Here is a 56163-nt window from a genome sequence, read left to right on the forward strand (position 1 = left end):
GCGGCCACACCCGTTCCCATGCCGAACACGGAAGTTAAGCGCTTCAGCGCCGAAAGTAGTTGGGGGTCTCCCCCTGTGAGGATAGGACGTTGCCAGGCCAACGCGAAGGACGATCAAGCAGATGCTTGGTCGTTCTTTTTTTTATGAAAGTGTTGACAAACGGGATATATAATGCTAATATAATAATTGTCTAGTGGCGATAGCGAAGTGGTCACACCCGTTCCCATGCCGAACACGGAAGTTAAGTACTTCAGCGCCGAAAGTAGTTGGGGGTCTCCCCCTGTGAGGATAGGACGTTGCTAGGCCAACGCGAAGGACGATCAAGCAGATGCTTGGTCGTCCTTTTTTGTCGTTTCCTTTGAAACTTTTCATCTAATCTTCTCGTATGAAGAGACAGAAGAGGGGGAGTCAAGTATGCAAATCCGTGAAGCGACAGTCTCAGACTACAAGGCGTTCACTGAGGTTTCACGAGCGAGTTTTAAACAAGAGGCAGATCGTCTCCGATTACCATATCGGGACTTAAATATTGAACCACCGGGTTATGATGACCAGGCGATGAGCTTGTATTTGATTGAACAATTGATGTGTTATGTCATCGAACATGAAGGACAAGTCGTCGGGGGAGCCGTCGTGACGTTGACAGGGAAAGATTACGGACGGATTGACCGCATCTTTATTCATCCATACAGACAAGGTAAAGGGATTGGAAAACAGGCACTACAGTCAATCGAGAGGCTTCATCCGACTGTACGAATTTGGGAGTTGGAGACATCAGCAGCCCAACCCCACAATGTGGCATTTTATCGGGCAGTCGGTTACCAATCCGTCTTCGAATCAAGCGAAGAGGTCTGTTTCGTCAAACGAGTAAAGCAACCCGTAGATGAAGCAATCACATTGCGATATGAAGAGCGCTCGATCAAAGGTGCCAAGCGTATGGAATAGATGCGAGTCAAATCGCCATCACGAATAGTAACGTCTCAGAACTACGGGCCAGCAATTGTAATTTCACGAGGAGCCAATTCCGCAATATTAACTTCAGAGAAACCGAGTTCGACGACTTGAATCTTTCCGGCTCACAATATCGATTCGTCACCATGTACGAGTCAGGACGGCCGACGACGTTCTTCCATACAAACCTGACGAACACGATTATGAAAAACTGTCGGCTTGATGGGGTCCAGATCGAGGGTTCATCGATTGACGGCTTAACGATTGATGGGGTACACGTCAAAGACCTGTTAGAACATTATCGAAAAGAAACTGGAGGAATGAAACGTTATGAGTGATCTCTACCAAACCCAACACGACTTACAACAACAGATGGCAGAACGGGACCGACTCGCCCGGAAATTAAAAACACTCGACAAGCAAATTGCCGAACATGAAGCTGTGCGAAAGCAACTTCTCAATTCGTTTACGAAAGAACAACGCGATGTCTATGACTTAGATTCATTCTCGCTCGTCAACGCATGGCGTAAACTCAGGGGAACATTCAACGAACAAAAAACGATTGAATTAGAAGAGGCGGCCCGGGCCGAATTGAAGTTACGAGAACACGAGGCAATGGTCGATGAGTTAGGGCTTGAACGTCGTGATTTATATGAAACCTTTGAGACGTATAACGGGATTGACGCAGAGTGGGAAGCGTTCGTAAAAGAGAAAGAAGCTCACTTGAAGCAGGATCCTGAAGTTAAGGAAACACTATATCGGCTCACGAAGCAGCAAGTGGAAACGAATGAGGTGCTCATTGAGTATAAAGAAGCCATTAGTGCTGGACATACAGCGCGGACTGCCATTTCAAGAACACTGAAACATCTCGACAGTGCAAAAGGCTGGTCGACGTATGATACGTTCTTTGGAGGGGGTTTGATTGCGACAGCGATGAAACATGATGCCATCGATGCCTCGGAGCGGAAGATGCATGAACTTCAAGCCGCACTTGAGCGATTCTCGCGGGAGTTGGCTGATGTGAAAGGCGTCGTCAGCGGATTACAGATTGAACGCGGATCACTGATCCAGTTCGCTGACTATTTCCTCGACGATATTTTCTCGGAATGGACGATGCATGGACGAATCAACGATTCACTGGATAAAGTGAACGGGCTCGATCGAGAAATCGCTAAACTGATCGAGAAAATGACAAGAGAAGTCGAACGTTTGGAGCGACAACTCAAAGAAATAGAAGCGAAACGAAAACAGCTCATCCTTACGCGGTGAGCTGTTTGGTCATTCTGGTCGTTTCAACCAATGGCGTAACCCTTTCCCGGCATGGGGACCTGCCGTGTAACGCGGGATGACATGCAAGTGCGCGTGGGGCACGGTCTGGTTTGAAGCAATTCCGACGTTCCAACCAAGCGTATAGCCGTCAGGGCTATACGTCTCTTCGAGGAACACCTTCGCTTCGTGGAGCAGTCTGTATGTATCATGCCATTCGAAGGCGTGAGATCGAACGTCGTCGCTCGGTGTTGTTTCGGTACGATGATGCCTGAACCGACGAGCACGTCCTGTTCACGATCATGCATTAAAAAGTAGCAGGTCTCGTTCTCGGCAACGATTCGTTGTGATGGATCAAGCTGTGGATGACAAAATGGACAAGTGGACATCGGGATTGGTACACTTCCTTTCTATATGAAGTGTACCAAAAGGGGGATTCAAATGAATGATTTGATCGATTATATCGTCGACGAAGTCGGGCAAGAAAGACATACGGTCATCGGGATTTCGGGACACGGAGGTGCCGGCAAGACGACGTTCGCTGATGCTTTACGCGCGCGTCTTGGGGACGTGAACTATATCAATACCGACCCTTACATCACGGATTCGATGTTACGGAAGAGTGCTATAATCGACTATACGGTCGACGGTCAAACGCATCACTACAAGATGACGGCCTGTCATCCTTCCGCGCATCACTTGCTGTCACTCGAGCGTGATGTCCGGATGGTACGAGAAGGCATCGGCTTTTATACGATCGACGTCCCGTATCTCGAACGGACTTGGATCGATCCAGCAAAACGAGTCACCATCATCGAAGGGATGAGTGTCGCCTTCCTCGAACCTCACTATTTCGATGTATCGGTCTATTTGTATACGGATAGCGAGACTGAGTTCGCCCGTCGTTCTGTTCGGGACATCCAAGAGCGTGGGATGGACCTGGGCTACTTGAAAACCTCGCACGACGAGCGTCGGTTTCAATACGAACTGTTCATGCATCCGCATCGTGAGAAGTTCCAGACGGTCGTCTCGACAAGCGATAATGTTTGGACGATTGAGCGGAGCCCACAAAAAAACCGCTCATCATGAGCGGTGGCTGCGTAACGTTTCTTGGATCCCGATCCCGAGCCGATCTTGTTCGCGCTCGAGTTGGTCCCACGTGAGCGAGCGATGGCGCAACGTGACGTCGTTCGCAATCGACTCAAGTGTGCGTTGCTTCTCGATGTTGTCGAGCCAGTAATAGACGTCGACCCCATCCTCATCGATGCGCCAGAACGATTTGACGACTTCGAACTCGTCGGCCCAGTCGCCGACCGGCTTAAACCCATACTTCTCGACGAATGGATACGGCCGTTCTTCTCCGAGCGGGTCGATGACGTTGCGGACGAACATGAGCTCGAGGCCTGCATGTTCGGTCGCCTCTAACAAGCGTTTCAAAGCGGGGAGCGGTTCGACTTCGACATTCTCGACAACATCGAACCAAACCCGTTTGCCGTCCGTGTCCCAGACGGTCGCTTCCACACTATACGGAGCGCCCGCTGTCGACGGGGCATACATCGTTAAATCAAACGTGAACGGGATATGCTCTTCAGCACCTGGTTCGAGGACGACCGATAGAGGGATTGGGACTTCTTGAAGATCGGCCTCGCGGTTGAACTCATTTCCTTCGAGCGTGATGTCTTTGAAAGTCGTCAAAAAGTTAAGCGTCAACTCCTGCAGTCGCACGACATGTGAAGTGGTGTTCGACACGCGTAACGTTCCATGGACGGTTTCGTTCGGGAGAAACGGTACGGTGTGAAAATAGACGGATGCATCCAGTTCGGAAAAGAACCATTTTTTAAAGCGATTACCCCATTTCGACATGACGGTCGCGCCCCTTTTCTCTAGTAAGTTACACTCCTTATCATGTTCCCGATTCCAATTCTCAAAAAACATTTAGAAAAAGGTTGCATTTTATAACTACTTCACTTATTATAGAGGATGTCGAAACAATTCAAACCATCGCGGGGTGGAGCAGTCTGGTAGCTCGTCGGGCTCATAACCCGAAGGTCGTCGGTTCAAATCCGGCCCCCGCAACCAATTTTTATTTAATTTCATATGTCGTCGCGGGGTGGAGCAGTCTGGTAGCTCGTCGGGCTCATAACCCGAAGGTCGTTGGTTCAAATCCAGCCCCCGCAACCAATTTTTTAAATGAGATAGCGAAACGATGACGTTTCGTGTTTTTTTTTGCGCAAAATTGAGTGTACAATGAGTACGTATCGCTAGAACCACTAAAGGAGAAACATCATGTATACATTGATTACCCATTCTGCGGCCGAAACGCAGGCGGTGGCAGAAAAACTCGCCACGCTCGTCAAAGCCGGAACGGTCATAACGTTGGACGGCGACCTCGGTGCCGGCAAGACGACGTTCACCCAAGGCTTTGGTAAAGGCCTCGGCGTCACGCGTAACGTCAACAGCCCGACGTTCACCATCATGAAACAATACCAAGGGCGCTTGCCGCTCTATCATATGGACGTCTATCGTCTCGAAGACACGGGGGACGATATTGGCCTCGAGGAATACATCAACGGTGATGGTGTCGCCATCGTCGAATGGTCGAACTTGATCGAGTCGTCACTTCCGACGGAACGGCTCGCCATCACAATCGAGCGAGTCGGGGACGAGGAACGTCAGTTGACGTTCGCGCCCGTCGGCGACACGTATGATGCACTCGTGAAGGAGGTGCTCGCATGAAACAACTCATGATTGACACGTCGACGACACGTCTGTCTGTCGCCTTGAGTGAGCACGGACAGATTCAAGCCGAGGCGACGGTCATGGTCTCGAAAAACCATGCCGTCACGCTCATGCCGATGATCGAACAATTGATGAACGCGGTCAAATGGACACCGACCGAACTCGAACGCATCGTCGTGACGACAGGTCCAGGGTCTTATACGGGGATTCGCATCGGTGTCACGACAGCGAAGACGCTCGCCTACACGCTTCAGATCCCGCTCGTCGGGGTCTCGGCGCTCCGTCTTATGGCGGCGGCCCCGAACACGGAGCTCCCAGTCGTCGCGCTCATCGACGCCCGTCGAGGGAATGCCTATATCGGGCATTATCAACAGAACGAGGCCGTCACACCCGACCGTCACGCCTCGGTCGCCGCTTGGCTCGAAGCCAATATCAGCGGACCATTCGTCGTCGTCGGCGACGTGGAGCCGTTCCGTGACGCACTCGCGTCTTACGACTATACCGAAGCACCGGCCGCGCATAGTTACGGCCGTGCGAGCGATCTCGTCGCCTTAGGTGAGGCCACGAATGATGTCCATGCGTTTGAGCCCGAGTATCTTCGTCTCGCTGAGGCGGAAGCGAAATGGCTCGAGGGACAAAACAATGGCTGATATTAAAATCCGGCGCATGACATGGCTCGACGTCGAAGAAGTGACCAAAGTCGAGGAGGCCTCGTTCGCTATTCCGTGGACGAAAGAAGCGTTCATGAACGAGATGCTCCGCAATGACCAAGCGATCTATTTCGTCGCTGTGCATGAACGACGCGTGGTCGGCTTCGTCGGGGTTTGGCAAATCGTAGACGAGGGGCACATCACGAACATCGCCGTCTTACCGGAATATCGTGGGCAAGGCATCGGCAATCTGCTGTTGACGCAACTCGTTGAATTTGCCCGCTCGAAGTCACTCGCGGCGCTCACGCTCGAAGTGCGCGTCTCGAACATCGGCGCCCAAAAGCTGTACGAACAGTTCGGTTTCGAAAATGCCGGACGCCGGAAACGATATTATCAAGACAATAATGAAGACGCCTATATTTACTGGGCGAAGTTAGGAAGTGAAACAGATGGACACATCGCTCATCCTCGCGATTGAGTCGAGTTGTGATGAGACGTCGGTCGCGCTCGTGCGTGACGGTAAGACGCTTTTATCGAACGTCGTCTCGTCGCAGATTGAAAGTCATAAACGGTTTGGCGGGGTTGTGCCCGAGGTCGCCTCGCGCCACCACGTCGAACGGATCACCTACGTCATCGATGACGCCCTCAGTGAAGCGGGTGTGACGATGCAAGACGTCGACGCCGTCGCGGTCACGCAAGGACCAGGTCTTGTCGGGGCACTCCTCGTCGGAATCAGTGCGGCCAAAGCGCTCGCTTTCGCCCATAGCAAACCGCTCATCGGCGTGCATCATATCGCCGGACACATCTATGCGAACGAACTCGTCGAAGAGATGGAGTTCCCGCTCGTCTGTCTCGTCGTCTCGGGCGGACACACGGAGCTCGTCTATATGCCCGAGCACGGTGTGTTCGAAGTCATTGGGGAGACACGTGACGATGCAGCCGGAGAAGCGTATGACAAAGTCGCACGGACGCTCAGCCTTCCTTACCCAGGTGGACCTGCCATTGATCGTCTGGCAGCCGACGGGGAAGACACGTATAAATTCCCACGGGTTCGGCTCGAGGCAGGAAGTTTCGACTTCAGCTTCAGCGGGCTCAAGTCGTCGGTGATTAATGCCGTCCATAATGCCGAACAGCGTGGGGAAACGGTCATCCCTGAAAACTTGGCGGCCAGCTTCCAAGCGAGCGTCGTCGAAGTGCTCGTCGAGAAAGCGATTCGTGCCGTGAAAGAAAAAGGCGCGAAGCAGCTACTCGTTGCGGGTGGTGTAGCGGCCAACCGTGGACTCCGTGCCGCGCTTCAAGAAGCGACGGACCGCGAAGGCATCCGCCTCGTCATCCCACCACTTGATCTATGCGGAGACAACGCCGGTATGATTGGAGTCGCGGCACATCACGCGTATGTGCGCGGAAAGCGCGATACACTGGCGATGAATGCGGTTCCTGGGTTATCCTTAGAAGAGAGCATGACAGTCTAGGGGGAAATATACAGATGATGAAACGCATAATCATTGGAGGTCTCGTCGTACTGCTCGTCGTCGCGACGTTTTTGCAAGTACGGGAGATCATCCGCGCTTATAATATCGCCTATCAAGAAGAAATCGTTCCGGAAGCGACACGCGTCCGGTCGCTCACGGGAGCGGAATCGCTCGAAGGCATCGGCCGGGTCACGGGTGAGAACACGCTCGTCGAGACGTTGTACGGCTATAAGAGCTTAGACGATCAAGACATCGAAAGCGTCATCGTCGTCGACCGCAACCTCGGCGTTCAGCCGAAAGCGAGCGATGCGTATTATCAAATCGCACCGGGACGAGAAGCAACCGAAGAAGAGGCGGCGAAGTTCGAGGACATTGTCAACGAGTTTGACGAAGAGCAATTGTTCGCCCAAGTCATCTCGACGCATGAGGCAAAATATGTGACGAACGACGAAGAGGCGCTCACATTCTACAAAGTGTTCGTCCGTGACGTCGATACGAACGAGTACGTGTTTTTTATCACGGAAGACGGCATCAAGCTCGACTTCCACACGCGCGGTTTCCAACCGTTGCGTTATTTCTAAACGTAAAACAGGGAAGCTGACCTCCACAATGGAGTGCGGCTTCCCTGTTTTTATACTTCTGGATGATGTTTCTTTTGTTTATACCACATATTCACTCGGCTCACGACATAGACGATCAAGGCGAGCACCCACATGAGGAGCGTCGACTGATAGAAGTGGCCCCATACCGAGCCGGGCGTGTAAAAGCTGTGCACGGTCACATCGACCGGCCAGACGACGAGGCGGATAAACAGCGTGCTCATGAGCAGACCGCTCAACAAGCTGATCACAATCCCGCTCCACGTCTGGATGATGAAGCCGATGACGACCGGCAGGAAATAAAACAGGAACGACGGGACGACGGTCGGTTCCCCACGAATCAGTTCGGATACGTACTCCGTCCCGGTCGGCACGATGTAGGCGAGACCAGTCAGGAAGGCGTGCATCCACTCGATTCGCATCGCACGGAATCGCATCATGAATGGAGCTCCTCCCATTCTGCATACAGCGCCGTGATCGATTCTTTCGTCGCATCGGACTCGGTCGACAGTTCCTGTGCCCGAGCGAAGTCGTTGAAGACGTCCGGTTCACACAACAGCTGCTCGATTTCCTCGAGCCGGGCCTCGTGTTGCTCAATCGTGAGCTCGATCTCCTCGATCCGTTGTTTCATCCGGCGCTCCTCGCGTTGCTGTTCCTTGTCGGCGCGCTGTTTCTTGACGATGACTTGTTTCGTCTCTTCACGAGCGAGTCGGGCCAGTTCTTCGAGTTCTTCTTTCTTCTCGACGTAGTACGAGTAATCACCGAGGTATTCGTCGATGCCGTTCGGCGTGATCTCCAAGACGCGCGTCGCGAGCCGGTCGATGAAGTAACGGTCGTGGGAGACGAACAAGATCGTGCCCGGGTAGTCGACGAGGGCGTTCTCGAGAATCATCTTCGAGTCGAGGTCCAAGTGGTTCGTCGGCTCATCCAAGATGAGCAAGTTCGGCTGCTCGAGCTTCAGTTTCGCGAGCGTCAAGCGGGCCCGCTCTCCACCCGACAGTTCATGGACACGTTTCATGACGTCGTCACCGCTGAACAGGAACTGACCGAGCAGGCTGCGCACTTCTTGTTCGCGCATGAGCGGCCAGTCGTTCCAAATCTCGTCGATGACGCGGTTGGCATCCGACAAGTTCTGTTGTTCCTGGTCGTAGTAACCGATCTCGACGCCGGTACCGTAGCGGATGTCACCGGTGAGCGCCGGCTGTTGTTTCGTCAACACTTTCAAGAGCGTCGATTTGCCGACTCCGTTCGGACCGACGAGGGCGACCGATTCGCCACGCTGCAGCTGGAAGCGGAGATGCTGGGCGATCGGCTCCTCATAACCGATGGCGAGGTCGCTGCCGCTCAACACGTCGTTCCCGCTTTGGCGTTTGATTGCGAACGAGAGGACGGCACTACGCTCGTCACCATCCGGCACGTCCATCCGGTCGATTTTCTCGAGACGTTTGCGGACGCTCTGGGCCCGCTTCGTCGTCGTCGCCCGGGCGATGTTGCGCTGGATGAAGTCCTGCATCTTGGCGATCTCTTCTTGTTGCGACTCGAACTGCTTCTTCTCTTGCTCATAAATCGCGGCCTTCTGCTCGAGATACTTCGTATAGTTGCCGACGAAACGACGGCTCCGGTGGCGAGACAGCTCATAGACGACCGAGACGACGCGGTCGAGGAAGTAGCGGTCGTGGGAGACGATCAAGACGGCGCCTTTATAACCGCTCAAATACTTCTCGAGCCAGCCGAGCGTCTCGATGTCCAAATGGTTCGTCGGCTCATCCAAGATGAGCAGGTCTGGACTTTGAAGGAGCATCTTCGCGAGGGCGAGGCGGGTCCGTTGTCCACCGGAGAGCGTATCGATGCGGCGCTCGAAGTCGTCCGGATAGAAGCGCATTCCGTGAAGGACGGAGCGGATCGTCGCCTCGTATTGATAGCCGCCGCGGTCTTTGAACGTATGCTGTTCTTCATCGTAAGACGACAGCAGGCGCTCATAGGCGGCCGGGTCGTTCAAGATGCGCTCAGATCCCATGTCTTGTTCCATGCGGCGGAGCGTTTTTTCCTGTTCAATTAAATCGGTGAAGACGGTGAGCATCTCGTTCCAAATCGTCTCGTTCGATTCAAGTCCTGAATCTTGGGCGAGATAGCCGATCGTCACATCTTTTGGCTTCATGATATCGCCTGAGTCATAGTTGTATTCCCCGGCGATGACTTTGAGCAGTGTCGACTTGCCGGCGCCGTTCCGGCCGACGAGGGCGACGCGTTCGCCTTCTTGGATTTCGAGTTTGACGTTCTCTAAAATCGGCTCGACGCCGAATGATTTCGATAAGTTATTGACTTGCAGTAGGATCAAGTGAAAAAACCCCTTTCTCTCTATTTAGTATACTGTATTTTTTAGTCTTTTCAGGTATATTCGTTGAGTGGTTATGTGAATTCGTTTACAATCAAGGTGTATGAAATTAGATTCGTTTGAAACGCGTCGTAAAAAGGAGGCTCTTTCCGTTGAGTCAAAACGAACCAAAGATTCCGCAAGCGACAGCCAAACGGTTGCCACTATACTATCGGTTTATCCAAAGCCTGCATTCATCAGGAAAACAGCGTGTCTCTTCTGCTGAACTGAGTGAGGCGGTCAAGGTCGATTCGGCCACGATCCGTCGCGATTTCTCGTACTTCGGTGCGCTCGGTAAAAAGGGATATGGCTATAACGTACAGTATCTGTTAGACTTTTTCCGTAAGACACTGAATCAGGACGAGATTACGAACGTCGCCTTGGTCGGGGTTGGTCATCTCGGGACAGCTTTCGTCAACTATAACTTCCTTAAAAACAATAACACACATATCGTCGTCGGGTTCGACGCAGACGAGACAAAAGTCGGCACGACGATGTCCGGTGTCCCGATTCATCACGTCGATGAGATGGAACAGATTATGAAGCAAAACAAGATTGACGTCGCGATTTTGACGGTGCCGTCTGCCTATGCACAGCCTGTCGCGGATGACTTGGTCCGCTTCGGCATCAAAGGCATCTTGAACTTTACACCGGCCAGGCTTACTGTGCCGGATACGGTCCGCGTCCATCATATCGACTTGTCGATCGAACTCCAGTCGCTCATTTACTTTATGCAACACTATCCATCTGCTGAGGGGGTCCATCAATAATGGAATTACTATTATCGTCACTCGTCGTCGGTATTCCAGGCGGAGCAAGTCTGTTTGTCATCGCGATTATCGCGCTCATCATCTTCGGGCCGAAGAAATTGCCTGAGTTCGGCCGTGCCGCCGGACAGACGCTCCGTGAGTTCAAAAACGCCACGAGTGGCATGATGAACGAGCATGACGAGAAAGACAAGAAAGAAATTGAGAAGAAAGAGCAGTAAGCGATGAGCCATCAACCTGATCAAGAACGGGCACTGTCCGACCACTTGACAGAGCTGCGGAGACGACTGATGCTGTCGGCATTTGTCGTCTTTGCCTTCTTTTTGATTGCTTTGCCGAGTGTCAAATATGTGCTCGCCTATCTCCAGGCCGACCTCGTCGAACGAGGCCTTGAATTGAACGCCTTTGGGGTCGCGGACCCGCTCATGATTTACTTGAATTTGGCGCTCGTCATCGGGCTCGTCGCGGCTGGTCCGTTTCTACTGTATCAACTGTGGGCGTTTGTCGCACCTGGTCTGCATCCGAACGAGCGGAAAGCGACGCTCGCCTATATTCCGATCATCTTTATCTTGTTCCTCGTCGGTTTGGCGTTTGCCTACTATTGGTTGTTCCCGCTCGTCCTCGATATCTCGACGGACCTCGGGCAAGACCTTGGTCTGACGCAAATCATCGGGGCGTCGAACTACTTCACGTTCTTGTTGCAACTGACCATCCCATTCGGACTGTTATTCCAGTTGCCGGTCGTGACGATGTTCTTGACGCGCATCGGTGTCGTGACGCCGTACTTCCTGTCATCGATCCGGAAGTACGCCTACTTCGCCTTGTTCGTCGTCGCGGCCTTCATCACGCCGCCGGATTTGACGTCGCACCTCATGGTGTCACTGCCGCTCTTCTTCTTGTATGAGATCAGTTTATCGATTTCACGCATCACGTACCGGGGTGTGCTCCGACGTGAGAAAGAGGCGATGGTGAAAGAACAGATGGATTTGATGAAACAAATGAATGAGAAGTGAACACCATGTCATGCGACGTGGTGTTTTTTTGATTTTAGGGCTATTCAATTTTGAAAAAACAACTTAAAATTAGGAGGGTTAAATCAAAAAAATGGATTATTTTTGAAAGTTATGCATTCATAAACAGAAATGAGGAGAGTAATGAAGAAGTGGTTATGGAGCATGCTCGTGGTGCTCGTCATGATGGTAGCACCGGGAGTAGAAGTCCGAGCAGAAGACTATGCCAAACCGGAAATCATTCCGGCAGGAGAAGTCGTAGGAGATAGTGGGTATGTGTGGCGTTCGGGAGATCCGGAGACGCTTGTTCACATTCAGACCGGTGAGGAATATACGTTACCGATTCGCGTGTCTGCTGCTTATAATATGTATGCCATCGGAGACGGCCGATTTATGTTAAAAGGATGGCCGGAGTGGGTGATGTGGGATATACGTACGAATGAAGCGACGACATTCCCAATCGAAGCAGGAAGTGAGAATCGACTCGTCTCAACGAATGTAACAACAGGAATGATGTTATGGGCTGATGACGAAAAGTATATCATCACATCGATGTCAGGTGATATTCTCGGATCGCTCACGAAAGGCAGCGATCAGGTATACAGTCTGCTCGATGATGGGAACGTCCTCGCGTTCGCCGACGGTCAAGTGACGAAGCGGACGGTTACAGGAGAGGTGCTTGAGACAATCAGTTCCTATTCAGGACAGGTGAGGTGGGCCCGTCACATGAAAGAAGCGAATCAATGGTTCGTGATCAAAAGTGATGACTCGGAGCACATGTTTATTTTCGATTTGGCGACGAAACGATGGATTGAGAAAGATGCAGCAAACGTAAGTAATCTTACGTGGAAAGATGGCACCTACTACTTCATGACGCGAGAAATGTATACGACATTCTATGTCAGTTATAACGTCAGCACGAATGAGTGGAAAGAGGCACCGATTGATGATGCTGACATTCGACAACACGGTCCTTGGTACGTCTTTGGTATGAAGAAGACGGAAGTGTACACGCCGGAGTCTTTATGGAAAGCACCATGGCAACTGAATGTCAATGTGCCGAAAACGACGAATCGCTATGAGGTAGGTCGTCCATATGACGTCAACGGAACGGCCACGCTCGTTGATGGTACGGCCTTACCGATTCCAGCGACTGAGCTGACGGCACGTTTAGCCTATCAAGACGACCCGTTCGTTTGGGAGCAAGGGAAACTGACGTTACAGACGAATGAGTCGTATGACATGATTTTTAAGTGGAACGATTTTGAGCGCCGGTTAGACTTATGGGCATCGAACTATGTGCCACTCACACTCGACCCGCCAACCGGTGTCTTAGGCCCGATCAGCGGGAAGACGGCACCGAACACGCCGGTGTTTGTCAGTGTGACGAAAAACTTGTATCAATCGAACTCATCGGATTCATTGTTGAACTATCAATCGGCGACGGTCCAATCGGATGAGTCGGGGCGCTATACGTGGCAACCGGCGCGGTGGTTCACACCTGGATCGCGTGTGACTGTGAAAATCGGTAGTGGGTCAGGTGTTTACGCCGATCCGATTGAACTTCAGACGGTCAAAGAAAGTGACGATACTTCATCAAATGGTATCTCGGTTCTGACGAAAACGGTCACTTCAGGTGTCACATTGAAAACGACGCCGAACGCCGCAGTGGATGTGTTGATTCGCAGTGGGAAATACTACGAAATTTCGAATGAGCAGGCAGATGAAGACGGACTCATTTCGATTAAAGAGTTTAATACGATGCCTGTAGACATCGGAACAAAAGTCTACTTCAAATTAAAAGAGGCACCTGCTTCAGCGTTCCGGCTCACAACCGTGGAGACAAGAGTGGAACCGCCTGTCTTTTCGTGGACTCGGACACCGTTAATATATGACAAATCCATCAACATCACATCGAGTACCGATCAGGCCTATCGCATCTATCGAAATGGTACGCATGTGGCGACAACACGCGTCATGCCGTACACGTTCGAGACGCCATTAAAAGAAGGGGATGTCATTCTCGTCACACGTTCGAGCGGCGATGCGACGTATGAACTCACGAAGACGGTTCGTGCGTTCACTCCGACGCTCAGTGTAACTGACACGTTGATGACAAAGACACAAGCGACACTCTCAATCAAAAAGACGAGCACGGCGACAGTGCGCTTCTATGTAAATGACAAACTCGTCTCGGCCAAACGCCTATCGACGACACGTTACACCGTCCCCGCCAAACCGGGGGATCGTGTTCGCGTCAAAGCATCGGTCGGCTCGAAATCGCGTGACGTCTCGATCCAGTTGCCGAAAACGTCGCTGTCGACGCTCTCGATTAATGATGAGAAGTCACTCTGGGTCGGGTACGTGATCCCGAATAGCACGGTCACGTTGAAGAACGGTTCGAAAGTATTGGCTACTGCAAAGGCGAGCAGAACCGGACGTGTGACGCTCCGCTTCACGAGGCAACCGGTCAATGCGACGCTCTCGTTGACGAGCCAAAGCGGGACGTTCCGACATGCGCAGACGGTGAAGGTGACGACTGGACCGACACCGACGCTCGCGACGACGATTCCATCGAGCGCATCGAAGACACTGAAGGCGACATCGAACGTCGCGTATGGCACATTGACGCTCACGCGGGGGTCGACGGTCCTCGCGAAGAAGACGGTGACGGCCACGTCGACAACGCTCAGTTTCACCCCACAAAAGAAAGGAACGAAATTGACACTCCGTCTCGTGACGCCAAAAGGCCGAAGCGTGACGAAGACGATTTACGTTCGTTAACAAAAAAGCCATTCGCGATGATGCGGATGGCTTTTTTTAGAGATAGGGAACGAGGGAAAGCCGTGATACGATGAAACCAATCAAACATAGGTCAGGGGGAGAAGCGATGGCTTGGGAGTACTACGGGGATGAACTCATCATCATCGGCGTGTTGACGACAATTTTGTTGATTGCCGTGCTGAACTTTTTGAAATCGCGATTCAAGCGGAGACTCGTCTTCTCGTTGACGTTGCTCCTCGTGGGATACATATCGTGTATCATCGGACTCGTCTTCGTCCGCGGTTGGGACGCGCTGGGCTGGATTTTGATTGGCATTAGTCTGTATGTAATCGGTCTCCTCACCTATATCGGCGTCGTTATCTATCACTGGGTCAAAGGACGACGCACCACAAACTCATAAGTGAACCGTTCCGGTTGCGGGACGGTTTTTTTGTTGTCACACATGGAGTTCAAACTTTAGACATAATTACGTGAAAAAGTGAGCAAAGGGATTGTCAAACCTTCTTGTGAAATAGTACACTAAGTTCAGAAAGTAAATGTGATATTTATCACAAACACTAACTTACCTAACACTCAAAGGAGAGACAACCATATGAAAATCGCAGTCATCGGATGTACACACGCAGGAACAGCAGCAGTCAAAGGATTACTCGCCAAGCACGACAATCTCGACATCACGGTGTATGAGCGCAACGACAACGTCAGCTTCCTCTCGTGTGGGATCGCCCTCCACGTCGGTGGTGTCGTCAAACGTGCGGAAGAGCTCTTCTACGCGTCACCGACCGAACTCGAAGAACTCGGCGCGACGATGCGCATGAAGCACGACGTGTTGAACATCGACACGGAAGCGAAGACGGTCCATGCGAAAAACCTCGACACGGGAGAAGACGTCTATGACACGTTCGACCGTTTGATCGTCACAACTGGTTCATGGCCGATCGTCCCGACGCTCCCTGGCATCGAGATGACTGGGATTGAGCTCTGCAAAAACTATGGCCACGCCCAACGCATCATCGAGCGGGCGAAAGATGCGACGAACATCGCCGTCATCGGTGCCGGCTATATCGGTGTCGAGCTCGTCGAAGCGTTCGAAGTGTACGGTAAACACGTCACGTTCATCGATAGTGCCGACCGCATCTTGAACAAGTACCTCGACAAGTCGTTCACGGATCAACTTGAAGCGGACATGACGTCACGTGGCATCGACCTCGAGCTCGGCCAGACGGTCGAAGCGTTCCGCGGGACAGATGGAAACGTCACGCACGTCGTGACCGATAAAGGTGAGTTCGAGGCTGACCTCGTCATCCTCTGTGTCGGCTTCCGCCCGAACACGGGACTCCTTCAAGGCCAAGTCGACATGCTCGGCAACGGCGCCATCATCGTCGACGAGTATATGCGCACGAGCAACCCGGACGTCTTCGCGGCTGGTGACAGCTGTGCCGTCTATTACAACCCGGCGCGCACACATGCCTACATCCCGCTCGCGACGAACGCCGTCCGCATGGGAACGCTCGTCGCTGAGAACTTGATTGCACCGCGTGTCCGTTATCAAGGGACGCAAGGAACGTCAGGTCTTCGCCTGTATGATTGGAATATCGCCTCGTCAGGTCTCACAGAAGAAGCGGCCGCCTTGTTCGGCCTCGACGTCGAGAGTGTCGTGATTGAAGATGCGTACCGTCCGGAGTTCATGCCGACGGCTGAACCGGTTCAGTTCAAACTCGTCTATGAAGTCGGCACGCATCGCGTCGTCGGTGGACAAGTCCTCTCAAAAGCGGACATGACGCAAGCGGTCAACACGTTGTCGCTCGCCATCCAAAACGAGATGACGGTCGAAGAGCTCGCCTATGTCGACTTCTTCTTCCAACCTCACTACAACAAGCCATGGCACTTCATCAACAGCGGGGCGCTCGCGGCGATGAAAGACAAAGTCAACGCATAAAAAAACTCGGGAGCCGCGGCTTCCGAGTTTTTTATAGATAGCGTGGAGCGTCCTTCATCGAGTTGGCGAGGATCATCTAGATGAGAAAGTTCCCCGGTACGATCAGGAAGAGCAGACGAACGCCGAGCGGGGACAAGTCAAAGTATTCAGCGATGCCGCCGCAGACACCGAAGAGTGAGCGGTTCGTGGCAGATTTGCGAAGCGGACGGGACATAAGTGTAGCTCCTATCTCAGTTGTGATATGAAAATTTTACCATATAAACCTACTGGAAATGTATAGGTTCCACAGGTTTTTTTTCGTCTGAAGCCGGGGAAGGGGTAAGAGAAAGCTGATGTGTCACCTGGTCCTGTCAAAGGAGGAGCCAATATGGCCAAGAAGGAAAAACAACCGTACCATATCGTCACGTTCACGTTTCCAGAGGAGTCGATCTCGTATCAAGCATTCAGCAAGTTGAAGAAGTACCACGCCGAAGGACTCGTCGGGTTCGAACAACTCGTCGTCATCAAGCGTGAAGATAACGGGGCCTTCTCGTTCGAGGACGCCGTCCAACTGACGCCGACGAACAAGTCGACGAAAGGTGCCTTGATCGGGATGGCCGTCGGGATTCTCGGCGGACCGTTCGGGATTCTATTCGGCACGCTCACGGGAGGACTCATCGGAGGAACGAAAGATTTGAAACACGTCCAGAGCATTCAAGAGACGTTCAAGCGGACGGTCGGAAATATCGAGCCTGGACAGACCGGGGTGATGGCGATTGGGGAAGAGTTCGATCACTCGGTGCTCGATGGACTGGCGGCTGAACTTGGCGGCACGGTGACACGGACGGACGAAGAACTGTGAAGGGGAGTCGAACTATATGAAGATTGGTATTTTAGGGGCCGGAAAAGTCGGGCGGACGCTCGGACGCAAATTCGAGGACGTCGGCTATGACGTGTTGTACGGGACACGGTCAGAACGGGAAGGGACGATGTCGCTCCAAGAAGTGGCATCGAATGCGCAAATCTTGTTATTGACGACACCGTTCGCGGCGGCCGTCGATTTGATTCAATCGCTTCGGGACTTGGACGATAAGATCGTCATCGACGTGACGAATCCAATCGCCAAAGAGTTTGACGCGATCGAGCGACCGGAAGGGAAATCAGGGGCCGAGCATCTGCAGGAACTCGCACCGCACGTCCGCATCGTCAAGGCGTTCAACCAGACCGGCGTCGAGAACTTGGAGAATCCGAACATGTCGATGATGTTCATCGCCGGAGACGAGCAAGAATCGGTCCGGGCCGTCCAAGACCTTGCCTCGAAAATCGGCTTCGACGCCCATACGCTCCGGCACTTGAAGCTGGCGCGAGAGCTCGAGTCGCTCGCGTGGCTATGGATTCATTACGCGACGAAAGAACGGAAGCATCGGAACTTCGCGTTCTACTTGAAAGAGAATAGCTTCTAACAGAAAAGACGGTCACGCGTTGGCGTGACCGTCTGGTCGTTAAAAGGCAGCTTGACGCTCAGAGCGAGTCTTCAACGACTCGATTGTCTCGCGTTCGATGGCTTCGACTTCGCGCTGTTGCCAGCCTGGCATGAGGAACGCGTCGACGAGCGCCCAAATGCCGGCGACGAACAGCCCGATAAAACCAATCAATACAACCGTAAGGACGATTGAACCGACCGTGAGAGCAAGCATCGCGAGGGCGCTACCGGTTTTCTTGAAGTAGAAGCGGTGAGCACCAAATCCGCCGAGGAAAAACCAAAGCAAATACGCGACGACGAGATTGCGTTTCTTTTTCTCGACTTCGCTGTTGACGAGGAGCATTTCCTCCGTCGATAAATCGGTACGTGAATAATTCATGATAGGATGTGCCTTCTTTCCGAGAATTGATATAATGAATGCAGATTTTATTGTACCGGGAAACGGATGAATTCCCATGATTTTCTATTTATTTTTTTGGAAGTGAGGAATGAACCAATGGGTTTTGCGATTGTGACGTTCATCGTCGCGTTTATTCACGTCATCGCGGGAGCGGTCGTGTTACATAAATATCCGCAATATAAGTCGATCGCCATCAGTGTGATCGTACTAGGTTTCTTATATGGTGTGTTGACGGTTGGGTTTATTGTGTTATGAAAAAATCACCAACGATGCTACGTATTCGGGGGAAGTTCTCGAATCAAGATGTATTAAAACTAGGGACGGGCGTTATGCTCGGGTTTGTCGTATTGGAGCTGCTGCTCGGGGACGTGCCTCAAAGTACTTTGATGTCGTTCGCGTTCGTCCTCTATTACTGGCGCCGTGACGTGGCGTATGCACAAGGTGACGCGAGAGGGAAGGCCATCGGGGAACAGGCAAGTACGTTCACGCTTCGCGTCGTGATTGTCCTATTGATGATCGGCTTCTTCATCTCGTTCCGTGTCGAGACACTCGACCATTCCTTGCGTGCTCTCATGCATTACGGGTTGGCACTCATCTTCGGGTTAAAGGGCTTTGGTCTCTGGTTTTTTCAAGACCTCGAACCTTCTACCGAACGTCACGCATAACATAGCGGGAAGACCTGGCCGACGCGATATTTTTGTTTGTATTCTTGAGCTTATTTGATGCAGACTAGCTAACGATAACGATGCTACTATGGCATCGATTTCATCCACGCGTTGAAAGGAATGTACATGATGAATGAGTGTCAAGACTTCGAGACCGGTCAGGTGAAAGCCTGACCGGTCTTTGGTTGAAGTTCCTCGATAACGTGAATAGGACAAAGAGTGCTGTTATTGTCTGCATTGGATTGGAAGGAGTCTTATTATGTGTACAGCAATCACGTACGCTCCGCACGCCCACTACTTCGGCAGAAACTTAGACCTGAACGTGTCCTATCACGAGCAAGTGACGATCACGCCCCGACACTATTCGTTTAACTTCAGACGGATGGGCGAGAATGCGAACCATTACGCGATGATCGGAATGGCGACCGTCGTGGAAGACTATCCGCTCTATTACGAGGCGACAAATGAGAAGGGACTGAGCATGGCCGGGCTGAACTTCCCGGGGAATGCCGTGTTCAAGCCGGAAGTCGACGGACGAGACAACGTCTCCCCGTTCGAGTTCATCCCGTGGATCCTCGGCCAGTGCGCGACAATCGAGGAAGTGAAAGAGCGACTGGCGACGATTCATCTGATCAATCTCAATTTCAGCGACGCGCTCCCGCTTCACCCGCTACACTGGATGATCGCCGACAAGGATACTTCGATTGTTGTCGAGCCGATGGCGGACGGGTTGCGCGTGTACGACAATCCAGTCGGGGTCTTGACGAACAATCCGTCGTTCGAGTATCAGCTGTTCAATCTGAATGATTATCGGCACGTCTCGACGAAACTGCCGGCCAATACGTTCGCGCCGACATTGAACCTCGATGCCTATTGTCTCGGATTAGGCGGGCAAGGCTTGCCGGGTGACTTATCATCGACGTCGCGCTTCGTCCGGGCAACGTTCGCTACATTTAACTCGGTCTGCGAACCGACCGAGGCGTCAGGTGTCGGTCAATTTTTCAAGCTGTTGGATACGGTGATGCAAACGCGTGGCTTGAACGAGGCCGAGGACGGGACGTACGAGTACACCATCTATTCCTCATGCTGTAACGTCGACGACGGTATCTATTATTACCGGACGTATGACAACAACCAAATCACGGCCGTGTCACTGTTCCATGAACCGTTAGACAGTGAGCAATTGATCACGTATCGCCTACAACACCACCAACAGATTCATTATGAGAATTGAGAACAGCCCTCTTCGCGTGAAGGGGCTGTGTTTTACAGTGTGTCGTTATAGAGCGGGGCCTCATCGTCCGTGCTGATGATTTTCAGGTGACGCTCGTCTTTCACGTAGACGCTCTTATAAGCCACACGTTCACCTTCATAGAACAAGATGACGCGGTTGCCGTCGTTATCCGTCTCGACTTTCGGTTCATACTGTGCGATCTCAATCGTCTCCTCGAGCACGCCATACTCTTCGTATGTAGACAAGTCGTCTTCGTTTGAGCAGGCGACGAGAAACAGGGAAGCGACCATTGCGAGAATTACTTTCTTCATCATACCTCTCCTTATTTGATAGTTGACCTATCAAATATAACGCAGATTGATATCTTTTTCAAAAGAGAGCCAGGATGAGTCAGAGCGGATGGTCATGCGCCGATGACTAAAACGACACGTCCTTCTTCTAACGCAAGTGACTTGATGTTTCCGACTTTAACTTTTTGGAGCGGGCCGATCGCACTCAAGTCGAGCGTCAGCGTTCGGGCATCGTAAGTGATATAAGGGGAGTGGTTTAAAAACTTGTCGTTGAAGAGTTCTTTATCCGTAGGCTCGACCTTCACGACAGTGAACACAATTTTCCGCCTGTGAATCTCTTTTGGCACCAATGTCAGTTTCATCCGAACATCTTTCGAGAAGAAAGCGACCCCGACTTTCTTTGACCCTGCTAAAATCAATTGTCCGTTTGTGATCTCGACGGTCACATCCGACAGCTCGGGGATTTTTGGACTTATGAACGATTGAAGTTTGGACGCCTCGAGTGGGACTGTGACAGCTACGTTATTCATCATCTTCTTAAACATACAACCAGCTCCCTTTACCATTTTTATACTTCCCTAAATGATTAATACCTTTATTTTACAATCTTGAATCCTTTGTTTGGGAGAAAGTGATCCATAAGAAAAGACCAAGCTGCGCGCTTGGTCTTTTCGTTAGGCCGATTTATCGTTATTTTCTTTTTTCGCTTTTCGAGCGAGCGTCAAAATTTGATACACCTTGAAGAAGTCATACGCGGCTACGGCGATGATGAAGTACGTCCAGAAGCTGAAGCCGTACTCCTGCACCGAGTAGTAGGCGAGGACGGTGAACAGAATCCCGAACGAGAGACTGAACAAAAACATAACTTTTAAGTGTCGCGGCATCAATGCCACCTCATTTCTACATTAAGAATAATACGACCATGACGAGCGCGTTGTTGAACGCGTGAATCGCGATCGGTACGATCAAGCGACGCGTCTTGGCGTAAGCGACCGTGAAGGCGAAGCTCATCGCCACGTAAACGAGAATCTTGTTGTCACCGTGGATGAGCGCGAACAAGAGCGAGCTGACCGCGAACGCGATCCAGAACCCGAAGCGGGCGCTCAAGTTGCCGAACAAGATATGACGGAACAGAATCTCTTCCATGATCGGTCCGAGCAAGACGACCGAGAGCGTCATGACCGGGACGAGACGGACGATATCCGCGATTTGCTCGGTGTTCTGTGACCCCATGACGTCACCTGAGATCGCTGTCTCAATTAAGTTGGCGACGATGACGAGTCCGTACTGCATGAGAATCCCGAGCCCGATCCATTTGACCGTGTCGTTCAAATTCGATTGGATGCCTTGCTGCTTATATAGCTTCAAGTCGGGCCAGAGCAAGAAGACGGAGATGATGATTGTCACGCTGAACCCGATGGCGAACCAGAGCCCGGTTGCGGTCGGTGTGATCCATTCTGGACGCACTCCGCTAATCAATACCGGAAAGAATTGAACAAACGCATACAGCAGAATCGGGATGATATGCCGGAGCCGAATGTTAGGCGCCATCGAAAAACGGGTATTTATCGATTGGTTTGAGTTTAGTGTAGCCAATTGAACACGTCCTTATTCCTAAGAGTCAACGTTCCTTTTGACCATTGTATCAAATAAGGTCTCTTGACCGCGAGTGGGAGCATTTTTTCGATGTTCCCGCTTGCATTTTAAGGCGTCTCATACTACACTAATCAATGTTAGCACTCCTTTTTGACGAGTGCTAAAACTTACGATTCAACGATACATCATTCATATTCGGAGGAGGTTTTTTCTATGTTAAAACCACTAGGCGATCGCGTCATCATCGAAGTCGTGGAGAAAGAAGAAAAGACGATCGGAGGCATCGTGCTTCCTGACACGGCGAAAGAAAAGCCGCAACAAGGACGCGTCCTCGCAGTCGGTACAGGCCGCGTCACGGACCAAGGTGAGCGAATCGCGCTCGACGTCAAAGAAAATGATTTGGTCATCTACTCGAAGTACGCGGGTACCGAAGTGAAGCATGAAGGCAAAGAATACTTAATCGTTCGAGAGAGCGACATTCTCGCAATCGTAGGCTAAGACTCACCATTTTTCAAAAACTTTTCTAGGGGGAAATGAACAATGGCAAAAGAAATTAAATTCTCAGAAGACGCACGTCACGCGATGCTTCGCGGTGTCGACGCACTCGCTGACGCGGTAAAAGTCACAATCGGACCGAAAGGACGCAACGTCGTCCTCGAGAAGAAGTTCGGCTCACCGCTCATCACGAATGACGGTGTGACGATCGCGAAAGAAATCGAACTCGAAGACCACTTTGAAAACATGGGCGCGAAGCTCGTTGCTGAAGTTGCGTCGAAGACGAACGAAGTCGCAGGGGACGGTACGACAACGGCGACAGTCCTCGCTCAAGCGATGATCCGTGAAGGTCTCAAAAACGTGACAGCAGGCGCGAACCCGATGATCCTCCGTAAAGGAATCGACAAAGCGGTTCGTCGTTCACTTGAAGAGCTCAAGCTCATCTCGAAACCGATTGAGTCGAAAGAAGCGATCGCCCAAGTCGCAGCCATCTCGGCAGCGGACGAAGAAGTCGGCGAGTTGATCGCAGAAGCGATGGAACGCGTCGGTAACGACGGCGTCATCACGATTGAAGAATCACGCGGCTTCACGACAGAACTCGACGTCGTTGAAGGCATGCAGTTCGACCGTGGTTACTTGTCACCATACATGATCTCAGACTCAGACAAGATGGAAGCGGTTCTCGACAACCCGTTCATCTTGATCACCGATAAGAAGATCTCGAACATCCAAGAGATCATCCCAGTGCTCGAGCAAGTCGTACAACAAGGGAAACCAATCCTCATCGTTGCGGAAGACATCGAAGGCGATGCACTCGCGACACTCGTCTTGAACAAGCTCCGTGGTACGTTCAACGCGGTCGCGGTCAAGGCACCAGGCTTCGGCGACCGTCGTAAAGCGATGCTCGAAGACCTCGCGACGCTCACAGGCGGCCAAGTCATCACCGAAGACCTCGGCCTCGAGCTCAAGTCGGCAACGCTCCAACAGCTCGGACGCGCATCGAAAGTCGTCGTCACGAAAGACACGACAACGATCGTCGAAGGTGCTGGAGACGAAGCAACGATCAAAGCACGTGTTCAAACGATTCGCAACCAAATCGAAGAGACATCGTCTGACTTCGACCGTGAGAAACTTCAAGAGCGTCTCGCGAAACTCGCAGGCGGCGTAGCCGTCGTCAAAGTCGGCGCAGCGACAGAGACAGAGCTGAAAGAACGTAAGCTCCGCATCGAAGACGCGCTCAACGCGACACGCGCAGCCGTCGAAGAAGGGATTGTCGCAGGTGGTGGTACGGCGTTCATCAACGTCATCCCAGCCGTTCGTGCGTTACTCGCAGAAGTGACAGCGGATGAAGCGACAGGTGTCAAACTCGTCCTTCGTGCCCTCGAAGCACCGGTCCGTCAAATCGCGGAAAATGCGGGTGAAGAAGGTTCGGTCATCGTCGAGAAGCTTAAGAACGAATCGGTCGGCATCGGTTACAACGCCGCAACTGGCGAGTACGTCGATATGATCGCTCATGGTATCGTCGATCCGGCGAAAGTGACGCGCTCAGCACTTCAAAACGCAGCATCAGTATCAGCCATGTTCCTCACAACAGAAGCGGTCATCGCAGACAAGCCAGAACCAGCAGGCGCTGGTGGCGGCATGCCTGACATGGGCGGCATGGGTGGAATGGGCGGAATGATGTAAGTCATACGCTTTAATAGAAACCATTCATCAGCGAAAGCTGGTGGGTGGTTTTTTATTGTTATGCGTGATAATTGAGAAAATGTGAATTTCCATCAATTATTTGTTTTAAAACTTCAATTCTTGTTCCGTATTTAGTAACTAATTGTGAATATGTTTGTGCTAAACTTCATATAGGATATTACATTAATTATATGGATTTTATTGTTAATATAATGCATGTAAACATCTTATATATTACAAAAATAGATTCGCAGATGGATTTTCTTAATCATTGTAGATAGGAAAAGAAATCACTGTAAGTTCAGCAAAACAAGAAAGCAAAAGTCTAGATTTAAAGAAGTATTTCTATACGCTCGTCAAGGGAATACAATCTTTATATAATAAATGGATTTAATAAGGTTAAATACATGAAAATTAATTTAATTTAGTGAACCTTATGAAGGGGTAAAGGTATTAGTTTTCGTGGTGTTCAAAAAAATAACCATGGATTGTAGCCTATCCGTAAAATGTTACATCATATCTTTTTCTCTTTTGCAGAATTTGATTGAATTTGATTCAAGAATGTTAAGCAATTAGGCGAACAAAAGTTAAGGCTCGAGTCGCTTTGGGGAAGCACACAGAAATGTGGAGAGAAAGATATTAAAATGATGAAAGCTTTTATTGAATTGATAGGAAAGTTTAAATCAATATTAACTTAAGGGGAGAGTTATTTGGTAAAACATACAGAGTGGTTTAATATTGACAACATCAATTTTTTAAAATCATTAACAAAAGAAGAAGTTTCTATAATTGATTATGAATATTTAATGGATAATCAGGACTATATCTCTGATTGGGCTAAACATTTAAGAAATCATTATTGTAAAGATAATGAAATTGATTCTTTGCGCGAGGGTACTGGCTTAACTAGAAAAGAGTATTTAGAACAGATTAAATTTCCACAAAAAGGTCATATCATTTCAGGAGATTTTTCAGAGATATTAGTAGCCGATTTTCTTGAACACTTAAAAATGTATAAAATCCCTAGAACGCGATACTTAGATAAAATTAATAAGGACACCAGTCCAAACGGAACTGATATCATAGGTTTTAAGGTGATTAATGGATTAGCTAAAGACGAATTAATTACTTGTGAGGTTAAGGCTAGGATTGCATCACTTAATGAAGACATTGTCCAAGAAGCAATTACACATGCCCAAAAAGACAATATTAGGATAGCGGAATCTCTAAATGCAATGAAACGTAGCCTTTTATTGGCGCAAGATCATGAAAATGTCAAGTTAGTTGAGCGATTCCAAAATAAAGTTGATCGTCCTTATAAAAAAGTCACTACTGCAGCAATAGTTCATTCAAATGAAAACTGGAGTAGCGAATTAGTAACCACAAAAGAATTAGACAGTAATGGTATAGAGAATTTAGATATTATAGTAATAAAAGGTGCTAAAATGATGGAGTTAGCAAGATTTCTTTATGGGAGGGCTTGTGATGAAGCCTGAAAAACGAGCAAATAATTATTTGTCAATTACAAGATCCAAAGCAAAAATGTTTGAATTCAATATACCTGAATCAGAGCATTTAGAAACAGATGTAAATTTTATCGACTTATTGGACTTAACTATAGCTATCATCGGAGATTATACTTCAAATTATGATTTTACTTCTAGAAACGCCAACACCTCTGAGTTCCTTTTTTCTGCAAAGTATTTTGACGCTTTAATAAACATCCGAAACCTCGAGATAGCAGAGGAAAGTCATGACTATTTAACATTATTGGGTGCAGTTGCTTATTATTTATCTGACAATATTGGCAGTTCGAAAGTTTTAATCAATTATTTAAATACTACAATCAACTTAAACGCTAGTAATCTTGAAAATATTATATTTAACATAATAAATAAATCATATATTAATCCTAAATTATTTAAAGGAAATAATTTTGAAGAAAATTTAGTTGAATTTTCCTTATCCTATAACGTTTTTCTGTCAAGTGGAGAGAATAGTAGAGAACTTTTAAACGGGACAGACAAATTAATGAGGATTTTCTACAGGTTTGGATCTGGAAGAGAATTACTTTTCGCGGATATTATTAATGCCTTAATTAAAAAGTATATTGTTATATCTGCATGGACTAGTTTGCCTAAATATTCTAATTTAACTAAAGAAAAATGGGAACATTATCTTAAGAGACCTAATGCAATAAAAGAGTTTTGGCCTTCACAGGTCTTATTAGGTGAAAAGGATGTCTTTAGGGGGAAATCTGCTGTAATACAGATGCCGACAAGTGCGGGTAAAACCAAATCTGCCGAATTGATTATTAGGAGTGCTTTTATAAAAGGACAAACCAATTTAGCGGTTATTGTAGCTCCTTTCAGAGCCTTATGTCATGAAATACATAATGATTTCTACCAACAATTTTCGGAAGATTTAGATATAGAGATCACCCTAGTTTCAGACGTGATGCAATTTGATTTGAACATTGAAAATCTAGAAAAAAAATACGTATTAATACTGACACCCGAGAAGTTAGATTTTATCTTGAAACATCAAATAGAACTATCTAAGGCAATTGGTTTGATTATCTACGATGAGGGACATCTATTTGATGATGAGTCTCGAGGAGTTAAGTACGAACTCTTGCTTGCATCATTAAAGAGAAATTTACCTAACAGGTGTCAAACAATTTTAATTTCTGCCGTAATGCCGAACTCTTATGACATAGGTAGTTGGTTAATAGGAGAAAATTTTGCTCAAGTGGAAGCAAAAGAAATGAGTCCAACTCAAAGAAATATTGCATTTACAAACTGGGAGGGGGAAAAAGCAATTCTTCAGTTTGCCAATCCCTCAAATATCGATAGTAGTGAATTTTATGTACCAAAAGTTTTTGAAAGACAAAAATTAAAATTAAAACCTAGAGAAAGAAGTGAAAGATTTTATCCAAGAAAAGGCGAACCATCAGAAATCGCCATGACATTAGGGTGCAAATTAGTTCAAAGTGGTCCAGTAGCAATATTTACTGCAAGGAAAGACTCAGCAACTAAGTGTGCAAGAGAAATTATTGAGGCATTTGAGAGAGGCTTTAGCGTAAATCCACCTAGTGAGTTTATGGATGAGAAAGTAATATATGAATTTTCAAATTATTTGAGTAAAATTTTAGGGCATAGTACTATTCCGGCAAAAGCTGCTAGCTACGGAATATTAATGCATAATGGCAGTATTCCAGAAGGTGTAAGGTCCTGTGTTGAATATGCTCTACAGAATCAAAAAGCAAAGTTTGTAATCTGTACCTCTACCTTGTCTCAAGGAGTCAATCTTCCAATTCGATATTTAATTATTACTACTACACATCCGGGGAGAGACGAAATTAAGATTAGAGATTTTCATAATTTGATGGGACGTGCAGGTCGTGCGGGAAAATATACAGAAGGAAATATTATTTTTGCGGATAACACAATTTATGACACGAAGAAAAAAAACGATTGGTATTGGAATAAAGCAAAAAATCTATTAAGCACCAGTATGTCTGAAAATTGCCAAAGTAGGATTTTAGAATACTTTAAAAGTAATTCATCTGCAGAAGAATTAATGAAAGATACTAGTAACAAAATAAACACCACAAATAGTGTGAAAGATTATCTTATAAGTGCCTTAGAAGATGTTGAAGATTTAAATCGAGCCTCTATTTTTGCAACAGAGTTAGCAGAAAATACATTAGCGTTCTATCAAGCAAATAATATAGAAAGAAATCAGTTGAAAAATTACTTCCAGGAAATAACAAAAGAAATCTTTATGAAAATTCCTGATTCGGAAATGAGAAAATCCTTTTCCAAAGTCACTCTTGCTCTCGATGAATCTTTGCTCTTGTATGACATTCTATCCCAAAAAATCCATTTGTTAAAAACAACGCAAAGCTTTGAAGAATTTGTAGATTTTATGTGGCCAATAATTTATAGATTTACAAACTTACCTGAAGTAGATAATGAAATATTAAAAAATGTATTTATAAAATGGGTGTCGGGAGAAACTTACAGTGACATATTCGATTTTTTAGATGAATCTAGTGTAAGGATTAAATCTAACCGTAATTTAACTATAGATCATGTAATAGATCTCTGTGAGGATAAGTATGGATATGAAAGTTCAATGGTGGTTGGTTCTTGTATTGAATTAATTCAATCAATTGATTCGAATAACAATTTAACAAGTCAAGTGGAAGAAATAAAATTATTTCAAAAAAAAATTAAGTATGGATTGAAATCAAAAAAATCTATATTAGTTTATGAAATAGGATTTAATGATCGTTACTTAGCACAACAAATCGCCCACGAACTGAAAGGTATAATACGAAATAAAAGGGTATTAAAGAGAATAATTAGGCTAAGGCCTGAACCTGTAAAGCTTATAGTTAATGAATATCCTGATTATTATCGTTATATTCTTAGTAATATTACTGGATAATTAATTGATTTAGAAGCTATTTTATCTACTTAAATGCGAAAAATAGTGGGAATTCTTAAAACTTGAACTGCCTCATAAAAAATTGACATGAGAATCCGATTTTTATGAGGTTTTTTATGACCGAATCTATGTAAAATTCAAAGATCACGAACGGTTTTTTTAGGCAACAGGTCAAAACGTGAAGTGGATGACCGATTTCACTGGGTGTCATGTTTCCAGGAAGAAACTTTATCTCTCACCAATGATGAACTTGTCAAATATCACTTCGGGTATGACCTCGTGTGATACATGAAATACTATAATCATCCAGCGTCGCATCAAGAGACGACTAAATGAATTGAGCTTGGTGAAATACTAGAATTAAGTTCTCGAGGGCGCTGACGAATTGTTTAATATCTACACTTTTGGTCTAGTTCAAAAAGACACTACTTTTTACTTTACTTGTGTAGGGTAATCGTAAGAGTAAAGAGCGAAAGGATAAACGTCATGAAAATCAATTACATTTTACGTTTTAAAAATCGACAGGCCTTACGAGAATAGCTTTATGAAATCGCAAACGACGAATCTTTTGTTGGGTGATTCTGAGTCGGAAAAATAGAGAGGACGGATTACTCTACTTAGATGCCGTCGAAGAAGCGTTATGCTTTGGATGGATCGATGGGATTGCGAAAAGGACGGCTGACGGAGAATTGGCACAACGCTTCTCACCGAGACGAAAACGGAGCAACTGGACCGAACTGAACAAAGAACGCGTTCGTCGATTACAGCGACTTGGTTTGATGGATGACCGTGGATTACGTGTTCTGCCCGACATGAGCAGTGAGTCGTTTGTGATAGATCAAGAAGTCATGATGCGCCTGCAGGAAGACGCGCAAGTATTCAACCAGTTCATGGACTTTCCTGAATTATATCGTCGCATTCGGATCGATACGATTCAAAGCGTCCGCGAAGACCGAGAAACGTATTTAAGACGACTCGATAAACTGATCGAGAAAACGAAAGCCAATGAGATGTATGGGCAATGGAATGATGATGGACGCTTAATAGAGTAACGGAAAAAGGTGTCGCTTTAAGTCAAAGCGACACCTAGTTTATTTAATCCGCCTGTTTCCGGTTATACATCACAATACTTCCGACGAACACGACGAGCGCCCAGGCGGACAGAATCACAAGTTCCACCCATGTAGTACCGAGTCCAGCACCGGCCTCGATTTGATGCGCGAGGTCGATTAAGACGATGTTCGGCAAATACTCGAGTAAACCGATGATAGAGAAACGGTCCTCGTACACCAACAACATCGGTGAGAACGAGAAGAAGAAAAACGCCGGCATGACGATGAGCGAAGCTTCCATGACCGTCTTCGTCATCAATCCGAGAATCGTCCCAATCCCGATATAAAAGAACGTCGAGACGATCAATGCGAGTGAGATGACGAGTAGGTTCGCAGGACTGTATCCCATGATAAAGGCACACGCCGCGATAAGGATAAGCGTGGTCACGAACGTGAGCGCACTCTTCCCTAGCAAGATGTCGAGCGTGCTCGCCGGCGATAACATCAGCCCGCGGAGTGTGTTCTTTTCTTTCTCTTCGGCGATTAAGGCACACTGGACGAACGTCGCAACGAGGCTGAACGTGATGTTGATGACGAAGTACGTCACGTCGATGCCTTCGCCGCCGAGCTGTGAATAGAAGACGGCGAAGAATAGCGGCATGATCAACGTCGAGGAGACGAATAGGTTCCGCGACAAGTCTTTATAGTCTTTCTGGAAAATGGCAAGTGCCCGCTTCATTGAAAATGTCATGATAATTTCCTCCCCGTCACTTCGATAAAGATGTCCCCGAGCGTAGGCTCGTTCGAATGGATGGCCGCGATATTTTGGTCGCGCATCTGTGCATGGAGCCAGTCGGCCCCGTCTTTTCCTTGTTTCAAGTCAACCATTTCCCCGTCATGCAGTTCGACGCGCATCGAGCCGTTTGCATATTTCCGGCGCAATTGTTTCGGGGCGTCGAGCAATTGAATCTCCCCTTGATGCAAGAACGCGACGCGGTCGCACAGTTCCTCAGCCTCGTTCATGTCGTGTGTCGTCAAGAAAATCGTCGTCCCTTTTGCCTTTAATCGTTCAATCCCTTTATAAATATGACGCGAGTTGACCGGGTCGAGCGCAGACGTCGGCTCATCTAAAAACAACAGTTCCGGTTCATGCAACAACGCCCGAGCTAGTGTCACCCGTTGCAGCATCCCACGTGAGAGCACCGCGATTCGTTTTTTGCGTTCTCCGGCCAAGTTCACCGTCTGCAGCACATCATCGATTCGTGTGCGTGGCTCGTCGTATAGGTCGCAATAGAGTTGTAAGTTCTCTTCGATGGAGAGGCGCGTGTACAGGCCGCTATTATCGGTCAACACACCGATCCGTTTCCGATACTGTTCTTGTTTCAATTCCGAGACCGGGACGCCAAACACGGTCGCGTCACCTGACGTCTGAGCGAGCTGCGACGTCAAGATTTTGATGGTCGTCGTCTTTCCCGATCCACTCGGTCCAAGAAAGCCGAACACTTCTCCCTTGCCGACAGAAAACGTCACGTCGCGTAACGCCTCTTCATTGCCGAATAGCTTTTTTAATCCGGTCACTTGAATGATTGAGTCCATTCTCGTTCCTCCTCGTCGATGTCGTCTAACTTGCTTTCATCATATCGAGAGGAAGAGGAGAGCGCATTAGAATGGCAGTAAATAGCGCCTTACGAGGAGTGAGTGGAGCGAATGAGCCGGTGAACGGAGCCTATTTCAGCCCGATCATTGTCTTCAATTCGGCCATTTTTGTCTTCGAGAGCGGGATGGTCGTCTTCGCCGAATCATCGAGCACGAGGCTGAAACTGTTCTTCGTGTACGTGATGACTTCGCGCACCCGTTGAAGGTTGACGATGTACGATCGATGACAGCGGAAAAAGCCGTACGGCGTCAGACGCGTCTCGAGCTCGTTCATCGTGAAGACGCTCGGGAATTGTTCAGACTGACTGTGCAACACGGATTGTCCGTCCTGGCTTTCGATGTAGTCGATTTCCGGCGGATCGAGCAAGACGATTTTCTCGTTCACTTTCGTCGGAATCTTCTCGAAGCGGACGTGCATCACCTCTGGCGTGACGTCTTCGTTCGCCTCCGGTTCATCGGGCTCCACATCGAGTAGGCGCAAGTGTCGGTGGTCGATGCGATAGACGGTCGACGTGACGAACAGGGCGCTCTCCATATTGCTCGTCAGAAGCAGGATAGCTTTTTGTTGCTGCTTCAGTTGCATCAAGACGGTCGCGAACAAGTGCCGCGTCTCTTGGTCGACGTTTTGATCCGGTTCTTCGAGGACATAGATGTCGCGATTATGTAGGAGGAGCGCCGCATATTGGACGCGCCGGACGAGCGACAAACTGAGCCGGTTTAATCGTTTGTTCCGATATGGGGTGAGTTGAACGGTTTGCAGGACGATATCCAGCGATTCCGTCGATTCGTAAAGCGTGTGCGTAAATCGCAAGTACTCCTCGACCGTCAGCCGATCGTATAAGCCGTCACGGATGGAGAAGACAGAGAGCGTACGATTCGCTGTATGGATGTTTCCGGAGTAGTTCGCGTGCGAGTCCGTCAATAATGCGAACAATATTTCCCGGGAAGTGACGCCGCAGTGGATGGCTGCGATTTCACCTGGATTGATGGTGAAGGAGATATTTTCAAGGATGAGCGTGTCTTGTTGGCGAACAGAGACGTTGTTGAACGTAAGCACCGAATCCCTCCCTTTTTAGTGGGATTATACCATTGATTCATAGAAGACTTGAGTAACGAATTGGAATAAGGCTATGCTAAACTGGAGATAATTTGAAATTAGATAAGGGTGTGTCGGTGAAGATGATTGAGGTCATTCCGTTAGATTTTGATAAAACGAGTATAGATGAGATTGATCGGGCAGCTGATTACTTGAACTATCCGGTGATTTATATTTTAAACGGAGAGAAGGAAGCGTATATTGGGGAAACGGTACACTTTCAAAAGCGCATGAAACAACATCTGAAGCTGAAACAAGCAGACCGGAAGAATGTGGACCAAATCAATCTCGTAAAGCATGAGACGTTCAATCGGTCGGCGACGTTCCATCTTGAGACGAAATTGATTAACTACTTTTTAGGGGACGAGAAGTACACCTTACAAAACAAAAGTAAGACGGCAAGCGACTTCACACACAACTATTACAATAAATCGTTCTACGACAATGAGCTGTTTCCTGAGTTATGGGGTGTGCTACATAAGAATGGGCTCGTCGAAAACGACCTGCACGCCATCGAGAACAAAGACATCTTCAAATTGTCGCCGTTCAAAGAACTATCCGTTGAACAGATGGATTTAAAAGAGCGTGTGCTTGAGTTCTGTGAGACAAGGATTGCGAAGTCCAAGCCCGAAGATACATATGGAGACTTGTATGTCATTGAAGGAGAGGCCGGTGTCGGCAAGAGTGTCGTGCTCAGTTCTATCTTCAATACGATTCAAGCGCGGACGAACGAGGCGGGTTCGAATCTGCATCAGACGGAGAACTATCTGGTCGTCAATCATGAGGAGATGCTGAAGACGTATAAAGGGATTGCCAAACAAGTCAAACACTTGAAGGCTGTCAACTTCGTCAAACCGACGCCGCTCCTTAACAAGTTAAAAGATAGGAAAGTCGATATCATCTTGGTCGACGAGGCGCACCTTTTGTTGACGAAGTCAGATGCATACAACAATTTCCGGGCGGAGAATCATCTCGAAGAATTGATGAAGATTGCCAAGGTTGTCATTGTCATCTTCGATCAAGACCAAGTGTTAAAGCTGAAGAGTCGGTGGGATCAAAGTAAGTTGGATGAGTTTAAAGAAAAAGCGAAGTGTTTGAAAACATATAAACTGACGAATCAGTTTCGGATGCAGGCGGATGAGGATGTCATCGATTGGATCAACGCCTTCAAAGCTAAGCAGATACAAGCATTCCCAGCTTCTAAAAACTATGATTTACGTGTGTTTGAAACGTTGGAAGAGATGCACCTAATGATTATCGAACAAGACAAGAAACATGGGCTCAGTCGAGTCGTGTCGACGTTCGATTACCTTCATAAAAAGGACGGGGAAACGTATTACGTTTACGAGTCGAACGGTGAGTATAAGATGCCGTGGAATACGACGGGAGGCAAGACGACGTGGGCCGAGAAATCGGAGACGATTGCCGAGGCTGGATCGATCTATACGATCCAAGGTTTTGATTTGAACTACGTCGGCGTCGTGCTCGGTCCTTCGGTAACGTACGATGAGACGAAGGATTGCTTGGTGATCGACACGAATCTCTATAAAGACACCGGGGCGTATGCGGGAATTGACGGTGTCAAAGATGTCGAGTTGGCGAAAGAACAAATCGTGTTGAACTCCATCAATGTGTTGATGAAGCGTGGCGTCCGAGGACTTTACTTATATGCGAGCAATCAAGCGTTGCGAGATAAGTTGTTACACATTCAAAGAGAGAAGGTACAGATATGAACGAAGTACAACGACTGATGGACAAAGTGATTGAATTCCGTGACGAGCGCGATTGGGCGTTCCATCATAACCCGAAAGACTTGGCGTTATCGTTATCGCTCGAGGCGAGCGAGCTGTTGGAGTTGTTCCAATGGGTGTCGAGCGAAGAAGCGCTCGAGACGAAACACGTCGAGATGAAAGAAGAGCTCGCGGATGTCCTCATTTACGCGCTGACGTTCGCGCATGCGACAGGGATTGATGTGTCGCAGGCGATTGAAGAGAAGCTCGAGAAAAACGCGGTGAAGTATCCGAGTCCGAACGCCTAAGTTGCAATCGACCGATTAACCCTGACCATTATTTTCACTACTTCTTGATGTGAAATTGGATAAAGTGGTGAAAGAACAAATCTGGAGAGGGTTAATGAATATGGGCATCTATTATACGTATCAGCATGAAGACGCTTGGAAAGTAGCATTGGAGCGAGGGTATCTACAAGGTGATCCTCACTACGCCATGTTCAATGAAGAAGGATTCGATTTTTTCAAATCGGCTTATGACTGGATGGTTGAACAATATGAGCAACGAATTGGAATTCCGCTAAACGGAAACTATCTGGTTTGGTGTCGGGACGAGTTTCCTGATTTAGGTTTTGGCGGAAAAATCGGGCAAGGAAACAAAGGGTTCGTCTTAACGGTGGAATTACCGGACGATGAAGTGTTGGCTTCAGAAATCTCATTTTGGGACTTTGTTCTACACAACTCTACTTTATTTGATACGGCCGAAGCATTCGACACCGAGGAAGAACCCACTCCAGCGTATACGCGAAAGTCTTGGGAGAAACTCTTTGACCAGAAGTGGTGCGAAAAGATGGCGGTCAATCGGTCGATAGCGGCACCTAGCTATCAATACGTGATTCATCGCATCGAGCTGCATCACGTCCGGGCCGTCATGCCGTTCCAAGACTTGAGTGACAGTTGGTTGGACCGGATTCGAGGATTTGTGTGGCGTCTCGGCTATCGACTCGGTTTGAAGAAGTCGATACCGTTCCAGTGGCGAGACCAAACTGGTTTGAAAGAAATTAGTTGAACAAAAGGAGTCTGGTTCTATGACGCAGCGCGAACGGTTCAATCATTTGTATGAGAGCGGCAAGCGCTCGACCCGTCAGGCAATCATTCTGTTTGCACTGATTACAGGAATCAGTGTGACCTTAATGATGATTGGCGAACGTCGTCTCGCTGAATTCATCTGGTTCCTTCTAGTGTTTCCATCTGTCGGTCTCTTGAAAATAGGGGCTCGGACGAACACATTGCTGCGCTTCAACCAGTCCGCCGAGTATAAGCGGCTTGTGCGTCTCGAATGGTGGACAGCATTTGGACTGATTGGAGCATATGTTGTACTGATCTTGACGCTACTGCTCAATCCGGAACTAATCAGTGTGACGGTTGTCGCAACCGGTATGTATGCAATCGGAATCATTGCGTCGTCTCGGCTCGATCAAAGACTTGGCAAAGTTGACCCGGAGCACGTGACGCACAAAGTGTATGCCCGAGGGAAAGTCGGTTTCTTTTTAAAATAAATGCAGTCGAAAAGGAGTAGCGCGCGCTACTCCTTTTCGTTTACGCGATCGACCAATTGTTTCGCTTCAAGCAGCGACAGGTCATATGTCTCACGCAAGAATTTAACGGTCGGGATCATGCCAATCGTATCGATTTTTTCTTTAATCGACGCATGAAACTCAGCATCTTGAACGATTGGTTCGGTATGGAGTTGTTTTTGTTTCAATGCATTCATATCCTTTGCTTGTTGCGCAATGATATTGAGCAAGAAGGCGTTCAATATCAATGAGGCAGTTAACATGATCGTGGTCCAATCCATTCAACCACTCCTTTCGACTTAATCATCGATGATATCGAAACTGTAAGCATTGGTGAGCGGGTTATGGATGATCAACTCATAACTGAGCTGTTGTTCGTCCACATCGTGAGTGATGTCGACATTAAGGGCGTGTCTCTATTTTTTCTTCGATTCGCTCGAGGCGCTCCACTAAGACGTCGAACTGTTGTTGCTGATGAGCCGCGGTTTGACGATCCAACTCGAGTCGCGCGTCCGCCCGCTTCTCGTAGCGACCGATAAATCGAACAATCATCACGATGACCGCGATGAGTAACGCGAGTGGGACAAGTATTGCCAATAAACTAAATAGTAACGTCATTAAAACATTCATGCTTTTTCCTCCTTTATGTAATCCATACGGCTAGTATACTTCCAAATTCAGACAAACCCAAACGATTCCCATGATGGATAAGGAAACAGCAGGTCAGTTATGCTAACAGTATCTTCTTAAAAAGGGGTGGACCTATGGCCATTTACTATACATATCAACATGCGGGCGCCTGGGAAGCCGCCAATGCATGTGGCTACTTGTTTGGCGACCCAAACTTTGGAATTTTTCAAGACGAGGACTACGCGTATCATCGCCCTGCTTACGACTGGCTCGCGGGACAATATGAGCAACGGACGAAAATTTCGCTTCGTGGAAACTATCCAGTTTGGTTGAGCAAAACAAGGCCAGACGTCGCACGGGGTGGCTACTTGGAACCTGGAGAACCGGGCGTCGTGCTGACCGTTGAGCTGCCGGACGCACATGTGCTCGCAGTCGAGGCCGGTTACTGGACGTTCGCGTTGAATCGGTATTTTCTCTCGTTTGAAGATCGGGAAGCCGAAAGCGAAGAAGAGTTGAAACAATCTTGGGAGAAAATGTTCGACCGCGACTGGTGCGAATCGATTGTCGAGGAGTACCCAGAGACGAACACGAAATATCACTATCTCGTCGATCGGGTTGATCTCGAGCAAGTGCTCGACGTGACGACGTTTATTGAGGAGGGTGTGTGATGGAGCGACCAACGCGACTAGGTACAGACGAGGCGGGTTACGTCATCAATCAAACAGACGTGACACGGATTCAACCGATGTTTCGGCCAGTGCTCGATGCAGTGATTCAGTTGTTGCGAGAAGAATTCGCAGAAGCGCTACATAGCGTATATGTATACGGTAGCGTCGGTCGTGGGACTGCTGTGGCCGGACGGTCCGATTTAGACGTGACGGTCATCGTCAAACGGGAAGTGGACGTTGACGTATTAAAGCGACGGACTATGCTTCTGTTGCAGGAACATCCGGAAGTAATCAAAATTGATTATGACATCGGGCTGTTGGATACAGTGCTTGAGCCCACTAATCACGTTGAATGGGGCTTTTGGTTACGTCACATGTGTGCATGTGTTGACGGGACTGACTTGTCTCATCGTTTTCCGTACATGAAACCGGACGAGCGCATCAGCCGAGCGTTGAATCGAGATTTGTTCGATCAGTTACGAGAAGCGCAAGTGAAATTGAAGGCAAGACGTATGACGGGAAACGAAAAACGGTCACTCGTCAAACGGATGATTCGAGGCGCGTATTTGACTATCAACGTCGAAGATCAAAGTTTTGTATCGACGATTACAGACAGTCTGTTTGTATTGCGCCTCTATTTTCCAAACAGTGAAATCATAGATGACTTAGAGCGAGGCATGGAGTCAGAAGAAGTGCAAGATGACTGGTTGGGTAAGTTGATTGAGCAGTATGGATCGTTGTTCCTTCCACGATGACAGTCATCGATCAAAGTGACTCCTTACGGTCTAAATCATCAAAGTGACAATCGACATAAAGCATTCCTACCAAAACATATAGTTGAATCAATAACTTGAGCAAACTGGGAATATAGATGATTTCAAAAAACAATAATCCCTCGAATACGAACATACATAGCAAGGTAAGAAAATACATGAATGTTTTACCTCTTCGAAATCGAGAAAACAGGCGAATGCCTACAAGGAACGGATAAAGTAGCGTCTTGACTGTATAAGGCATTTTGGTAAATCCTTTCTAAGACGTCATCGCCCAGTGCGTGAGATGTAGTCAGTTTTTATACGGCGCCTTCTGACATCCGAATCAAAATAATGAAACGTTGTATACATGGCCGTTGAAATATAGACCGAGGCAAACGTCTTTAAATAGAGCGATAATTGAATAAAATCACCTAATATCAAAACCATCAATGGGGTCACGATGACAAATAACGCAAACGTCATCACCGATTCTGTTTTAATGAACCGATATAATATACGTATCAGCAAGATGAACGGGAAATAGAAAAAATAAAAGAAACGCTTCACGTCGTAACGCCCTTTCCTGAGCGGTGCGCCCAAATTATGTATATTCGTCTTTTTCAGTATAATGGGAGCACCACGTATAGAGAAGGAGTATGTATATGACCAAATCAATCGCCATCATCGGGGCGGGCGTGAGCGGCTTATATGCCGCGTCGCTCCTCACTGAGAAAGGCTATGACGTCACCGTGTTCGAGGCGCGCGACCGTATCGGGGGACGGGTGTTGAGCCAAGACGGGTTCGACCTCGGCCCGACCTGGTATTGGCCAGAGACGGAGACGACAATCACGCAACTGATCGAACGACTCGGTCTCCCGACGTTCTCTCAACACACGAGCGGGGACTTGGTGCTCGAGCGGCAGTTCGGTGTCATCGAACGCCATACGCTCCCGCCCGGTCACACTGTTCCATCGATGCGACTCGTCGGGGGCATGGCCAGTTTGACGACGTCGCTCGCTTCGACACTACCGGCAAGGACAATTCAACTCGAGTCGACCGTCATCTCGATTCAACAAACTGAAGACGAGATATTGGTCGAGCTCGAAGCCGGACGGACAGCAACGTTCGAACACATCATCCTAGCCATCCCGCCACGACTCGTCTCACGTATCAGCTTTCAACCAGAACTGTCTGAAACGACGAAGTCGAAGCTGGCAAACACGCCGACCTGGATGGCTGGACAGGCGAAAGTACTCGCCGTCTACGACCGCCCGTTTTGGCGAGACAATGGTTTATCCGGTCAAGGCATGAGTTGGGCCGGCGTGTTGCAGGAAATTCATGACGCCTCACAGCCAGGCGGACTCGCCGCTTTATTCGGTTTCTTCCGGTTGTCTGCTGCCGAACGCTCGGTACTCGACCGGGACGAGCTGAATCGTCGCGTCATCAATCAACTCGTGCGCCTGTTCGGGAAAGAGGCGCGGCAGCCGCGCGACGTGTTATACGTCGATTGGTCGAGTGACCGACATACGGCCACGCTCCAAGACGGAGAACCGTTGACCGATTTCCCTGTCTATGAGCCGATCGCGCTCGATTCAGCCTGGGAAGGACGACTCTCACTCGCTGGGACGGAGACGGACTCCTTGTTCGGCGGTCACATCGAAGGCGCGCTCCGGGCAGCGGAACGTGTCGTCAATCAACTCTAACCAAAAATGCGTATCCTCCCGAGTCAGGGACGATACGCATTTTTCATTTGAACTTTTTAATCATCAACGCCAGAGAACGATTGATCATCGTCATCTCGTCATCTTCAAGCACGGAGAACATCTCTTCGGCGAGCCGTTCCTCGATCGCGTCGATTTGTTTCGAATATTCCATACCGATTGGGCCGAGCCGGATGAAGCTCTCGCGCAAGTTGTCCGGGTTCTTCTCTTTCTGGACGAACCGACGCTGTTCGAGCACTTTGAGCACTTGGCTGACCGCACTCTTCGAGATATTCATCTTTGTCGCAATCTCGGTCGTCGTCCATGTGTCTTTTCGTTTGAACAGGAGCAACATCTGTTCTTGCTGGTAACTGAGTTCGAATTCGTTCAACTCGGTAAAATATTTGGTGAACAACAAGTCGAGCTCGTCAATTTGACGGTACATCTCGATGACTTGCTGTTTGCGTGTATCATTCAATCGTCGTTCTCCTTTCATCGCGTGTCACGGAACGTCTGGCTCCGCACGTATAACACGATACTGCATACTAATCCGATTATACCAAATGAGATGAGCAACGTTTGAATTGGTACGGCCAGGGCGACCAAAATCGACAGGACAGCGAACGCAATCGGTTCTAGTCCCGATGCGGCGAGCGCCATGATGCTCATGACGCGTCCAATCTTGTCGTGGTCGCTATGTTCTTGCATGAGTGTGACCGTCGGCAAATAGACGAGCATCAACATGAATCCGCTCGCGGCCGCAGCCAAGGCGAGAAGCGTGATGGATTGCGCCTGCGTATAGAGGAAGAAGGCCCCAATCGTCAAAAACAGGACGCGGAAGACGAAGCGTCCGCGGTGGACCGAGCGGAACAACAGGACGAGAAAACTTGCGGCGAACGTCCCGACGGCAAGTCCACCTTCAATCAAACTCAAATCAAAAGCGTTGCCGCCCCGTTCACCGACGAGAATCGGGATGCTCATGATGAGCGGTCCCATGACGAACAAGTTGACGATGGCGATGGATAACGTCCCGCTCCGTAAAATCGGTGTGCTCGAGACGTAACGGATGCCCTCTTTCAAGTCGAAGATGACATGACTGAGCGACATGGCACGGGCGAGCGGAATCGAATCGCGAATCAAGCGCGGCATAATCAAGATAGCCGCAATGAAAATCAAGACGGCCGCCGTCCCGAAACTGAGCCCGAAGCCGCCCCATGTCAGTAACGCCCCGGCGAGGAACGGACCGAACACGAACATGAGCTCGAGCGTCCCTTGGAAGAGCGAATTGGCGCGTTGCAGCTCTTCTTGTTTGACGAGCGACGGAATCAAAGAAGACAGCGCCGGATAGGACATGCCATCAAGTAGTCCGAACACGATGGAAATCATAATCAAGGCGAACACTGAATATGCGTCCGCGAGATGGAGCGCCACGACCGCGACCATGAGAAGACCTTGCCCGAGGTTCGTCAAAAACAAGAGCCGACTCTTTTGGAACCGGTCGGCGAACACGCCTCCGAATACCATCATTACGACACGCGGCAACGAGACGGCAGTCATGATGATCCCGAGGAGGGTGGGTTGCTTCAGCACATCGATCGTGAGCCACGATACGCTCAAGAAAAAAATCGAGAAGCCGAGCGTGAGCGTCATGCCGGATAACCATGTGAATACGAAGCGTGAATTTTGTAGCAAATTCATAAAGAAAACCTCAGTCTTTCTACCTTTTAATATAGTTAAGTTAACTAAACAATAAAGTGAAGTGACTTTTTCGTCAAGCGAGTAGATTGCTATAAGGTAATTGTAAAAAAACGGAACTTTTTTCGTTAAAAACCGTATAGGTAGTTAAGAGGTGAATGAGATGAGTAAACAAGAACGATTACATAAAGTGAAACGAATGAATGTACAGTGGATGTTGTTACGGCTCATGTTTGCTTTGCCGACTGGGGTTTTGATCTATTACTTCTTACAGTCGCAAGGCTCCCCGATGATTATGGCAGCGTTCCTTCTATCGTTGACTAGTGCAGCAAGTATTTTGTTTATGAGGGAAGCGCGCTTCGTCAGAGCATTAACGGCGCATGATCAAGCGAAGAAGGTGATCGGTATCCAATATCAACTCGATTACTTGTTCGTCGTCATGATGGCCGTGATTTTTCCGATGATGATGCGACTGAATATCCTGACCAGCTTGATTCCTTTCATCCTATTCGTCAGTGGCAGCGCATTAATCTGGTTTACGCAGCATAAACTCGATCAACAGTTGAGCTGGATGGATACAGAACAACCGACTCGTCGCGAGATTCAACGTACGAGATTCACATGGTGAGGTTGAAAAGACACGAGGTTAGCGTGTAAGTCCATCACAATTAAAGGAGTAGCTTATGAATAAACATCAGCGTTTGAAGCAAATGGTTACCGCAAACCGAAAATGGCTCCTCGTACGGATGGGTTTTGCGATTCCGATTGGGGTATTACTTTTCTTCTTTCTGCAAACTGAGACACGATCGCTCATGTACGGAAGTTTGATGGTGGTGTCGCTGTTGGCATACGGCGTGATGATTGGGCGGGAAAGTCGATTCATGAGCAGTTTCACAGACCACATTCGAGCGAAGCGGGTCATCCACATTCAATATGTGTTCGACTACATGATGGTTGTCTTCAGCTGTTTGTTTTTCCCGTTGCTCTTGAAGCTCGAAACAATCAGTTGGGTCCCATTCTTCATATTCTCCCTTGCAGCGTTGGCGCTGGTGATTGTCGAGCGGCTGCTTGATGAGAAAGTAAAGCTGATCGATCCCCAGCAACCGAGGCGTCGCGACGTCAAACGGGAAAGTTTTTAAGGAGGGATTCGATGAACAAACAACAACGCATCAATTTGATTTATAAAACCAATGTAAAGACGGCCGTATTTCAAAGTCTGCTCACGTTTCCGATGGTGTTTTGTCTCGTCGGATTGATTCAGTCGGATTCATGGAACGGTTGGTACGTGGCCGGCGTACTCGTCTGTCTGTTGCTGCTGGGAGGAATCTTCTTCAAGGCGAACCGAGTCGAGACCGAGTTGACTGAGCGAGAAGATGCCAAAATCATCATCGCCCGTCGGAACGGATTTGTCTTTGCGCTGTTCGTCGTATTCATTTTATCGTTTGCGCTGACGCTTAACCTCGGTTGGATGTATGCGTGGATAGTGGTGCTGACAATCGGTGTGTTGTATGGTGGATACCGCTTGATTCGAAAACAAGACGAGCGATTGAGTGACATCGACCCGGAGCATCCGATGCTGCGTGAGATTCGACTCGACAACGTCAGAGACTGAGGAGGTACGAGATGAACAGGGAAGCCCGGACTGAAGCGTTGTTACAAATCAATACAACGTATCGTCGTTTTATGATTGGGAGCAGTGTCGTCATCTTTGTGAGTGCGCTCTATTTCATGATGCATACGACTTATTCTGGCGTGATTGCGGTGGTTAGTCTCATCCCGACGTTGTTTTTCGAATGGAAGCAGACGACGCTCTATCTTCAGTTCAATGACGACTGGACGTATCGCCGTCTCATTAAGCTACAGTTTTCTTTACTCGTTTTCACGTTCATCTTATTGTTCAGTCTGATTGCACTGTTTTTAACGGGACAGATTCATCCGGACGTGTTGATGTGGGCAGTGGTCATCGGGGCACCACCTTCTGTCTTGTTACCGCTGTGGATCGATCGAAAACTGCTCAAACTCGACCCGGAACACGTCACGTCGAACATGCTGGCCAAAGCCAATCGCGAGCAACTGAAGCGTCGGCTTGATGGAATCAATGATTAGAAAAGGAATGGAATCGTATGACGAAACAACAACGGATTGACGAAATGAATCGATACCGTGAGCAAAGGAAGCGGCGACGAGACGTGATGTTCGCTCCTGTCCCTGGACTATTGTTTGTCACGTTGCTCGCGGATCATATTTGGTGGGTTGGCTTAGGGTTGATGGGGTTGTTCGCCAGCGGTTCAATCGTGTATTTGCTGAAAGAAGGGGAGGCGTTTGCTCGTCTATCCGATCAAAGCGGAGCACAAATGGCGACGCGGAACGTCTACCGGATTTTAAGCGGATGGTACGTCTTCATCGTCGGTAGCGTGGCGAGTTATAAACTGGTGGCCCCTTGGTGGACGTGGGTTCTCGTCATTGGGATTGTCTTCCTGTTGCCGCTTCTGTATAAACGCTTCAATGAAACTGTTCAAAGCGCAGATGCAGCTCAACCGGTCCGCTCTGAATTGGCAACGGCGAGTGGATTGCTATGAAGATGTTGACGAAACAGGAACGAATCGAGCGTTTGCTCGCACACGACGATGCGACGTGGCACTGGCGCTACTGGGGCCTCTTCTTTAACCTCATCGTCGTCGCGTTCATCTCTTATCAGACATCGATTTACTTACCGTTGATCGTGTTCGCGCTGTACTTGCCGCAACTATGCGTCGAATGGAGGAAGACAAAACTATTGCTGACATTTAATCCAGATCCTCGCTATCGGCGCTGGATTTATAGTGATTTCATCGTCGAATGGTTCATCTTTTTGCTTTTCCTGTGTCTGTTCGCTTGCTATCACACCGGTTTCATCACGATTTGGACACTTGGACCTACCTTGGTGATTGGTGTGATTGGTGGGGTGCTGTTCTCGCATATAATCAATCGAGCTATTCTTGATTTTGACATAGAGCATGTAACCTCTAAATCATTCAATAAAGCCAAAGTGCGACGAAATAAAGGCGGGAAAATGAGTCATTGACATAAGTCAGGGCTCATTTTTTTATGGAACGATTCGGGGCAACGGGAATCTAAAGTATATTCAGTTCGAAATGGTTGAGTGAGGTGTATTTCAATCTGAAGATGATCATTTGCAGTAAATTAATACTTTTTATAGAAACGTTTCGATTAACCATTGCATCTCTTTTTGTAAGCGCTTATACTTTTGGTATACACAGGTGAAACGTTTCGATTTACAAATCATAGATAAAGGCGGGATGGAATGAGAGCGACACAATTAGTGCAGGAGATGACAGTGGCTGAAAAGGTAGGACAGCTTGTTCAGACACTGCCATCCATTTTTTCGGATGATGAGCAAGATGTGATCACCGGACCGATTGCGGAGTTGTTGAAAGAAGACGGCATCACCGATGAGAATCGGTGGAACATCGGATCGGTCATCGGGATCAGCAACGCGAAACAAGCGCAAAAGTTGCAGGAAAGTTACTTGCGACATAATCGACTCGGCATCCCGCTCTTGTTCATGGCGGACATCATCCACGGTCACCGGACGATTTTTCCGGTCCCGCTCGCGATGGCCTGTTCTTGGGATCTTGATGAGGTCGAACGAATGGCACGCACTTCGTCTATCGAAGCGACGGCATCCGGTCTACACGTCACGTTCTCTCCGATGGCTGACTTGTCACGCGACCCGCGTTGGGGACGTGTCATGGAATCGACCGGAGAAGACGTGTGGTTGAACGGCGAGATGGCGGCGGCGTTCGTCCGCGGTTACCAGTCGGACGATTTGACGAGAGACGATACGTTGGCTGCCTGCGTCAAGCACTTCGCGGCGTATGGCGCGCCGGAAGGAGGACGCGACTACAATACGGTCGATGTATCTGACCGCGAGCTGCGTGAGTTCCATTTGCCAGCCTATAAACGAGCCCTTGAAGAGGGGGCGAAGATGGTAATGACGAGTTTCAATGTCGTCCATGGTGTTCCGGCCACGGCTAGTGAATATCTCATGCGGGATATCCTCCGCAGTGACTGGGGCTTCGAAGGTGTATTGATCTCGGACTGGACGGCAATCAAAGAACTCATCCATCATGGCGTCGCCGAGACGCTGAAGGATGCGGGCGAACTCGCACTCCGAGCTGGCGTTGATATCGATATGATGTCGGGCGCATACACGAATCATCTGGAAGCGATGCTTGCAGATGGGGTCGATGAGGCTTTACTGGATGAGGCGGTCTTGCGGATCTTGACGCTAAAAGAAGAATTGGGTTTATTCGACAACCCTTACCGAGGGATCGATCAAGCGAAAGAGACAACGCTCCACCTTTCAGATGGGCATCGAGATCAGGCGCGTCGTCTGGCAGAAAAGAGTGCGGTCCTTTTGAAAAATGATGGTGTCCTTCCGTTACAAAAGCAACGTGTCGCGCTCATCGGACCGTTCGTCGACTCGAACGATGTGCTTGGCCCGTGGGCCGGATATGGGAAAAGAGAAGAGGCCGTGACGTTGCGGCAGGCATTTGACCGGGCTGAAATTCCTTATGTGTTTGCGGAAGGATCGACCGTCGAAAAAGAAATTGATTGGACGGAGGCTTGCCGCATCGCAGAACAGTCGGATATCGTCATCCTGGCGCTTGGCGAAGCCTCGTGGATGAGCGGTGAAGCCGGCAGCCGTACGGACATTCGTCTTCCGAAGACACAGCGCGAAGGGCTTAAGCGTCTAAAGGCACTCGGGAAACCAGTCGTGACGATTTTATTCAATGGCCGTCCGCTCGATCTGCGCGACGTCGTCGAACATTCGGATGCGGTGCTCGAGGCTTGGTATCCAGGAACTGAAGCCGGTTCGGCGCTTGTGAACTTATTATACGGGCAAGTCAGTCCGTCGGGGAAACTGACGATGTCGTTTCCTTATAACGTCGGCCAAGTACCGATCCGCTACGACGCGTTGCGGACAGGGCGTCCGTCAGACATCGAACACGCTGATCCACGCTACACGAGCAAATATCTCGACGCACCGAATGAGCCACTCTTCCCGTTCGGATATGGCATGACATACACAACGTTTAGCTACAACGATTTCATCGTCAAAGACATGACAGGCGGCATCGTCGAGGCGACTGTCGTCATTCGAAATGATGGGGCGACGACGGCAGATGAAATTGTCCAATGGTATATCCAAGACAACATAGCCAAAGTCTCACGGCCGGTCAAACAATTGAAAGGGTACGAGAAAGTGACCCTCAAAGCCGGCGAATCCGTGACGGTAACGTTCACCGTTGAAGGAGATATGCTCCACTATCTTCAGCCGAACGGTTCGTTTGACGCCGATCCGGGAACGTTTACGCTCTTTGTGGGCCCGAACAGCCGTGACGTATTGGCAAAATCTTTTGAACTAAAAACAAAAACGAGGTGTACGACGTGAATGTATTAACCGAACAGACAACACTAACATGCGGAGACGTGAGCCTTTCGCTCACTCCGATGGGAGACATCCGCCAATTGAAAACCGGACCGATCATGGTCAATCAGTTAATCCATCATCCATTCGATGGCTCGATGGCAAACCTTTATGTCCGACATGAGGGCGGAGTTGCCCGGCCGTTGCTGGGACTGCATTCACCTAGTGATTTCGCGGCCTCGGGTCAGGAAATCGTTTGGTCAGGACACTATCCGGAGTTTGCTTATGAAGTACGAGGGACGATCAGCGACCACGGCGTTCGCTTTGACGCTACATTCGAAGGGACAGGTCAATTCGACGTCACATACGTCCAAGATCTCGGACTCGCTGATGAAGGCGGTGTTCGCACGAACGAGGCTTACATGGCGCAGTATATCGACTATATGAAGACGGATACGGCGCTGATGGCGCGCCAAAATCAAAAGCAGTCGACCGGGTTCCCAGCGATTCGAATGACATCGTCCCGAGCTATCGCAGAATATGCGACGGATGGTTTTGACGTGTATGGCACATCCTATAAATTGACCGGGCGAGCCGCAGGACTAGACGGTGCACTGCCTTCCCGTGTCTATCAATATGAGTTCGCCTTGCCGACACTTCGGACTGAACCGTTAGACATGGGGACGGACCGAGAAATCGCATTCGAATTGTCATTGGTTCAAAATCATCCGGAAGCGCTGACAGAGCAATCGATCAAGCATTTCGCAACGATTGAAGCGGGAGCACCTGTCGAACAAACAGTACGTCCTCGTCCGTATCTTCGTCAATCGTTCCAATCAATCAGCGGCGGTGGGCTCGCGATGAGCGAAATCGAGCGCCTCTATCCGGTGCGACGACTCGAAGAGACAGCGGGTGGACAGCTCTTGTCCTTCTTCACAGAAGAGGGTTCGCACGTCGTCTTAGCGGCGAAAGAGCACCTCGTTGAGCGAAGTCACGGCAATATCTTATTGAACGCCGGGAGTCTGATGCCGGACGAGTCGAAGCTCGCCACGACCGTATTCATGAACGGTGTCTTCAACTCACATATTGTTTATGGCAATACAAACTTCAACAAATGGACGACTAACGTCCGAAATCCACTCAATGTCCCGAAAACATCGGGGCAACGCATCTATGTCGAGATGGATGGGGCATACCATTTGCTGACGATGCCGAGCCTGTTCGAGATGAGTCTGAATGAGGCCATATGGCGCTACGATTTGGACGGGGAGACGATTATCGTCCGTACGTCCATCGCCTCAGGTGCTCCTGTCATCAAGACGACCGTCGAATCGTCGCAACCGCGACGGTTCGTCATGAGTCACCAGGTCGCGATGAACACGCAAGAGTACGTCGTTCCGTTCCGTATGGAGCAGACGGACAACCGGCTCCTATTCAAGGCGGACGAAACGGCAGACAGCGCCGGTATACGGCCTGATCTGACATATGCAATCGAGAGCAATCAGCCGTTTGAGCTCCTCAAAACGTCGGATTGGTTCGACCAACCGTTCGAGGACGATCTTGTTTGGATGTCATACGAACCAAGCGAGCGCGTGACGGTGCATCTTGGTTTGGCGAATCACAGTCCGTTTGAGCTAGACGAAAAGCAGGAGCGGAACGCTTACCGAATGTGGATGGATAGTTATATGAACGGTCTCACGCTTAAAGGCGAGGCATCTGACATCGAGGCGTTGAATATTCAAGCGCTATGGTACGTCCAAAACATGCGGGTGCACTATCAGTCACCGCACGGCCTTGAGCAATACGGTGGAGCAGCCTGGGGTACACGGGACGTTTCACAAGGGCCGATGGAGTTCTTGCTTGCGACCGGTCATTTTGAAGAGGCGCGAAAACTCTTGCTTGTGATTTTCAGCCATCAATTTAAGGACGGAGATTGGCCGCAATGGTTCATGTTCGATGAATATGCGGGTATCCAACAAGAGGATAGCCATGGTGATGTCATCGTTTGGCCGCTCAAGGCATTGTCGGATTACTTGGCCCGAACTGAGGACGTGACATGTCTAGACGAAATAATTCCGTTCCGCGACCGTGACGGAAAGACAGAAGCGGACGCTTCACTGTATTCGCACGTGGAACGAGCACTTGGATTCATTGAAGATCACTTTGTCGAAGGTTCTGTCTTCTCAGCCTACGGTGGAGGAGACTGGGACGACACGCTCCAACCAGCCGATGAAGAGTTGAAACGTCACCTCATCAGTTCATGGACGGTCACATTGACGTACCAAGCGTTCCGTCAGTTGCACGAACAGTTGCCGGCGTCACATTTGGCAGATCGCTTAGGTGAGTTGAGCCAAGCAATTCGGAAGCAGTTCACAGACGAGATGATTCGGGACGGGGTTATCGCAGGATTCTTAAAAGAAGTTGATGGACGCTTCGAGACGATGCTTCATCCGTCCGACAAGACGCTGCCAATGCGCTACCGCTTGTTGCCAATGACGCGCAGTGTCATCGCTGAACTTGTCGATCAAGACCAGATGACACGCAACTTTGATTTGATTGCCACGCATTTGACGTTCCCGGACGGAGTCCGTCTCATGAACCGACCTGCCGAGTACCGGGGCGGAGTCAGCCGTCACTTTATGCGGGCCGAACAGGCAGCGAACTTTGGTCGTGAAATCGGGCTGCAGTACGTGCATGCTCACATCCGCTACATCGAGGCGCTGGCGAAGGCGGGGCTACGCGAGAAGATTCGTCCGGCTTTCAATATGATCAACCCGGTCCGGATGGACGAAGTGAAGAATGCCGCACCGAGACAACGAAACGCCTACTTCAGTAGTTCGGACGGAGATTTCGCTGACCGCTATGCGGCGGAGTCACAGTTCGGCCGCTTGAAAGATGGAACGGTACCCGTGAAAGCGGGATGGCGCATTTATTCGAGTGGACCGGGAATCTGGTTCAACCAACTCGTCTCGAACTACCTGGGGATTCGTCTCGGGACAACCCATGTCGAGTTCGATCCGATCGTGGATGCGGACACATATGTGCAGATCCGCTTGTTCGGTACGGAGACGATGGTCCAGTTCCGTATGGGTGAGCCGAGTATTACGCTGAATGGTCAGAGGTTGAACGGTCACACCCTAACGAATCCATATCGCGAAGCAGGACAGCGTGTCGAAAAAGATGAATTTTTGCGCTACGCCAAGGAAAAGAATGAGTTAGTGATTACGGTGAAGGGGTGACGAATTCGTCACCCTTTTCTTAATAGGAGGACTATATGGACGCAAAAAAAGTGAGCACGGTCTATCAAGTATATCCAAAAAGTTTTCAAGACAGCGACGGCGATGGGGTCGGTGATTTACAAGGAGTGATCAGTCGCCTCGACTATTTAAGCTGGCTCGGGGTAGAGATGCTTTGGTTGAATCCGGTTTACGTCTCGCCCGGTTACGATAATGGCTATGACGTCGCAGACTATACACAAATCGATCCTCTGTTCGGGTCGATGGATGATATGGACGAGTTGATTCGTGAAGCACGTGACAGAGGAATCGGCATCATGATGGACATCGTCGCCAACCACACGTCGCATCAGCATGAGTGGTTCCTTCAATCCGAACGTGATCCGGAAGGAGCGTACGGTAATTTCTACATTTGGTGTGATACGCCGAATGAATGGAGCTCGTTCTTCGGGGGCGGGACGTGGACGTACTCACCGATCCGGGGCCAGTACTACTTCCATGCATTCGCTCCGGAACAACCAGATTTGAATTGGGGGAACGAGCAAGTACGTAAAGAAATGGCGGCAGTCTTAGCGTTTTGGGTCGAGCGCGGGGTGACTGGTTTTCGGTTTGATGTCATTGATTTGATTGGCAAAGACGTCCATCGAAAGCAATGGCTCGACTTTCCGTTGATGCGTCGTTACTTGAAAGATTTAGTGGCGCAAGTTGACACCTCTTCCTTGTTGCTTGTCGGGGAAGCTGGAGGATTGACTCCGAACGAAATTCTAACTTTGCAACGGGACGGTTCGCTCGACGTCGTCTTCAATTTTGAAGTATGTGCTCTCGATGAGCAGGCAGGACAAGGCAAATGGAAGCTCGCTCCGTTCGAACCGTCGAGGCTAAAAACCACGCTCGATACGTGGCAACGAGCGTTTGCGGTGGAAGGACGCAATAGCCTGTTTTGGAATAACCATGACCAGCCGCGTGTCATTTCACGATGGTATGACGATGACGAGCGGGCTGCGAAGATGCTCGCGGTCCTCCTATACGGATTGAAAGGAATCCCGTTTCTGTATCAAGGAGAAGAGGTCGGGATGACGAACGGTATGATTGCGACAGAGGAGTATCAAGACATCGAGACGCTAAATTATTTGCGGGCGGGTGGAACGCTTGATGCCGTTCGCATGAAAGGACGTGACCATGCCCGGATTCCGATGGCATGGGGCGAAGGGACGGACTCGTTCAGCACGGGAACACCGTGGCTTCGATCAGCTCACGACGAAGCAGGCAGGGACGTCGCGACGATGCGTTCAGATAAAACGAGTCTGCTTCATCTGTACCGAGAATTGATTGCGCTACGCCGGACAAATCGACTGCTTCGAGACGGAGCTTATGAACTCGTACCGACCGAGGAGCGGCTATATGTGTACCGCCGCATCATCGATGGGGAGCCTCCACTTCTTGTCGTCGCAAATTTGTCTCAAGATACGCTGCCGATGCCCAGTGGTTGCGGGGAACGTTTGGTTTCGACAGAGCAGGTTGAGGCGCCAATGCTACGGCCGTATGAAGCGTTCATATGTTATAATTTTTGACAGAAGGAAGTGAGGAAATGGCAGGAATTAAAGACATCGCAAAAGAGGCTGGCGTTTCGATATCGACCGTCTCATATGCGCTAAACGGCAGTCCGAAAGTGACAGAAAAGACGAGGCAACGCATCATTAAAATCGCCGAAGAGTTGAACTACGTGCCGAACGCCGCGGCGAGGACGCTAAAAACGAGAAAGACACATATTATCGGAGCGTTTTTAGGCGATTATTCCGGGTCGTTCTATGGAGAGTTATTAAAAGGCATCAACCAAGAGCTGTCTGATACTGGCTATGAGTTGATTGTTTGTAACGGTCCCGAATCACATCGTCTGATGACCGAACGCATGGTGGATGGGGCGCTCATCTTAGGGCATCGCTTCACCCAAGAACAGATTTTAGAGTTCGCGGACCGAGGGCACCCGCTGACGATGCTCGACCGTGAAATTGAGCATCCGAACATCAGTTGTGTGCTGCTCGATAATCAGATTGGGATGAATCAAGAGATGGACGCCATCTTAGAGACCAACCCTGGACAAATCCATCTTGTGAACGGACCGGTCGGCAATCATGATGCTGTCGAACGACGGAAAGTTGTCGTTGATCGCGCGAACGCGGCTGGGGTAACCGTCCGGGAATGGACCGGTGAATTCACGAAACGGTCAGGCATTCGGGCAGCGAGTGACTTACTTGAAGTGCTCGAAGAAGGGGATGCCATCATGTGTTTAAATGATGACATGGCGCTCGGGGTTTATGACGTCTTGCAAAACTCTTCTTTCAGAATCGGGGAAGACATTTCGCTCGTTGGCTTTGATAAACTCGAGATTACAAACTATACGCAGCCTCGGATCGCAAGTGTCAGCTATTCGAAGCCTGACTGGGGCAAGAAGGCGGCTCGCGCGTTACTCCAACTGATTGAAGAGAAAGAAAATTCGAAAGAGACGATCCCTTCAAAGTTCATGAAAGACGCCTCGATTCGAAAAAAAAATAATAAAAGATAAAATACGTATTGTAAGCGGATACATTGTGAACTATAATGTTTATAGAAACGTTTAACCTGTTGATTTGCAGTAAAACCTTTGTATAAACATTATTTTTTTACACGATAATCGAAACGTTTCGATTATCGAGAAACGGAGGAATTCAGATGAAGAAATTAGGGTTAGCAGCGGTAGCGGGCACGGTAATCATTTCAGGTCTATTGGCGGGATGTTCTTCTGGATCGAGCGGCGATGACGCAAATACCATCACAGTTTGGGCGATGGGTGAAGAAGGAAAAGCTTTGCCGAAACTAGCAGAACAATATGAAAAAGAAAACGAAGGCGTCAACGTCAAAGTACAAGCAATCCCTTGGGATACAGCGCATGATAAACTGTTGACTGCGGTCGCTTCGAAAAATGGTCCAGATGTCGTTCAAATGGGAACGTCTTGGATGCCTGAATTCGTAGAGGCGGGAGCACTCGCGAATATGAAAGATTTCGTAAAAGATTACCCGGAACTTGATCCATCAAACTTTTATGAAGGATCGGTTGAAACGGTTCAATTCGAGGACGGTCTTTACGGGGCACCTTGGTATGTCGACACACGTGTTCTTTATTATCGGAAAGACGCACTTGAAAAAGTAGGTTATCCAGAAGCGCCAAAAACGTGGGATGAATTAGAAGACGCTTCGAAAAAACTTGCGGCTCGTGACGGGGAAGACATGTACGGGATTACGTTGGACACGAACGACCAAATGCTATCGTTCATGTTCGCTCGTCAAAACGGTTCAGAGCTGTTAACAGAAAATCAAGAGCCGCTCTTTGATCAACCAGAATTCATCGAAAGCGCAGAATATTTAACAAACTACTTCACAGAAGGATATGCACCAATCGATTTAGGGCTTGATGTTGTGCAGGCGTTCGGGGCAGAAGAACCGAACGTGCCGATGTTCATCAGTGGACCATGGATGATTAACATTATCAATGATCAAATGCCTGACATTGAAGAGAAGTGGGGTACAGCCGTTCTTCCAGCGAAAGAAAATAATATCTCGTTCCTTGGAGGATCGAACTTAAGTATTTTTGAAAGCAGTGAGAAGAAAGACGAAGCCGCGAAGTTTATCGCATATATGAGTAAACCAGAAACACAGACAGAGTGGATGGAGATGACGAAGTCACTTCCATCGACAAAAGCGACATGGGCAGAGAACGAAACGCTCAAAAACGATGAGAAACTCAAAACATTCGGTGAGCAGATGGAAGCGGCAGAGCCGATGCCGATGATGACAACGTGGGAAAAAGTAGCGCAAACATATTTGCAGAGCTTTGAGAAAATGTATCGCGGTGCGGCTACTGTAGAAGATGAAGTTAAGGTGTTCCAAGAAAAAGCGAAGTCGATTTTAAAATAAACGGAGGGGTACACCCCCTCTCGTTTAATTAAAGGAGAACCTTATGAAACAATTTCTTAATGATCGAGCGCCATACTTGCTCGTCGCGCCGACCGTTCTCTTGTTACTCATGTTCTCGATCATGCCGTTATTCATCGCTTTTTTCATGAGTTTTACAGACATGGATTTGGCGGGAATTGCGAACTGGGCAAACATTGAATGGATCGGACTCACCAACTACATTGAAATCTTCAAAGATGAAGTGTTCATCCAAGCGTTATTGAACACGATCGTTTATGTCGTTATTGGGGTACCGATTGTGATCGGTCTTTCGCTCGCGATTGCGATGGCAATCAATTTCGGGACTGGCAAAGTCTTCGAATGGTTCCGTGTCGTCTTTTATATGCCGTCGATCACGAACGTTGTAGCGGTCGCGGTCGTTTGGGGATTCTTGTTTAATCCGCAGTATGGTCTCTTCAATTTCCTGTTAAATACAATCGGCCTTCCAGATGTCCCGTGGCTACAAGATCCGTTTATCGCTAAATTATCGTTGATCATGCTTGCCGTATGGCGTGCGGTCGGAATCAATATGATTATTTTCTTGGCAGCTCTTCAAGGGATTCCACGCACGTACTATGAAGCGGCAGCGTTAGATGGGGCAAGTACGTTCCAGCAAATGTTCAAGATTACAATTCCGTTGCTCCGATATGCGATTTTCTTCGTAACGGTGACAACTTTGATTGGATGGATTCAGTTCTTCGAAGAACCGCTCATCATGACCGAGGGGGGACCACTCAATTCGACGACGTCACTCGCGTTGTTTATATACAACAACGGTTTCCAGCTCAGTAACTTCGGTTATGCGGCTGCCGGATCGGTCGTGTTGTTCATTCTGATCATTACGGTGACACTCATTCAGTTCCGTCTTCAAAAGAACGAAAACAACTATTAAGGAGGGGCATTCATGATTCCAAATGAAAAACCGGTAGCCGTGAATGTGAAGCGGGAGAAATTCTCGCCACTTCCCGACTTAAACCATAAACGAAAAGCCAAACTCTCGCAGTTGCTGGTCGCGCTTGTTTTGACCGTCCTCGGTATCGCTTTTATGTTGCCGTTCTTCTGGATGGTGATCTCGTCCTTTAAGACGGATGCGGAAATCTTGGCGCTACCGCTGACGATCCTACCGGAAAATGTGACGTTCGAACATTACATCGATTTATTCGTGAATTTAAACTTTTTAACGTATTTGAAGAACACGTTGTTGATTGTACTCGCATCATTTTTCGGTTTATTGCTCACAGCAATGGCCGGTTATGCGTTTGCGAAGCATAAGTTTAAGGGGAGTAACATCTTGTTCGTCGGTGTCTTGGCGACAATGATGATTCCAGGACAGGTTACGATGATTCCCGTTTATTTGATGCTCAATCAAATGGGTCTGACGAACACCATGATGGGGATTGTCCTCCCCGGTCTCGTTGGTGCGTTCGGGGTATTCTTGTTCCGACAGTTCATGACGACGATTCCAGAGGAAATGCTGGAAGCGGCTCGCTTGGATGGAGCGAGTGAGTTTCGAATTTTCTTCTCAATCGTCTTGCCGATGTCAAAACCGATTTTGGCGGTACAAGGAATTTTGACTTTCATCGGTGCTTGGAACAGCTTCTTGTGGCCGCTTATTATCGCCAATGATGAAGCTCTTTACACACTGTCAGTTGGATTAGCGCTTCTACAGGGGCAACATGGTGGAAACTACGCCTTACAGATGGCTGGGGCCACATTCATGGTTGTGCCGATTATCATTATCTTTATGATTTTCCAAAAGCATATCATCGAAGGATACAATATATCTGGAATGAAGTGAACCTTACGCCATGTAAGGTTCTTTTTTTATACTCAGGACATCGGTCCTTTATGCTCGAGTGCTCGAGGGGTAAGCTTAACACGTACACAGCATATAGAGAGAATCGAGGAAGAGACTATGTTAGCCATTGTAATTGGACTCGTCATCGGGATTTTGTTGCCGATGCAGACGAGCGTGAACTCGCGTCTGCGCACCATCGTCGGGTCACCATTTGTCGCGTCGTTCCTGTCGTTCGCGATTGGGACGACCTTTTTAACGCTCACGTTACTGCTCACCGGGCAATCATTCGGGATCGAATCATCCATTTTCCAAGGAG

The 56163-nt window shown here is 48.8% G+C and carries 61 protein-coding genes, 2 tRNA genes, 2 rRNA genes and 2 pseudogenes (1 of these 67 only partly in view); 50 read left to right on the forward strand and 17 right to left on the reverse strand.

Features of this window, described 5'->3' with window-relative positions:
* The 5 genes from rrf (KNP60_RS14040) to KNP60_RS14060 form a co-directional block, all read left to right on the forward strand.
* A 5S ribosomal RNA gene (gene rrf / locus KNP60_RS14040) occupies positions 1 to 98 on the forward strand; the annotation flags it as partial.
* Positions 99 to 189: 91 nt separating this feature from the next.
* Positions 190 to 305 (forward strand): 5S ribosomal RNA (gene rrf / locus KNP60_RS14045).
* 109 nt (positions 306 to 414) lie between these two features.
* Entirely contained in the window at positions 415 to 942 is a 528-nt protein-coding gene (locus KNP60_RS14050) for a GNAT family N-acetyltransferase (protein WP_214797760.1), read from the forward strand.
* Positions 943 to 959: 17 nt separating this feature from the next.
* The gene (locus KNP60_RS14055; protein WP_353048655.1) at positions 960 to 1286 is read left to right on the forward strand and encodes a pentapeptide repeat-containing protein; all 327 of its coding nucleotides are present in this window, start codon (positions 960 to 962) and stop codon (positions 1284 to 1286) included.
* The gene (locus tag KNP60_RS14060) at positions 1279 to 2217 is read left to right on the forward strand and encodes a coiled-coil domain-containing protein (protein WP_034781392.1); all 939 of its coding nucleotides are present in this window, start codon (positions 1279 to 1281) and stop codon (positions 2215 to 2217) included. Before KNP60_RS14055 ends, KNP60_RS14060 begins: the two co-directional genes overlap by 8 nt.
* Positions 2218 to 2226: 9 nt before the next feature.
* On the opposite strand, the pseudogene KNP60_RS14065 reads toward KNP60_RS14060, so the two are convergent.
* Positions 2227 to 2603: pseudogene (locus KNP60_RS14065) on the reverse strand (HIT family protein).
* 52 nt (positions 2604 to 2655) lie between these two features.
* Here KNP60_RS14065 and KNP60_RS14070 point away from each other — a divergent pair.
* Positions 2656 to 3303 (forward strand): uridine kinase family protein, encoded by a 648-nt coding sequence (locus KNP60_RS14070; RefSeq protein ID WP_214754684.1) that lies wholly within the window; start codon positions 2656 to 2658, stop codon positions 3301 to 3303.
* Here KNP60_RS14070 and KNP60_RS14075 read toward each other — a convergent pair.
* Entirely contained in the window at positions 3298 to 4077 is a 780-nt protein-coding gene (locus KNP60_RS14075) for a sporulation protein (protein WP_214754682.1), read from the reverse strand. The two genes, KNP60_RS14070 and KNP60_RS14075, sit on opposite strands and share 6 nt — an antisense overlap.
* Before the next feature lie 139 nt (positions 4078 to 4216).
* Here KNP60_RS14075 and KNP60_RS14080 point away from each other — a divergent pair.
* The 7 genes from KNP60_RS14080 (at position 4217) to KNP60_RS14110 (ending at position 7656) form a co-directional block, all read left to right on the forward strand.
* Positions 4217 to 4293, forward strand: a tRNA-Met gene (locus KNP60_RS14080).
* Between the two features lie 25 nt (positions 4294 to 4318).
* Positions 4319 to 4395, forward strand: a tRNA-Met gene (locus KNP60_RS14085).
* 105 nt (positions 4396 to 4500) lie between these two features.
* Positions 4501 to 4950 (forward strand): tRNA (adenosine(37)-N6)-threonylcarbamoyltransferase complex ATPase subunit type 1 TsaE, encoded by a 450-nt coding sequence (tsaE, locus tag KNP60_RS14090; protein ID WP_034781401.1) that lies wholly within the window; start codon positions 4501 to 4503, stop codon positions 4948 to 4950.
* A complete protein-coding gene (gene tsaB / locus KNP60_RS14095; protein ID WP_214754678.1) occupies positions 4947 to 5603 on the forward strand; it encodes a tRNA (adenosine(37)-N6)-threonylcarbamoyltransferase complex dimerization subunit type 1 TsaB in 657 nt (218 codons plus the stop codon). Before tsaE ends, tsaB begins: the two co-directional genes overlap by 4 nt.
* On the forward strand, positions 5596 to 6081 hold the full coding sequence (gene rimI, locus KNP60_RS14100) for a ribosomal protein S18-alanine N-acetyltransferase (RefSeq protein ID WP_021065388.1): 486 nt from the start codon (positions 5596 to 5598) through the stop codon (positions 6079 to 6081). Before tsaB ends, rimI begins: the two co-directional genes overlap by 8 nt.
* Positions 6053 to 7075: a tRNA (adenosine(37)-N6)-threonylcarbamoyltransferase complex transferase subunit TsaD gene (tsaD, locus tag KNP60_RS14105; protein WP_214764628.1), complete on the forward strand. Its 1023-nt coding sequence runs from the start codon at positions 6053 to 6055 to the stop codon at positions 7073 to 7075. The genes rimI and tsaD overlap by 29 nt, the downstream gene beginning before the upstream one ends.
* A gap of 14 nt (positions 7076 to 7089) precedes the next feature.
* On the forward strand, positions 7090 to 7656 hold the full coding sequence (locus KNP60_RS14110; RefSeq protein ID WP_034781407.1) for a hypothetical protein: 567 nt from the start codon (positions 7090 to 7092) through the stop codon (positions 7654 to 7656).
* Between the two features lie 50 nt (positions 7657 to 7706).
* Here the strand turns inward: KNP60_RS14110 and KNP60_RS14115 are convergent, their stop codons facing one another.
* Together KNP60_RS14115 and KNP60_RS14120 are read right to left on the reverse strand one after the other, a co-directional pair.
* On the reverse strand, positions 7707 to 8114 hold the full coding sequence (locus KNP60_RS14115; protein WP_034781408.1) for a hypothetical protein: 408 nt from the start codon (positions 8112 to 8114) through the stop codon (positions 7707 to 7709).
* Positions 8111 to 10012, reverse strand: coding sequence for an ABC-F family ATP-binding cassette domain-containing protein (locus KNP60_RS14120; protein WP_034781409.1), 1902 nt, complete (start codon positions 10010 to 10012; stop codon positions 8111 to 8113). Before KNP60_RS14120 ends, KNP60_RS14115 begins: the two co-directional genes overlap by 4 nt.
* A 149-nt stretch (positions 10013 to 10161) precedes the next feature.
* On the opposite strand from KNP60_RS14120, the gene KNP60_RS14125 reads away from it, so the two are divergent.
* From KNP60_RS14125 to KNP60_RS14150, 6 genes are all read left to right on the forward strand, one after another.
* Positions 10162 to 10818, forward strand: a complete 657-nt coding sequence (locus KNP60_RS14125) for a redox-sensing transcriptional repressor Rex (protein ID WP_029596207.1) — start codon at positions 10162 to 10164, stop codon at positions 10816 to 10818.
* Positions 10818 to 11036: a twin-arginine translocase TatA/TatE family subunit gene (locus tag KNP60_RS14130; protein ID WP_034781411.1), complete on the forward strand. Its 219-nt coding sequence runs from the start codon at positions 10818 to 10820 to the stop codon at positions 11034 to 11036. The genes KNP60_RS14125 and KNP60_RS14130 overlap by 1 nt, the downstream gene beginning before the upstream one ends.
* Before the next feature lie 3 nt (positions 11037 to 11039).
* On the forward strand, positions 11040 to 11828 hold the full coding sequence (gene tatC / locus KNP60_RS14135; RefSeq protein ID WP_034781413.1) for a twin-arginine translocase subunit TatC: 789 nt from the start codon (positions 11040 to 11042) through the stop codon (positions 11826 to 11828).
* A gap of 141 nt (positions 11829 to 11969) precedes the next feature.
* Entirely contained in the window at positions 11970 to 14609 is a 2640-nt protein-coding gene (locus KNP60_RS14140; RefSeq protein ID WP_214797761.1) for a hypothetical protein, read from the forward strand.
* A gap of 106 nt (positions 14610 to 14715) precedes the next feature.
* Positions 14716 to 15009 carry a YesK family protein gene (locus KNP60_RS14145; RefSeq protein WP_214797762.1) on the forward strand — a complete coding sequence of 98 codons (294 nt, stop codon included), beginning with the start codon at positions 14716 to 14718 and terminating at the stop codon, positions 15007 to 15009.
* Positions 15010 to 15201: 192 nt separating this feature from the next.
* Positions 15202 to 16548 (forward strand): FAD-dependent oxidoreductase, encoded by a 1347-nt coding sequence (locus tag KNP60_RS14150; protein ID WP_214797763.1) that lies wholly within the window; start codon positions 15202 to 15204, stop codon positions 16546 to 16548.
* Positions 16549 to 16624: 76 nt separating this feature from the next.
* Here the strand turns inward: KNP60_RS14150 and KNP60_RS14155 are convergent, their stop codons facing one another.
* Entirely contained in the window at positions 16625 to 16762 is a 138-nt protein-coding gene (locus KNP60_RS14155) for a PspC domain-containing protein (RefSeq protein ID WP_214797764.1), read from the reverse strand.
* Positions 16763 to 16915: 153 nt separating this feature from the next.
* On the opposite strand from KNP60_RS14155, the gene KNP60_RS14160 reads away from it, so the two are divergent.
* Positions 16916 to 17389, forward strand: coding sequence for a hypothetical protein (locus tag KNP60_RS14160; RefSeq protein WP_034781420.1), 474 nt, complete (start codon positions 16916 to 16918; stop codon positions 17387 to 17389).
* A 16-nt stretch (positions 17390 to 17405) separates the two neighbouring features.
* Entirely contained in the window at positions 17406 to 17990 is a 585-nt protein-coding gene (locus tag KNP60_RS14165; RefSeq protein ID WP_021065376.1) for an NADPH-dependent F420 reductase, read from the forward strand.
* 39 nt (positions 17991 to 18029) lie between these two features.
* Here the strand turns inward: KNP60_RS14165 and KNP60_RS14170 are convergent, their stop codons facing one another.
* Positions 18030 to 18389, reverse strand: coding sequence for a TM2 domain-containing protein (locus tag KNP60_RS14170; RefSeq protein WP_034781421.1), 360 nt, complete (start codon positions 18387 to 18389; stop codon positions 18030 to 18032).
* 117 nt (positions 18390 to 18506) lie between these two features.
* On the opposite strand from KNP60_RS14170, the gene KNP60_RS14175 reads away from it, so the two are divergent.
* The 3 genes from KNP60_RS14175 (at position 18507) to bsh (ending at position 20309) form a co-directional block, all read left to right on the forward strand.
* Positions 18507 to 18665 (forward strand): hypothetical protein, encoded by a 159-nt coding sequence (locus KNP60_RS14175; protein WP_029596201.1) that lies wholly within the window; start codon positions 18507 to 18509, stop codon positions 18663 to 18665.
* The gene (locus KNP60_RS14180; protein ID WP_029596200.1) at positions 18662 to 19075 is read left to right on the forward strand and encodes a hypothetical protein; all 414 of its coding nucleotides are present in this window, start codon (positions 18662 to 18664) and stop codon (positions 19073 to 19075) included. Before KNP60_RS14175 ends, KNP60_RS14180 begins: the two co-directional genes overlap by 4 nt.
* Before the next feature lie 259 nt (positions 19076 to 19334).
* Entirely contained in the window at positions 19335 to 20309 is a 975-nt protein-coding gene (gene bsh / locus KNP60_RS14185; RefSeq protein ID WP_214797765.1) for a choloylglycine hydrolase, read from the forward strand.
* Positions 20310 to 20341: 32 nt separating this feature from the next.
* Here the strand turns inward: bsh and KNP60_RS14190 are convergent, their stop codons facing one another.
* The 4 genes from KNP60_RS14190 to KNP60_RS14205 all read right to left on the reverse strand — a co-directional run bounded on the left by KNP60_RS14190 (position 20342) and on the right by KNP60_RS14205 (position 22195).
* A complete protein-coding gene (locus tag KNP60_RS14190; RefSeq protein WP_214797766.1) occupies positions 20342 to 20620 on the reverse strand; it encodes a hypothetical protein in 279 nt (92 codons plus the stop codon).
* Positions 20621 to 20712: 92 nt separating this feature from the next.
* A complete protein-coding gene (locus tag KNP60_RS14195; RefSeq protein WP_214797767.1) occupies positions 20713 to 21144 on the reverse strand; it encodes a hypothetical protein in 432 nt (143 codons plus the stop codon).
* A gap of 129 nt (positions 21145 to 21273) precedes the next feature.
* The gene (locus tag KNP60_RS14200) at positions 21274 to 21483 is read right to left on the reverse strand and encodes a YdiK family protein (protein WP_131472784.1); all 210 of its coding nucleotides are present in this window, start codon (positions 21481 to 21483) and stop codon (positions 21274 to 21276) included.
* Between the two features lie 16 nt (positions 21484 to 21499).
* Positions 21500 to 22195: a CPBP family intramembrane glutamic endopeptidase gene (locus tag KNP60_RS14205; RefSeq protein ID WP_251131411.1), complete on the reverse strand. Its 696-nt coding sequence runs from the start codon at positions 22193 to 22195 to the stop codon at positions 21500 to 21502.
* 213 nt (positions 22196 to 22408) lie between these two features.
* On the opposite strand from KNP60_RS14205, the gene groES reads away from it, so the two are divergent.
* The 5 genes and pseudogenes from groES to KNP60_RS14230 all read left to right on the forward strand — a co-directional run.
* Positions 22409 to 22693, forward strand: a complete 285-nt coding sequence (groES, locus tag KNP60_RS14210) for a co-chaperone GroES (RefSeq protein ID WP_021065365.1) — start codon at positions 22409 to 22411, stop codon at positions 22691 to 22693.
* Between the two features lie 42 nt (positions 22694 to 22735).
* Entirely contained in the window at positions 22736 to 24376 is a 1641-nt protein-coding gene (groL, locus tag KNP60_RS14215; protein ID WP_058765593.1) for a chaperonin GroEL, read from the forward strand.
* A 710-nt stretch (positions 24377 to 25086) separates the two neighbouring features.
* Positions 25087 to 25872 (forward strand): Hachiman antiphage defense system protein HamA, encoded by a 786-nt coding sequence (locus KNP60_RS14220; protein ID WP_214797768.1) that lies wholly within the window; start codon positions 25087 to 25089, stop codon positions 25870 to 25872.
* A complete protein-coding gene (locus tag KNP60_RS14225; protein WP_214797769.1) occupies positions 25862 to 28831 on the forward strand; it encodes a DEAD/DEAH box helicase in 2970 nt (989 codons plus the stop codon). The genes KNP60_RS14220 and KNP60_RS14225 overlap by 11 nt, the downstream gene beginning before the upstream one ends.
* A gap of 548 nt (positions 28832 to 29379) precedes the next feature.
* Positions 29380 to 29883 (forward strand): annotated as a pseudogene (locus tag KNP60_RS14230) (YdeI/OmpD-associated family protein); the annotation flags it as partial.
* Positions 29884 to 29926: 43 nt separating this feature from the next.
* Here KNP60_RS14230 and KNP60_RS14235 read toward each other — a convergent pair.
* From KNP60_RS14235 to KNP60_RS15655, 3 genes are all read right to left on the reverse strand, one after another.
* Positions 29927 to 30634, reverse strand: a complete 708-nt coding sequence (locus tag KNP60_RS14235) for an ABC transporter permease (RefSeq protein WP_214797770.1) — start codon at positions 30632 to 30634, stop codon at positions 29927 to 29929.
* On the reverse strand, positions 30631 to 31479 hold the full coding sequence (locus KNP60_RS14240) for an ABC transporter ATP-binding protein (RefSeq protein ID WP_214797771.1): 849 nt from the start codon (positions 31477 to 31479) through the stop codon (positions 30631 to 30633). The genes KNP60_RS14235 and KNP60_RS14240 overlap by 4 nt, the downstream gene beginning before the upstream one ends.
* 130 nt (positions 31480 to 31609) lie before the next feature.
* The gene (locus tag KNP60_RS15655) at positions 31610 to 32596 is read right to left on the reverse strand and encodes a LytTR family transcriptional regulator DNA-binding domain-containing protein (protein ID WP_214797772.1); all 987 of its coding nucleotides are present in this window, start codon (positions 32594 to 32596) and stop codon (positions 31610 to 31612) included.
* Positions 32597 to 32688: 92 nt separating this feature from the next.
* On the opposite strand from KNP60_RS15655, the gene KNP60_RS14250 reads away from it, so the two are divergent.
* From KNP60_RS14250 to KNP60_RS14265, 4 genes are all read left to right on the forward strand, one after another.
* The gene (locus KNP60_RS14250) at positions 32689 to 34368 is read left to right on the forward strand and encodes a DUF2075 domain-containing protein (protein WP_251131412.1); all 1680 of its coding nucleotides are present in this window, start codon (positions 32689 to 32691) and stop codon (positions 34366 to 34368) included.
* Positions 34365 to 34673 carry a nucleotide pyrophosphohydrolase gene (locus KNP60_RS14255; RefSeq protein WP_214797773.1) on the forward strand — a complete coding sequence of 103 codons (309 nt, stop codon included), beginning with the start codon at positions 34365 to 34367 and terminating at the stop codon, positions 34671 to 34673. The genes KNP60_RS14250 and KNP60_RS14255 overlap by 4 nt, the downstream gene beginning before the upstream one ends.
* Positions 34674 to 34767: 94 nt before the next feature.
* Positions 34768 to 35433, forward strand: coding sequence for a DUF3841 domain-containing protein (locus KNP60_RS14260; protein ID WP_214797774.1), 666 nt, complete (start codon positions 34768 to 34770; stop codon positions 35431 to 35433).
* Positions 35434 to 35452: 19 nt separating this feature from the next.
* Positions 35453 to 35923 (forward strand): hypothetical protein, encoded by a 471-nt coding sequence (locus KNP60_RS14265; RefSeq protein ID WP_214797775.1) that lies wholly within the window; start codon positions 35453 to 35455, stop codon positions 35921 to 35923.
* Between the two features lie 26 nt (positions 35924 to 35949).
* Here the strand turns inward: KNP60_RS14265 and KNP60_RS14270 are convergent, their stop codons facing one another.
* Positions 35950 to 36222 (reverse strand): hypothetical protein, encoded by a 273-nt coding sequence (locus tag KNP60_RS14270; RefSeq protein WP_214797776.1) that lies wholly within the window; start codon positions 36220 to 36222, stop codon positions 35950 to 35952.
* Positions 36223 to 36343: 121 nt separating this feature from the next.
* Positions 36344 to 36571 (reverse strand): hypothetical protein, encoded by a 228-nt coding sequence (locus KNP60_RS14275; protein WP_214754632.1) that lies wholly within the window; start codon positions 36569 to 36571, stop codon positions 36344 to 36346.
* A 134-nt stretch (positions 36572 to 36705) separates the two neighbouring features.
* Between KNP60_RS14275 and KNP60_RS14280 the strand changes: the two genes are divergently transcribed.
* The 3 genes from KNP60_RS14280 to KNP60_RS14290 all read left to right on the forward strand — a co-directional run bounded on the left by KNP60_RS14280 (position 36706) and on the right by KNP60_RS14290 (position 39697).
* Complete coding sequence (locus KNP60_RS14280) at positions 36706 to 37239, forward strand: DUF3841 domain-containing protein (RefSeq protein WP_214754630.1); 534 nt, start codon at positions 36706 to 36708, stop codon at positions 37237 to 37239.
* On the forward strand, positions 37239 to 37994 hold the full coding sequence (locus KNP60_RS14285) for a nucleotidyltransferase domain-containing protein (protein WP_214797777.1): 756 nt from the start codon (positions 37239 to 37241) through the stop codon (positions 37992 to 37994). Before KNP60_RS14280 ends, KNP60_RS14285 begins: the two co-directional genes overlap by 1 nt.
* Before the next feature lie 662 nt (positions 37995 to 38656).
* Positions 38657 to 39697, forward strand: a complete 1041-nt coding sequence (locus KNP60_RS14290) for a flavin monoamine oxidase family protein (RefSeq protein ID WP_214797778.1) — start codon at positions 38657 to 38659, stop codon at positions 39695 to 39697.
* Between the two features lie 43 nt (positions 39698 to 39740).
* On the opposite strand, the gene KNP60_RS14295 is transcribed toward KNP60_RS14290, so the two are convergent.
* Positions 39741 to 40172 (reverse strand): MarR family winged helix-turn-helix transcriptional regulator, encoded by a 432-nt coding sequence (locus tag KNP60_RS14295; RefSeq protein ID WP_251131413.1) that lies wholly within the window; start codon positions 40170 to 40172, stop codon positions 39741 to 39743.
* A 14-nt stretch (positions 40173 to 40186) separates the two neighbouring features.
* The gene (locus tag KNP60_RS14300; RefSeq protein WP_034781458.1) at positions 40187 to 41392 is read right to left on the reverse strand and encodes an MFS transporter; all 1206 of its coding nucleotides are present in this window, start codon (positions 41390 to 41392) and stop codon (positions 40187 to 40189) included.
* 160 nt (positions 41393 to 41552) lie between these two features.
* Between KNP60_RS14300 and KNP60_RS14305 the strand changes: the two genes are divergently transcribed.
* The 14 genes from KNP60_RS14305 to KNP60_RS14370 all read left to right on the forward strand — a co-directional run.
* Positions 41553 to 42017: a hypothetical protein gene (locus KNP60_RS14305; RefSeq protein WP_034781461.1), complete on the forward strand. Its 465-nt coding sequence runs from the start codon at positions 41553 to 41555 to the stop codon at positions 42015 to 42017.
* A gap of 55 nt (positions 42018 to 42072) precedes the next feature.
* Entirely contained in the window at positions 42073 to 42528 is a 456-nt protein-coding gene (locus tag KNP60_RS14310) for a hypothetical protein (RefSeq protein ID WP_034781464.1), read from the forward strand.
* A gap of 11 nt (positions 42529 to 42539) precedes the next feature.
* A complete protein-coding gene (locus KNP60_RS14315; protein WP_034781466.1) occupies positions 42540 to 43001 on the forward strand; it encodes a hypothetical protein in 462 nt (153 codons plus the stop codon).
* Positions 43002 to 43012: 11 nt separating this feature from the next.
* Complete coding sequence (locus KNP60_RS14320; protein ID WP_034781469.1) at positions 43013 to 43495, forward strand: hypothetical protein; 483 nt, start codon at positions 43013 to 43015, stop codon at positions 43493 to 43495.
* A gap of 17 nt (positions 43496 to 43512) precedes the next feature.
* Complete coding sequence (locus KNP60_RS14325) at positions 43513 to 43968, forward strand: hypothetical protein (RefSeq protein WP_034781471.1); 456 nt, start codon at positions 43513 to 43515, stop codon at positions 43966 to 43968.
* Positions 43965 to 44453: a hypothetical protein gene (locus KNP60_RS14330; RefSeq protein ID WP_034781474.1), complete on the forward strand. Its 489-nt coding sequence runs from the start codon at positions 43965 to 43967 to the stop codon at positions 44451 to 44453. Before KNP60_RS14325 ends, KNP60_RS14330 begins: the two co-directional genes overlap by 4 nt.
* A gap of 267 nt (positions 44454 to 44720) precedes the next feature.
* Positions 44721 to 46847, forward strand: a complete 2127-nt coding sequence (locus tag KNP60_RS14335) for a glycoside hydrolase family 3 N-terminal domain-containing protein (RefSeq protein WP_200881516.1) — start codon at positions 44721 to 44723, stop codon at positions 46845 to 46847.
* Positions 46844 to 50062: a GH36-type glycosyl hydrolase domain-containing protein gene (locus KNP60_RS15660; RefSeq protein WP_034781480.1), complete on the forward strand. Its 3219-nt coding sequence runs from the start codon at positions 46844 to 46846 to the stop codon at positions 50060 to 50062. Before KNP60_RS14335 ends, KNP60_RS15660 begins: the two co-directional genes overlap by 4 nt.
* Before the next feature lie 35 nt (positions 50063 to 50097).
* Positions 50098 to 51630 (forward strand): alpha-glucosidase, encoded by a 1533-nt coding sequence (locus tag KNP60_RS14345; RefSeq protein WP_034781482.1) that lies wholly within the window; start codon positions 50098 to 50100, stop codon positions 51628 to 51630.
* Between the two features lie 17 nt (positions 51631 to 51647).
* Entirely contained in the window at positions 51648 to 52622 is a 975-nt protein-coding gene (locus KNP60_RS14350) for a LacI family DNA-binding transcriptional regulator (RefSeq protein ID WP_034781484.1), read from the forward strand.
* A 146-nt stretch (positions 52623 to 52768) separates the two neighbouring features.
* Positions 52769 to 54010 carry a sugar ABC transporter substrate-binding protein gene (locus KNP60_RS14355; RefSeq protein WP_034781487.1) on the forward strand — a complete coding sequence of 414 codons (1242 nt, stop codon included), beginning with the start codon at positions 52769 to 52771 and terminating at the stop codon, positions 54008 to 54010.
* A gap of 43 nt (positions 54011 to 54053) precedes the next feature.
* Positions 54054 to 54941 (forward strand): carbohydrate ABC transporter permease, encoded by an 888-nt coding sequence (locus tag KNP60_RS14360; protein WP_034781489.1) that lies wholly within the window; start codon positions 54054 to 54056, stop codon positions 54939 to 54941.
* A gap of 12 nt (positions 54942 to 54953) precedes the next feature.
* On the forward strand, positions 54954 to 55847 hold the full coding sequence (locus KNP60_RS14365; RefSeq protein WP_152567792.1) for a carbohydrate ABC transporter permease: 894 nt from the start codon (positions 54954 to 54956) through the stop codon (positions 55845 to 55847).
* 117 nt (positions 55848 to 55964) lie between these two features.
* Positions 55965 to 56163 carry the start of a DMT family transporter gene (locus KNP60_RS14370; protein WP_034781490.1) on the forward strand. It continues 740 nt past the right edge of the window, so 199 of the gene's 939 nt are visible here — the first part of the coding sequence; the start codon lies at positions 55965 to 55967; the stop codon falls past the right edge of the window.

It is taken from the genome of Exiguobacterium sp. s5, assembly GCF_018618075.1.
Lineage (GTDB): Bacteria > Bacillota > Bacilli > Exiguobacteriales > Exiguobacteriaceae > Exiguobacterium > Exiguobacterium mexicanum_A.

What these genes read in the sequence shown, in the direction of transcription:
- tsaD (WP_214764628.1), top strand. Translation starts at nt 6,053, where the DNA reads ATGGACACATCGCTCATCCTCGCGATTGAGTCGAGTTGTGATGAGACG.
- KNP60_RS14170 (WP_034781421.1), bottom strand. Translation starts at nt 18,389, where the DNA reads ATGAATTATTCACGTACCGATTTATCGACGGAGGAAATGCTCCTCGTC.
- KNP60_RS14300 (WP_034781458.1), bottom strand. Translation starts at nt 41,392, where the DNA reads ATGAATTTGCTACAAAATTCACGCTTCGTATTCACATGGTTATCCGGC.
- bsh (WP_214797765.1), top strand. Translation starts at nt 19,335, where the DNA reads ATGTGTACAGCAATCACGTACGCTCCGCACGCCCACTACTTCGGCAGA.
- KNP60_RS14070 (WP_214754684.1), top strand. Translation starts at nt 2,656, where the DNA reads ATGAATGATTTGATCGATTATATCGTCGACGAAGTCGGGCAAGAAAGA.
- KNP60_RS14240 (WP_214797771.1), bottom strand. Translation starts at nt 31,479, where the DNA reads ATGGACTCAATCATTCAAGTGACCGGATTAAAAAAGCTATTCGGCAAT.
- KNP60_RS14315 (WP_034781466.1), top strand. Translation starts at nt 42,540, where the DNA reads ATGAACAAACAACAACGCATCAATTTGATTTATAAAACCAATGTAAAG.
- KNP60_RS14350 (WP_034781484.1), top strand. Translation starts at nt 51,648, where the DNA reads ATGGCAGGAATTAAAGACATCGCAAAAGAGGCTGGCGTTTCGATATCG.
- KNP60_RS14310 (WP_034781464.1), top strand. Translation starts at nt 42,073, where the DNA reads ATGAATAAACATCAGCGTTTGAAGCAAATGGTTACCGCAAACCGAAAA.
- KNP60_RS14115 (WP_034781408.1), bottom strand. Translation starts at nt 8,114, where the DNA reads ATGATGCGATTCCGTGCGATGCGAATCGAGTGGATGCACGCCTTCCTG.
- KNP60_RS14330 (WP_034781474.1), top strand. Translation starts at nt 43,965, where the DNA reads ATGAAGATGTTGACGAAACAGGAACGAATCGAGCGTTTGCTCGCACAC.
- KNP60_RS14180 (WP_029596200.1), top strand. Translation starts at nt 18,662, where the DNA reads ATGAAAAAATCACCAACGATGCTACGTATTCGGGGGAAGTTCTCGAAT.
- KNP60_RS14190 (WP_214797766.1), bottom strand. Translation starts at nt 20,620, where the DNA reads ATGAAGAAAGTAATTCTCGCAATGGTCGCTTCCCTGTTTCTCGTCGCC.
- KNP60_RS14155 (WP_214797764.1), bottom strand. Translation starts at nt 16,762, where the DNA reads ATGTCCCGTCCGCTTCGCAAATCTGCCACGAACCGCTCACTCTTCGGT.
- tatC (WP_034781413.1), top strand. Translation starts at nt 11,040, where the DNA reads ATGAGCCATCAACCTGATCAAGAACGGGCACTGTCCGACCACTTGACA.
- KNP60_RS14075 (WP_214754682.1), bottom strand. Translation starts at nt 4,077, where the DNA reads ATGTCGAAATGGGGTAATCGCTTTAAAAAATGGTTCTTTTCCGAACTG.
- KNP60_RS14175 (WP_029596201.1), top strand. Translation starts at nt 18,507, where the DNA reads ATGGGTTTTGCGATTGTGACGTTCATCGTCGCGTTTATTCACGTCATC.
- groL (WP_058765593.1), top strand. Translation starts at nt 22,736, where the DNA reads ATGGCAAAAGAAATTAAATTCTCAGAAGACGCACGTCACGCGATGCTT.
- tsaE (WP_034781401.1), top strand. Translation starts at nt 4,501, where the DNA reads ATGTATACATTGATTACCCATTCTGCGGCCGAAACGCAGGCGGTGGCA.
- KNP60_RS14200 (WP_131472784.1), bottom strand. Translation starts at nt 21,483, where the DNA reads ATGCCGCGACACTTAAAAGTTATGTTTTTGTTCAGTCTCTCGTTCGGG.
- KNP60_RS14320 (WP_034781469.1), top strand. Translation starts at nt 43,013, where the DNA reads ATGAACAGGGAAGCCCGGACTGAAGCGTTGTTACAAATCAATACAACG.
- KNP60_RS14160 (WP_034781420.1), top strand. Translation starts at nt 16,916, where the DNA reads ATGGCCAAGAAGGAAAAACAACCGTACCATATCGTCACGTTCACGTTT.
- KNP60_RS14345 (WP_034781482.1), top strand. Translation starts at nt 50,098, where the DNA reads ATGGACGCAAAAAAAGTGAGCACGGTCTATCAAGTATATCCAAAAAGT.
- KNP60_RS14145 (WP_214797762.1), top strand. Translation starts at nt 14,716, where the DNA reads ATGGCTTGGGAGTACTACGGGGATGAACTCATCATCATCGGCGTGTTG.
- KNP60_RS14060 (WP_034781392.1), top strand. Translation starts at nt 1,279, where the DNA reads ATGAGTGATCTCTACCAAACCCAACACGACTTACAACAACAGATGGCA.
- KNP60_RS14050 (WP_214797760.1), top strand. Translation starts at nt 415, where the DNA reads ATGCAAATCCGTGAAGCGACAGTCTCAGACTACAAGGCGTTCACTGAG.
- rimI (WP_021065388.1), top strand. Translation starts at nt 5,596, where the DNA reads ATGGCTGATATTAAAATCCGGCGCATGACATGGCTCGACGTCGAAGAA.
- KNP60_RS14355 (WP_034781487.1), top strand. Translation starts at nt 52,769, where the DNA reads ATGAAGAAATTAGGGTTAGCAGCGGTAGCGGGCACGGTAATCATTTCA.
- KNP60_RS14280 (WP_214754630.1), top strand. Translation starts at nt 36,706, where the DNA reads ATGGCCATTTACTATACATATCAACATGCGGGCGCCTGGGAAGCCGCC.
- KNP60_RS14110 (WP_034781407.1), top strand. Translation starts at nt 7,090, where the DNA reads ATGATGAAACGCATAATCATTGGAGGTCTCGTCGTACTGCTCGTCGTC.
- KNP60_RS14335 (WP_200881516.1), top strand. Translation starts at nt 44,721, where the DNA reads ATGACAGTGGCTGAAAAGGTAGGACAGCTTGTTCAGACACTGCCATCC.
- KNP60_RS14195 (WP_214797767.1), bottom strand. Translation starts at nt 21,144, where the DNA reads ATGTTTAAGAAGATGATGAATAACGTAGCTGTCACAGTCCCACTCGAG.
- KNP60_RS14290 (WP_214797778.1), top strand. Translation starts at nt 38,657, where the DNA reads ATGACCAAATCAATCGCCATCATCGGGGCGGGCGTGAGCGGCTTATAT.
- KNP60_RS14165 (WP_021065376.1), top strand. Translation starts at nt 17,406, where the DNA reads ATGAAGATTGGTATTTTAGGGGCCGGAAAAGTCGGGCGGACGCTCGGA.
- KNP60_RS14225 (WP_214797769.1), top strand. Translation starts at nt 25,862, where the DNA reads ATGAAGCCTGAAAAACGAGCAAATAATTATTTGTCAATTACAAGATCC.
- KNP60_RS14360 (WP_034781489.1), top strand. Translation starts at nt 54,054, where the DNA reads ATGAAACAATTTCTTAATGATCGAGCGCCATACTTGCTCGTCGCGCCG.
- groES (WP_021065365.1), top strand. Translation starts at nt 22,409, where the DNA reads ATGTTAAAACCACTAGGCGATCGCGTCATCATCGAAGTCGTGGAGAAA.
- KNP60_RS14270 (WP_214797776.1), bottom strand. Translation starts at nt 36,222, where the DNA reads ATGGATTGGACCACGATCATGTTAACTGCCTCATTGATATTGAACGCC.
- KNP60_RS14130 (WP_034781411.1), top strand. Translation starts at nt 10,818, where the DNA reads ATGGAATTACTATTATCGTCACTCGTCGTCGGTATTCCAGGCGGAGCA.
- KNP60_RS14365 (WP_152567792.1), top strand. Translation starts at nt 54,954, where the DNA reads ATGATTCCAAATGAAAAACCGGTAGCCGTGAATGTGAAGCGGGAGAAA.
- KNP60_RS14325 (WP_034781471.1), top strand. Translation starts at nt 43,513, where the DNA reads ATGACGAAACAACAACGGATTGACGAAATGAATCGATACCGTGAGCAA.
- KNP60_RS14235 (WP_214797770.1), bottom strand. Translation starts at nt 30,634, where the DNA reads ATGACATTTTCAATGAAGCGGGCACTTGCCATTTTCCAGAAAGACTAT.
- KNP60_RS14305 (WP_034781461.1), top strand. Translation starts at nt 41,553, where the DNA reads ATGAGTAAACAAGAACGATTACATAAAGTGAAACGAATGAATGTACAG.
- KNP60_RS14275 (WP_214754632.1), bottom strand. Translation starts at nt 36,571, where the DNA reads ATGAATGTTTTAATGACGTTACTATTTAGTTTATTGGCAATACTTGTC.
- KNP60_RS14255 (WP_214797773.1), top strand. Translation starts at nt 34,365, where the DNA reads ATGAACGAAGTACAACGACTGATGGACAAAGTGATTGAATTCCGTGAC.
- KNP60_RS14260 (WP_214797774.1), top strand. Translation starts at nt 34,768, where the DNA reads ATGAATATGGGCATCTATTATACGTATCAGCATGAAGACGCTTGGAAA.
- KNP60_RS14150 (WP_214797763.1), top strand. Translation starts at nt 15,202, where the DNA reads ATGAAAATCGCAGTCATCGGATGTACACACGCAGGAACAGCAGCAGTC.
- KNP60_RS14140 (WP_214797761.1), top strand. Translation starts at nt 11,970, where the DNA reads ATGAAGAAGTGGTTATGGAGCATGCTCGTGGTGCTCGTCATGATGGTA.
- KNP60_RS14265 (WP_214797775.1), top strand. Translation starts at nt 35,453, where the DNA reads ATGACGCAGCGCGAACGGTTCAATCATTTGTATGAGAGCGGCAAGCGC.
- tsaB (WP_214754678.1), top strand. Translation starts at nt 4,947, where the DNA reads ATGAAACAACTCATGATTGACACGTCGACGACACGTCTGTCTGTCGCC.
- KNP60_RS14285 (WP_214797777.1), top strand. Translation starts at nt 37,239, where the DNA reads ATGGAGCGACCAACGCGACTAGGTACAGACGAGGCGGGTTACGTCATC.